The sequence below is a fragment of the Streptomyces sp. NPDC001002 genome, assembly GCF_053599215.1.
The window spans coordinates 1-56,711 of record NZ_JBSFLV010000048.1 but is presented as its reverse complement, the minus strand read 5'-3'; the positions used below and the strand labels follow the sequence as shown (position 1 = coordinate 56,711).

Here is a 56,711-nt window from a genome sequence, read left to right as displayed (position 1 = left end):
CCTCACACCTGCGTGGCGGACCGACGCGGCGCGACGGGCGCCGGCGTCGGGGGAGCCGGCTCGCGCAGACCGGCCAGCAGGAGCCCGCCCAGCGCGGGCAGCGCGATCAGCGGGAGCAGCGCCGTCTGCAGGGACGTGGCGTCGGCGAGCGCCCCGATGCCCGGTGTGGCGAGGCCCCCGACGCTCACGGTGAGGCCCAGCGTCACGCCGCTCGCGGTGCCCACGCGCCGGGGCAGATAGTCCTGGCCGAGAGTGACGTGCAGCGAGAAGGGGACGTACAGGCCCGCCGAGGCGAGCGCGACGAACAGGAAGACCGCCGGGCCCGGCACCAGGACCACCCCGGCGACGGCGAGGACGGTCACCACGTACGACCGCCGGACCACCGAGATGCGCCCGTACCGGTCGGCGAGCCGGCCCCCGGCCACCGTCCCCAGCGCGCCGCCCCCGTAGAGGACGAACAGGGCCGCTGTGCCGGCCAGTTCGCCGCCGCCGGTCCGCTGACGGACGTAGAGCGAGATGAACGCGCTCAGGCCGACGAAGACGATCGAGCGGCAGACGATCGCGCCCGTCAGACGCAGGAACGACGGCCAGTCGTCGGTGCCGGAGGCCTTCGTCCTACGGGCGGTTCCCGCCTCGCTCCGCGACGAGCGCACCGCCGCCGCGCACAGGGCCGCGCCCACGACCGCCGGGACGACCAGCAGGGGAGAGGCGTGCAGTCCGCCGGTGGCCACGACCGCCGCCACGAGCAGCGGCGCCGTCGCGAAGCCGACATTGCCGCCCAGCGAGAACCAGCCCATCCCCGTGTTGCCGCTCCCGGAGACCGCGCGGGCCGCCCGTGCCGCCTCCGGGTGATAGGCGGCGACGCCGATCCCGGACACGGCGACCGCCGCCAGGGTGAGTGCGTAGGAGTCGCCGATCCCGCACACGGCGACGCCCGTGCCGCCGATCAGGGCGCTGAGCGGGAGCAGCCACGGCATGGGCCAGCGGTCGGTGAGCGCGCCGAACAGCGGCTGGACCACCGAGGACAGGAGAGAGGCGGCCAGGACGATGCCCGAGGCGGCGGCATAGGTGTAGGCGCGTTCCGAGACGAAGTACGGCACGAGCGCGGCGACGGCCCCCTGATAGACGTCGACGCAGGCGTGACCGAGGGTCAGCAGGGTGAGGGGGCGGTTTCGGTTGGTGGACACCTTTCGATCGTCCCGACCTTGCGGTGTGGCCCGCTTCCGATAATCTGCCTGATTGTGTCGAACCTCCGCCAAGACCCGGATCGGGACGCCCGCCAGGACCCTCAGCTCCCCGTGCACCACTTGCCGAAGGCGTCCACGCACGCACGGAGCCTGGCCGCCGGCGAGATCATCGACGCCCACCGGCACGACGAGCACCAGATCGTGTACGCCGGCTCGGGCGTCCTGGCCGTCACCACCGACGCCGGAACCTGGTTCGCCCCGGGGACCCGCGCCCTCTGGGTCCCGGCGGGCACCGTGCACGCGCACCGCGCCCACGGACACCTCGACCTGCATCTGGTCGGGCTGCCCGCCGACGACAACCCGCTCGGCCTCGACGCCCCGACCGTGCTCGCCGTCAGCCCGCTGCTGCGCGAGCTGATCCTCGCCTACACCCGCGACCCCGACGCCGACACCCCGGAACGCGACCGTCTCCTCGCCGTTCTGCGCGACCAGCTCCGCGCCTCACCGCAGCAGCCGATGCGGCTGCCCACGCCGAGTGATCCGCGGCTGGCCGCCGTGTGCGAGATCGTCCACGCGGACCCGGCCGACCCCCGCACCCTCGCCGCGCTCGGCGCCGCGACCGGAGCCGGCGAACGCACCCTCAGCCGGCTGTTCCGCCGCGAGTTCGGCATGACCTTCCCGCAGTGGCGCACCCAGTCCCGGCTCTACCACGCCCTGCGCATGCTGGCCGACGACACCCCCGTCACCACGGTTGCCCACCGCTGCGGCTGGTCCTCCACCAGCGCCTTCATCGACGTCTTCCACCGCTCCTTCGGCTACACCCCGGGCACCCACAACCGCCGCGGCTAGGCACCGCCGACACCGCTCCTCTTACCCTCCGGTAACATCGCCCGGCAGGACTCCAGAGGAGGAACCGTGTCCCGGTCCCCACGCTCGCCCCTGCTGCTCGCCGGCCTGATGGCCGCCGCAGGTGTCACCCACTTCGCCGCGCCACGCCCCTACGACATGATCGTCCCGAAGTCGCTGCCGGGTGCGCCCAGGACCTGGACGTACGCCAGCGGCGCGGTCGAACTCGCCCTCGCCGCAGGCCTGTTGGCGCCGCGCACCCGCAGGACCGCGGCGCTCGCCACCGCCGCGCTCTTCGTCGGGGTGTTCCCTGCGAACGTGAAGATGGCCGTGGACTGGCGGCACCGCCCCGCCCCGCTCAAGGCGGCGGCGATCGGCCGGCTGCCGCTCCAAGTGCCCCTCGTACTATGGGCGCGCAGTGTGGCCAAGAACGCGGAGGGACAATCGTGAGCGACCGCCTGAACGTCGGCGACAAGATCGAGGACTTCGAGCTGCCGGACGAGACGGGGACGCCACGGACCCTGTCCGACCTGCTCGCCGACGGACCGATCGTGCTGTTCTTCTACCCGGCCGCCCTCTCCGCGGGCTGCACCGCGGAGGCCTGCCACTTCCGGGATCTGGCAGCCGAGTTCGCCGCCGTCGGCGCACGGCCCGTGGGGATCAGCGGCGACTCGGTCGAACGGCAGCAGGAGTTCGCCGGCAAACACACTCTCGGCATGCCGCTGCTGTCCGACGTGGACGGCACGATCCGGGAGCTGTTCGGCGTGAAGCGCGGCTTCACCATGGTGCCGACAAAGCGGGCCACCTTCGTCATCGCCCAGGACCGTACCGTTCTGGAGATCGTGCGCAGCGAACTGCGGATGAACACCCACGCGGACCGGGCGCTCGCCGCCCTGCGCGCGCACAAGGCGTGACGCCGCCGAAGCGGAGGGCCTCGCCGGTCCTCCGTTTCGGTTGTACCGGTGGGACAAAGCAACCATCCTGAGGGATATGGAGCACGCGTCCGCGGCTGCGGCGATCGTCGATGCCCGAGGCATGGTGACGGGGTGGAGCGAGGGTGCCCGGTTGCTGACGGGTTACTCCGCCGAGGAAGCCGTGGGGCGGCCGGCGCGGGAGCTGCTCGCCGAGGAACCCTCGCCCGAGGCCGTGGCCGCGCTGAGCGGGACGGTCGTGCTCCGGCATCGCGACGGTTCGCCGGTGCGGATCGCGCTCAGGGCGTGTGCCGTGCTCGGCGAGGGCGGCGCACCCGGCGGCCACGTGATCACGGCAGAGTCCCCGGTGTCTGCGACCTTGGCCGACCGGGCCTTCGAGCAGGCGTCCATGTCGATGTCCGTCTTCGACACCAGCCAGCGCTATCTGCGGCTCAACGGCATCGCCTGCCAGGTCATGGGAGTACCGCAGGAGGCCCTGCTCGGCCGGCCCTTCCCCGAGACCGTCGAGGACGCCGAGCACAGCCGGGGATTCCTGAGCCATCTGCGCGAGGTCGCCGAGACCGGCAGCCCGGTCCGCTACGAGAGCTACACCGGCGAGCCGTCCGGCAACCGCGAGCACTCCTGGAACATGGAGATGTGGCCCGTACGGGACCCGTCGGGCGAGCTGACGGCGGTCGCCCTCGCGGCCTTCGACAGCAGCGAGCAGTACCGGGCCCGGCAGCGGCTGGCCCTGCTGAACGAGGCGGCGACCTCCATCGGCACCACCCTGGACGTGGTCCGCACCGCCGAGGAACTGGTGGAACTCCTCGTGCCCCGGTACGCCGACTTCGCCAGCGTCGATCTGCTCGACTGGGTCCTCGGCGCGGACGAACCCCCCGAGGTGCCCGACGGCGAGGTCGTGCTGCGGCGAGTCGCCCACGGCTCGGTCACCGAGGGCACCCCCGAGGCCGTCGTGCACCTGGGCGAGGCGGACGTCCATCCCGCCGCCTCACCGCCCGTGCGGGCACTGCGGGAGGGACGGGCGGTGATCAGCCAGGCGGGAGAACCGGAGTTCGTGGGCTGGGTCGCCCAGCGCAACGCGCAGGCCCCCGCCGGACAGCGGTACCGCGAGGGCGTCCACTCGATGCTCGCGGTGCCCCTGCGCGCCCGCGGCACCACGCTGGGCGTCGCCGTCGGCGTACGCATCGGCCACCCCGACGACTACGTGGCCGACGACGGCGTCCTGGCCGAGGAGCTCGCGAGCCGGGCCGCCGTCTGCGTCGACAACGCCCGCCGGTTCGCCCGCGAGCGCACCATCGCGCTGGCCCTCCAGCACAGCCTGCTGCCCAGGGGCCTGCCCGGACAGGCGGCAGTCGAGGTGGCCCACCGCTATCTGCCCTCCGGATCACTGGCAGGCATCGGCGGTGACTGGTTCGACGTGATCCCGCTGTCCGGCAGCCGGGTCGCCCTGGTCGTCGGCGATGTCGTCGGCCACGGCATCGCCTCCTCGGCCACCATGGGCCGCCTGTGCACGGCCGTGCGCACCCTTGCCGACGTGGACCTCCCGCCGGACGAACTGCTGACCCACCTCGACGACCTGGTCACCCACCTCGGCTCGGACGAGGCGGGCGACGAGGTCGCCGAGCTCGGCGCCACCTGTCTCTACGCCGTCTACGATCCGGTGTCGCGCCGCCTCACCCTCGCCGCCGCCGGCCATCCGCCGCCCGCGGTCCTGCTGCCCGACGGCACCGCGCAGCTCGTGGAGATGACCGCGGGACCGCCGCTCGGCGTCGGCGGTCTGCCCTTCGAATCGGTCGAGCTGGAGCTGCCCGAGGGCTCGGTCGTCGCCCTCTACACGGACGGCCTGATCGAGGACCGCGACCGCGACGTCGACCACGCCACCGCGGAACTGTGCCGCGCGCTCAGCGCCCGCACCGACACCCTCGACACCCTCTGCGACACCGTCCTGAAGGCCGTCCTGCCGGAGGAACCCGGCGACGACGTGGCCCTCCTCGTCGCCCGCACCCGCGCGCTCGGCGCGGACCGGATCGCCACCTGGGACATCGAGCCGGACCCCGCCCAGGTTGCCGCCGCCCGGCAGGCCGCCACCGAACAGCTGACGGCCTGGGGCCTGGACGAGGCGGCCTTCGTCACCGAACTCGTCGTCAGCGAACTGGTCACCAACGCGATCCGGTACGGCACACCGCCCGTCCAGCTCCGCCTGATCCGCGACCGCACCCTCATCTGCGAGGTCTCCGACGGCAGTTCCACCTCACCGCACCTGCGCCGGGCGCACGCCTTCGACGAGGGCGGGCGCGGACTGCTGCTGGTCGCCCAGCTCACCCAGCGCTGGGGCAGCCGGCAGACCGGCAGCGGCAAGACGATCTGGGCCGAACAGCCGCTGCCCGACTGATCATTGACCGAATGGTCGTTGGCCGATTGGTCATCCCCCGACCGAGCCATCGGCCGACGTGATCATTCGAACGAGCAGCCCGGGTTCGGCACGTCCTCCGAGAAGGGCGCACCGTGCGGCAGGACGTAGAGCACGTCCAGCACCAGCGGCTTGGTGCCCTCGTTGCGGCCGATGTGCACATCGCTCGGGCCCCCCGGCTCACGGACGGTGCTGCCCTTGCGGTACACACCGTCCTGGGCGCAGTCCGAGTGGTAGTGGGTGAGCGTGCCCTGCTGTACGAAGCCGTAGACCGGGCCGTCGTGGTAGTGCCAGCCGGTGGCCTGGCCCGGCGGAACGGTGATCTCCCGCAGGACGTAGTCGGTGTCCCCGACGGTGGTCTGGCTGATCAGCCGCGCGGTCACCCCCGGGCCCGGAGGGGTGGCGCCGGCGGAGCCGCAGGTCAGGACAGTGCCGGAGACGACTGCCCCGACGACGGCGGTACGGAGCGCGTTGCGCATGCGGAGGCCTTCCAGGACGAGGGACGAAGATCGGGTACCGCCGTGAACATAGGGGCCCGGAACGGTGGTTGGGGCCCGAATGATCGAAGTCGGCGTGGAATCGGCGGTACCGCCCCCGCGGTTCAGAACTCCTCGTGCACCTCCGGGTCTCCGCCCAGACGCCGGTGTGCGCGGTCGGCGACGGCCCGCATCTGGGCCTCGCCCAGGGTGAACCCGAAGATGTCGAGGTTCTCGCGCTGCCGCTCGGGGTTGGCCGACTTCGGGATCGGGACCGCGCCCAACTGCGTGTGCCAGCGCAGCACCACTTGGCCGGGCGTCACGCCGAAGGCCTCGGCGATCGTGATGATCACCGGGTCTTCGAGCAGGCTCGAACCTCGGCCGAGCGGGCTCCAGCTCTCGGTGACGATGCCCTTGGCGGTGCCGAAGGCGCGCAGCTCCTCCTGCGGGAAGAACGGGTGCAGCTCGATCTGGTTCACGGACGGCAGGACGCCGGTCTCCTTCTCCAGGCGGTCGATGTGCTCCGGCGTGAAGTTCGAGACGCCGATCGAGCGGACCAGTCCGTCCTCACGGAGCTTGATCATGGCGCGCCAGGAGTCGACGTACTTGTCGACGCGGGGCAGCGGCCAGTGGATCAGGTACAGGTCCACGTACTCCAGGCCGAGGCGGCGCCGGGACTCCTCGAAGGATGTGAGCGTCTCCTCGTAGCCGTGGTGGCGTCCCGGCAGCTTCGTCGTCACCACCACCTCCTCGCGGGGGACACCGCTGCGGGAGACACCGAGGCCCACTCCGGACTCGTTGCGGTAGTTGGTGGCCGTGTCGACCAGGCGGTAGCCCAGGCCGAGGGCCTCGGAGACGGCGCGTTCCGCCTCGGCGTCGCTCATCGGCCAGGTACCGAGGCCGACGGCGGGGAGCGTGGTGCCGTCGTTGAGCGTGTGCGTCGGGATGCTGATCACCGTGGGGCCTTTCCTCGACTGTGTCGTACGCCCACCCTTACGGATGTGGCGTACAACGATCAACCGGACGGCGGTGGTCCGCCCCGGCAGAGGTACCGTCGCCAGGCGCGACAAAGGCTGTCACGATCTTTCTGGGAGCCGACGGACGACCATCGGAGCACGCATGACGTCAGGGCGGGACATGGCGGGACAGGCCGCGAAGATCGGGGCCGCGAGGGCCGGGGCCCCGGGAATCGAAGCCGCTGAGGTCAGAGCCGCGCAGAGCAGGGCCCCAGCGGCAGGAGCCGCCGAGATCGAGGCCGGCGGGATCGAGGTGCGTCCGGTCGCCGGGCACATCGGTGCCGAGATCAGCGGTGTCGATCTGGCCGGTGAGCTGGACGACGCCGTGGTCGCCGCGATCCGGGCGGCGGTGCTGCGCTGGAAGGTGGTGTTCTTCCGGGGGCAGCGGCTGGACCATGCGGGGCATGTCGCCTTCGCGCGGCGGTTCGGGCAGCCCGTGGTCCTGGGCAGGCGCGGTGGCGCCTCGCCGCCGGACTTTCCCGAGGTGGAGACCACCGCCGACCGGCTGGAGCTGGGCGGGAAGTTCGGGATGGAGCACGACGAGTGGCTGCAGCGCCGTCGGCACACGCTGCTCCGCGGCTGGCACTGCGACCACGGCGCCCGCGTCGACCCGCCCGCGGCGACGATCCTCCGCGCCGAGACCGTACCGCCCTACGGCGGCGACACGACCTGGTCGAACCTCGCCGCCGCGTACGCCGGACTCTCCGGCCCCGTACGGGAGTTCGTGGCCGGACTGCGGGCCGAGCACCGGCTGGGCGTCGGGTATCAGCCGAGGCCCGGTGACGACTCGTACGTACGTCATCTGCTGGACCACCAGGTCGCGTCCGTGCACCCGTTGGTGCGCGTCCACCCCGAGACGGGCGAGCGGGTGCTCTTCGTCAACGGCTACTACCTGGAGCAGATCGCGGACGTCTCCCGCCCGGAGAGCGCCGCGATCCTCGACATGCTCCTCGATCAGGCGACCCGGCCGGAGTACACGGTCCGGTTCCGCTGGGAGCCGGGCAGCGTGGCCTTCTGGGACAACCGGGCCACCATCCACCTCGCCCCCAGCGACAACGCCCACCTCGGCCACCCCCGGATCATGCACCGGGTGATGCTCACCGGTGACGTGCCCGTCGGCGTGGACGGCAGGCCGTCCACACCGGTGGTGGGCACGGAGCCGGGCCGCTGGTGAGGTGATGGCGAGCGGGATGGGTCGCCGGCCGATCGGTTACCCGGCGGGCCGCCAGCCCAGCGCCGGGCCCAGCTTCGTCGCCATGTCGGTCAGGATCTGTACGTAGTCCTCGTGCTCGAAGGTGAACGGCAGCGCGAACGCCACCTCGTCGATCTCGCGGAACGCGGCGTGCGCGTGCAGTTGTTCGGCGATCTCCTCGGAGGTGCCGACGATGTCTGGCGCGAACAGCAGCCGCGCCGGGCCCTGCGGTGACGTGGTGCGCGGGGTGCGCTTGGCCACGAACTCCTCGTACTTCGCGCGCTGTTCGGGCGAGGCGGAGTCGGTGGGGATGACGACGAGGCCGTGCGAGACGCGGGCCGCGTCGCCGTCCGGGTGGTGGGCGCGGAAGGCCCGGATGAGGGAGAGCTGGATCTCGGCGAAGTCCCAAGGCCCCTCCGGTGCCTCGGCCTTGACGACGCTGCTCGTGAGGAAGTTCATCCCGTTCTCGCCGGCCCACCGCGCCGAGCCCAGGCTGCCGCCGCCGTACCAGAGGCGCCGGCCGAGGCCGGGAGAGTGCGGCTGCACCCGGTCCGAGAACACCTCGAAGCCCTCGACGCCGCCCGAGTCGGTGGCCGGCTTGCCGCGGACGAAGTCCACGAACCTGCGCACCCGCTCGTAGCTGAAGTCCTCGGCGTCGGCCGTGTCCGGGTAGAGCGCCTCCTTGACCCGGTCGAAGTGCATCGGCGGGCCGACGCTGACGCCCGGGTTCACGCGCCCGCCGGACAGGATGTCGACCGTCGCCAGATCCTCCGCGAGGCGGAGCGGGTTCTCCCAGCCGAGCGGGGTGACGGCAGTGCCCAGCTCGATGCGGCGGGTGCGCTGCGAGGCGGCGGCCATGATCGCGACGGGGGAGGAGATGCCGTACTGCAGATGACGGTGGCGCAGCCACGCGCTGTCGAAGCCGAGCTGCTCGCCCAGTTCGATGATCTCCAGCGTGGACTCGTGGCCCTTGCGCGGATCGGCCTCGTCGAACAGGCCGATGGTCAGGAAGCCCAGCTTGCGCAAGGGGCGTGAGGTCGGCGGCACGGGCTCCTCCGTCGTTCTTCGATCATGTCCGGACGGCAGTGCCAACCGGATCTCCCTGCCAAGTGTTCCCGCTCTTCCCGCCCGGCGCCGGGCGAACCGCGCCTGAAAGGATCACGCCGAGACCTCTCTGCGAAAGGGCACGCATGCCGGCCGACTTCATCGACCTCGTCACCGACGCCGAACTCCCGGACGACCGGCTGCTCCTGGGCATCCGCAACTTCGACGAGCCCTTCCTGCTGACCGTCTCCCTCTCCCAGGGGCTCGGCTCCAGCGAGCTGTGGCTGGACCGGGGCCGGGCGGGCAAGGCGAGACTCGCGGAGTTCCGGCGGGCCGGTGACCGGGTCCTGTTCGTCGTCCGCAACAAGCACTTCCTGACCTCGGGCGACGAGGCCGCCGTGCGCGCGGGCCAGGAGTCCTTCGCGATGTCCGTGGTGTGGAGCGGCCCGGTGCTGCGCGAGGAGAACGGCGCGGCCGTCGTGGACGCGACCGGCCTCGTCCTCGCCGACCACGACCGGATCGCCGAGCACCTGCACGAGAAGGACCAGGGGGAGTACGCCGTCGACGAGTCGCTGAGCCTCCCGCTCGTCGCCGACAGCCGCACCGGCCCCACCGGCGTCCGGCTGCCGGCGCTCCTCACCCTCCGCGGTCCCGGCCGCGGCGCCGCGCTCCGGGCGGTCGCCGCCGATCCGCGTGCCGTGACGGTCGTCCAGCAGCTCAACCTGATCCGGCTGCCCGCCGACCCGATGCCGGTACGCCGCTTCCACCCCGCCTCTGGCGGCTACGGCGTCGGATACGCCGACCACGGCCGCGTCGGACTGGCCGACACGCAGGTCAAGGTCCAGCCCCGCTTCCGCGTCGGCCCGGGCACCGACCCCATCGTGTTCCAGGTCGACCCGGCCGTCCCCGAGCCCTTCCGATCGGCCGTGATCGAGGGCGGCAACTGGTGGCGGGAGGCGTTTGCGGCGATCGGCTTGCCCGACGCCTACCGCGTCGAGGCGGGCGGAGCCGACTTCGACCCCTACGAACCGGGCGTCAACGGCGTGGTGTGGGTGCACCGCGCGGGCCGCGGCTGGTCCCTCGGGCAGGGGCTGACCGACCCGCGCACCGGCGAGATCCTGCACGCCCGGGTCCGCCTCGGCTCCCAGCGCGTCGAGCAGGTCCGCGCGCTGGGCGAGGCTCTGCTGGCCCCCTACGGCCGCCCCGACGAGGCCGAACGCCTCGCCGCCGTCGAGGAGTTGGTCCTCGCCCGACTGCGCCACCTCGCCACGCACGAGATCGGCCACGCCCTGGGCTTCATGCACAACTTCGCCAGTACGACCCACCCGAAGCCCTCCGTCATGGACTACCCGCACGCCCGGGTCCAGGTCGGCGGGGACGGCCGCGTCGATCTCTCCGCCGCGTACACGACGGGACTCGGACCGTGGGACCACTTCCTAGTCGCCCACGCCTACGGGCAGTTCGCGGACGAGACCGCCGAACTCGCCCGGCTGCGGCGGGATTCCGCCGGGCTGGCCTATGTCTCCGACGACGACGGACAGGGACCGGACGTCGCCCATGCAGACGGCGTGCCCTGGGTGACGGCCGAACACCCGCTCCAGGCCCTGGAGACGATGACACGCGTCCGCCGCGTCGCCCTCGACGGGTTCTCACGCGGGGTACTGCCACCCGAGCGGCAGACCGGTGAACTGGAGGAACGGTTCGCGCTGTTGTACCTCCTGCACCGGCACGAGGTCGCCGCGGTGGCGCGGCTGGTCGGGGGAGTGCGGTACGCGTACGGCATCGCGGGGGACGGGCTCGATGCGCGCCGGGGTACGGAAGTTGTCGACGCCGCCACTCAGCAGCGGGCGCTCGCCCGGCTGGTCTCGCTCCTGCGCGTCGAGCAACTCGCCCTGCCCGACGCCGTGTTGGATACCCTCACCCCGCCCGCCATCCGCTACGGACGCACCGACCAGTACCTCGACACGGGCGCGGGCCGGATCTTCGACCCCCTCGGCGCGGTCGCCGTCGCCGTCACCCTCGTCACCGAACAGCTCCTGGAACCGGCCAGGTTGAACCGCCTCGCCTGGCAGCACGCCGACGACCCCGACGTGCCTGGCATCACCGAAGTGGTCGACGCGCTCCTCGCCACCACCTGGCGCCGCATCGATCCGGTCCCGGCGGAGACGCGTGGCGGTGAGGCGGTGCGGGACACGGCCGAGTGGACGCTCCTCAACCATCTGCTGACCGTGGCCGAGGACGGCACCCTGCACGCCATCGCCCGCACGGAACTGCGCGCCGCCCTGCGCCGGTTCGCCGAGGAGGCGGGCCGACGGGACGACGACGGCGCGCGTGAGGCCGCCGACCTGATCGGCCGCTTCCTGTCCGACCCCGACTCGGTGCGGCTCGATCCACTGCCGCGGGTGCCGCCGGGCGCGCCGAACTGACCTTGCGGGGTGGCGAGATGGTTGCGCCGACCGACCGCTGGGCCGGACCGCCTACCACTCCTGGGCGCGCGGCGGGGCCGGGCGAGGCGCCTGTTGCGGGGGACCGTAGGGTCCCTGCGGAGGAGCGGCGGGCGGTCCTTGCCGTCGTGCGGTCGTGGGCGTCGCCGGTTTGGGCGTGGACGTCGTCCGGATCGGTTGCGGGGGCCGCACCGCGCCGTTCCCGGTGGGTTCCTGGGGACGCCGGGGCTCGGCTCGGGACGCATCCCGGCGCCGTCCTCCCGAAGCATCGCCCCGGGAAGTGTCCCGAGGCTGCCGGGACGTGGCTGTCTGTGCGTCCGGGCGCTGCCGGCCCGCTGTGGTGGACCCGTCGAGGAAGGTGCCGCGTGAGCGCGTACCGGCGCCGGCGGCCGGGTCACCCGCACCGGACGTCTTCGTGGCCGGGTGCCGGGACGAGGCGGACGCGTTCCGGTTCCACTCGCCGTCGCCGAGCACCAGCAGCGGGTCGAACATGACCACCACGCCGGCCAGCAGCAGGAAGACCGCCGGTCCCAGCAGCATCGGGAGCAGCAGTGAGGTGGGCGAGTCGCCCGAGTAGGAGCCGTTGCCGTTGTTGTGCACATGGACGGCCACGGCGGCCATGCCCGTGTAGTGCATGCCCGACACCGCGATGCCCATGATCAGACTGGCCCCGAGGCTCGTCAGGAAACCCCGGATGGAGACGGCCGCCCAGAGCGCGGCGGTCGCCGCGACGATCGCGATCAGCACGGACAGACCGACCGTGACCACGTCGTACCGGATGTCCCCATTGAGCTGCATGGCCGCCATGCCGAGGTAGTGCATCGCGGCGACACCGAGCCCGGTGATGACACCGGCGACCGCCAGCGTCGTCCGGCCGGCGCCCAGATAGCCGACGATGAACACACCGATGGCGACCACGACGATCGCCACGAACAGGCTCAGCACGGTCAGGCCCACGTTGTAGCGGATCCCGGTCTCCTCGACCTGGAAACCGAGCATCGCGATGAAGTGCATGGTCCAGATGCCGCAGCCGATGGACGCGGCGCCGAGCGCCAGCCAACCGGGCTTCCAGGACTCCTCGTTGAGCAGGGAGCGGACGATGCACCGCAGCCCCAGCGCCCCTCCCAGGCAGGCCATCAAATAGGCCGCCACCGGGGTCACCGCACCATAGCGGAACCCGTCGATCGTGCCGTTCATGCGCCAACTCCCCCCAGAGCAAAGGCACCTCGTGGGTGAAGAGTTGCGGTCACGGGCCGTTAAAGCAAGCCCTTCCTCGCGGTTCGCTGTGAACTCTCGGACACCAGCAGTCGACCTGGGCCGCACGACGGGCCTAGAGCGCGACCAGCCGAGCGCTGTTGCCCCGCAGGCGCACCGAGGCCAAAGCGCCGCAGACGACCGCCGTGCCGAGAAGCGTGCCGCAGGCCGTCCCGACGGTGTGCGTGCCGCCGGTGAGGGCCGCGTGCAGGCCTCGGGTCGCCCAGTAGCCGGGGGACGCGGGCGCCACGTCCGACACCCAGGCCGGCAGGACGCTGAGCGGGACGAGCGCGCCACCGACACTGCTCAGCAGCATGCCGCCGACGTCGTAGGCGGCGGACAACTCGCCCATGCTGCGCACCAGGACTCCGAGCAGCGCGCCGAGTCCGAGCAGGGTGCAGCTCCAGCACAGCAGCACGCTCAGCAGCAGGAACGGGTGCGGAACGGACAGCCCGAAGACACCCGTGCCGAAGCCGACGATCAGCAACTGCTGGGCGAGCAGCGCCGCGAAGACAGGGAGGGCCTTGCCGGCGAGCATCTCGGCGGGGTGCAGCGGTGTGCCGCGCAGCCGGTCCCAGGTGTGGGCGAGCCGTTCGGTGAGGATCGCGCTGCCGGAGATGCTCAGCGCGAGCAGCGAGAAGGTGACCAGGGTGCCGACGACGGCCTGTTCGGTGCCGGCCGTCCGGCCCTGCGCGGCCAGGTAGAGCGGACGCAGCAGGGTGATGAACACCAGCGGCAGGATCATCCGGCTCAGCAGTGGGCCGGGTTCGCGCAGCATCAGCAGCGCGTTGTGGCGTACGAGGACGCTCACGCGGGCGGCGGACTCACGCGGCTGCATCGTGCGGCTCCGGGTCGGTCGGGGCATGCTGTCGCTCCGTGGTTTCGAGGGACCGGTAGAGGTCGTCCAGGCTCGGGCGGCGGATGTCGACGGAGGAGGGTGTGCGGCCGGCGGCGAGCAGGGCGGCGAGATCGGCGCCGGGATCCGTGGTCGGCAGCCGTAGCTCGGCTTCGGCCGGATCGGCGAACGCGACCCTGAGCTCGCCGGGGAGGTGGCGGGTGAGCTCTTCCTGGGTGCCGCGTGCGATGACCCGCCCGGCCCGTGCGAGGGCCAATGTGGCGTCGAGGTCGACCAGTTCGGGCAGGTAGTGGGTCGTGTAGACCACGGCGGCACCGGCCTCGGCGCGGGACCTGACGGCGGTCAGCAGGGCCGCTCGCGTCTCCGGATCGGCCCCGGCGGTCGGCTCGTCGAGCAGCAGCAACGGCGGGGACCCGACCATGGCGGTGGCGGCCTGGACGCGGCGACGCTGTCCGCCGGAGAGCACGCCCACGGTCCGCTCCGTGAGAGCTGTCAGGTGCAACTCCTCCAGGACACGGGCGATCTCGGCGTCCCGGCGCCGTCCGCGCAGCCCTGCCAGTCCGGCGTACAGCCGCAGGTTCTCCCGCACGCTGACACCGCCGTACAGGGCCAACTCCTGCGGAGCCACGCCGAGCAGCCGCCGCGCGTCCCGGCCGGCCCGCAGCGCGTCGTGCGGCCCGACGTGGAGCCGGCCCGCGTCGGGACGCACGAGACCGCTGACGATCTCGACGAAGGTGGTCTTGCCGGCGCCGTTGTGCCCGATCAGGCCGACGATCTCACCGGGCGCGACCGACAGGTCGAAGCCGTCGAGCGCAGGCCGCCGGCCGTAGCGCTTCACCAGTCCGTCCGCGACGAGCATCTGCCCTCCAGGTACCAGCGATGTATCCGAAACGACGCGTGCGTATACGCCGTATACGTCTACACTGTAGACCTATGAGTGGCAGACGGGAAGAGATTCTGGACGCGGCGCTGGCCGTCGCCGACGAGCACGGCCTCGACGCGGTCTCCATGCGCGCGCTGGCCGAGCGCGTCGGCGTGACGCCGATGGCGTTGTACCGGCACGTCAAGGACAAGGCGGAGCTCCTCGACGGCATGGTCGGCCGTCTGCTCGCCGCGCTGCTGCGGTCGGGCGCGGTCGAGGACCTGCCCTGGGACGAGCGACTCAACGCCCTCGCGTACGCCGTCCGGGAGGTGACCGGGCGACACCCCTGGGCCGCGCAACTCCTGTTCTCCCGCCCGGCCGTCACGCCGGACGCCGTGCGAGCGGTGGACATCATCTATGTCGCCCTCATCGAAGCGGGCGTCCCGGAATCCGAAGTGCCCCGCCTGGAACGCCTGGTGAGCACCTTCGTGATCGGTTTCGCCGCCTCCGAGGCCTCGGGCCGTTTCTCGCCGGGAGCCGTGGACCCGCGCGGCCGCCGCGGCCAACTCCCGGACGGCGAACTCCCCGGCCACACCAGGCTCGGACCCTGGCTGGACCTGCCGGTGGACCTCACCGCCGAGTTCGAGGCCGACCTGGACGACATCCGGCGGCTGGTCGTGGCGGCGGCACGGCCGAAGGGGGCGGGCAGCGGGCTGTGACGGCCGGCTGAAGGGTGTTCAGCCGGCGCCGTCGCGGACTAAAGCAGCGTCGGTGCGTGGAACGCGCCGAGGCCCGAGGCCGGGTCGCGGTCCAGCCAGTAGCGGCGCGGTTCGGTGAGCATGACGTCGACGCTGACGGCGAGGAGGCCGGGGATGCCGGCCAGCTCGTGGTCGACGAAGCGCGCCAGGGCGGAGCGGTCGGCGACCAGGCCGGTGGCGAGCACGGACATGTCGCTGGCGACGTGGGCGGCGAGCCGGGTCTGGGGGAGCTGGTCGATGCGGCGCATCACGTCGGGGGTCTCACCCGGAGCCACGCGCAGGCGGAGGATGAAGGACGTCTGGAAGCCCAGCCATTCCGACACGATCTCCAGGCGCGGCTTCACCCACTCCTCGTCCAGGACCCGGCGGACGACGCGGTGCGCGGTGGAGGTGGCCAGGCCTGCGGCCCGGGCGATGCTCGCGGCGGACGCGCGGCTGTCCTGAAGGAGTTGGGCGACGACGATGCGTTCGCTCTCGCTGAGCGGTTTCGCGGGCGGTGTCACGGTCGCGGTGCCCTCGGGGCGGGCGCCGGTGAGCTTCAGCAGGTCGGCGCGCTCGGTCTCCGTGAGGAACTGGGGGTCCCACGTTCTGCCCCGGCGCAGGGTGCTGAGCGCGGGCAGCGCGTTGACGCGGCGGACGCCGGGGACGGAGAACATCCGGTCGATCGCCTCGCTGGTGGCCGCCTCGGACGGGGCGTGCACGACGGCGTAGAGCGGGTAGTCGCCCGAGATCTGTGCCAGCAACTGGAGGTGGGGCAGGTCGCGGAGTCGGTGGAGGACGGCGAGCGGGGTCTCACCGGTGATGTCCAGGAACACGTGGACGGGCATCGCCGTGGAGTGGATGCCCCAGTCGGCCTGTCCGATCACGCGGACCATCCGCGCCTCGTGCAGCCGGTCGTAACGGCGTTTGAGCGTGCTGGCGTCGGCGGCGAGGATCTCGCCGATGTCGTCCCAGGTGGCCCGGGGTGCCAGGTGGAGCGCGCCGATGAGGCGCCGGTCGAGCTCGTCGAGGAGAGGACGGGTCATGGTGCTCCACTTTAGGGTGCCGTTTAATCCCACTGTTACATACGAGATATAGAGAATCTCTCACTCGGATGCCATTGTTCGCAGGAACGTCCCCCCAATGCACGAAGAGGTACCGATGAGTGTCACCTCCGCTCAGCCTCAACCGCAGCCCCAGCCCCCTTCGCAGCCGACCGAGCCGGAGTCGAGAGCCCTGCGCCTCGCGTTCCGGAGCTTCGCGGCGATCGAGAAGGTCGGCAACAAACTCCCCAACCCGTTCTGGCTGTTCTGGATCCTCGCGGGGGTCGTGATCGTCCTCAGCGCGGTACTGGCGGCGGCTGGAGTCAGCACCGTGCACCCCGGGACGCACGAGGCCATCAAGGTGCAGAGCCTGCTCAGCAAGGCCGGCCTGACGACGATGATCGAGGGGGCCGTCGACAACTTCGCGACCTTCCCGCCGCTGGCCACCATCCTCATCGTGGGCTTCGGCATCGCCGTCGCCGAGGCCAGCGGGCTGTTCACGACCATGCTGCGCCGCATGGTCGCGCGCGTGCCGGGCAAGTACCTCACCTTCGCGCTGTCGATGACCGCGATGGTCGCCCACGTGGCGGGCGATGCCGCGTACGTCACCCTCATCCCGCTCGGCGCGCTCATCTACCGCGCCGCCGGCCGCAGTCCGGTGCTCGGCTGCATCGTCGCCTACGTCTCCATCTCCGCCGGTTACGACGCCTCCCCGGCGATCACCACCACCGACGTACTGCTGTCGTCGATCTCCACCGCCGCGGCCCACACCATCGACGCGGACTACGTCGTCACCCCGGTCGCGAACTACTTCTTCGCGCTCGCCTCGTCGGTCCTGGTGGCCCTGGTGATCACACTCGTCGTCGACAAGGTCATCGCCAAGCGCTCCGACCTCGACCCCGACGAGCCGATCACCGCGCTGAGCGCCGAGGAACTGAAGGCCGTCGAGGTCACCGAGGAGCAGCGGCGCGCGCTGCGGACGACCGGCCTGGTCGCGCTCGGCTTCGTCGCGATCCTGGCGGCGGCCCTCGTCCCGGCGTCCTCGCCCCTGCGCGGCCCGGGCGGGTCCATCGTCGAATCCCCGCTGATCACGGGCATGTCGCTGGTGCTCTTCCTGTTCTTCACCCTGCTCGGCTGGGTCTACGGCCGGATGACCGGCACCTTCCGGGCCCCGCGCGACATCGTCGACGGGCTGGTCGAGGGCACGCGCACCTACGCCCCGATCCTCGTTCTCTTCTTCGCGATCTCGCAGTTCCTCGCCTACTTCAAGTGGACGAACATCGGCAACGTCATCGCCATCGAGGGCGCGCAGACCCTCAAGGACATGCACCTGGGCGGCTGGACCGTGCTGGTCGGCATCGCCGTACTGATCACCTTCATGAACCTGGTCATCACCAGCGGCTCCGCGCTGTGGGCGCTGGCCGCGCCCATCCTCGTGCCCATGCTGATGCTCATCGGCATCGAGCCCGAGACCACCCAGGCCGTCTACCGCGTCGCCGACTCGGTCACCAACTGCGTGACCCCGATGAGCCCGTACTTCGCGATGGCCCTTGGCTTCATCCAGCAGCACAAGAAGTCCGCGGGCATCGGCACCCTGGCCTCCTTCACGATCCCGATCGCCGCCGTCGTGTGGGTCGTCTGGGTCGCGTTCTTCGTGGCCTGGTACCTGCTCGGCATCCCCTTCGGCGTCGGCTGATCCCGCACGCCAGTAACAGAGCCGCCCTAACGCATCCCTACGAGAAAGCAGACCATGACCGCTTCACCCGCAGCCGCCACCCTCACCGCCCGCGCCCAGGACGTCTCGTCGGGGATCGTCGACGACATCCTGACCCTCGTCCGCCACGAGACCGGCAGTTACGACCTTCCCGGCCTCGCGAGCGGACTGGACCTCCTGCGTGAGCTGACCGTCCGGCGACTCGGCCGGCCCGACCTCGAACAGCGCCACCCGGGCGGCGAATGCGGCGACACCCTCACGCTGACCTACGCCGGCACCGGCGCCGGTCATGTCGCGCTCGTGGGCCACTACGACACCGTGTGGCCGACCGGCACTCTGGCTGGGTGGGAGCAGCCGGGGCCGTCCGACGACGGGCGGGACAGGCTCAGCGGGCCCGGCATCTTCGACATGAAGACCGGCCTGGCGCAAGGAATTTGGGCCCTGAAGCTGGCCCGGGAGAGCGGTGTGCCGCTGCCCACCGTCACCTTCCTCTTCAACGGTGACGAGGAGATCGGGTCCCTGTCCTCCCGGCCGGTGATCGAGGAGGTCGCACGGCAGGCCGACGTCACGCTGGTGCTGGAGCCGAGCGCCCATGGCGCGGTCAAGACCGCCCGCAAGGGCACCGGGATCTTCCAGGTCACCGCCACCGGAGTGGAGGCGCACGCCGGGCTCGCGCCGCAGGACGGGGCGAGTGCGATCACCGCGCTGTCCGAGTTCGTGGTCGCCGCCGTGAAGGTCGCCGCCCCCGAGAAGGGCACCACGATCAACACCGGCCTCTTCAAGGGCGGTTCGGCGATCAACGTCGTCGCCGGGCAGGCCACCGCGGGCGTCGACATCCGGGTCAGCAGCCAGGCCGAACAGGACCGTGTCGACGCGGAGTTCGACGCCATCGTGGTGAGCGACCCGCGTGTCCGCATCGAGATCGACCACGCTTGGAACCGACCGCCGATGACGCTCAACGCCGCCTCCGTCCCCCTGCTCGACCTCGCGCGCGCGGTCGCCCGCGAACAGAGCCGCGACGCTCTGCGCGACACCGCGGTCGGCGGCGCCAGTGACGCGAACTTCGTCGCCGCACTCGGCCTGCCCGTGCTCTGCGGCATGGGCGCCGTCGGCGACGGAGCCCATGCGCAGGGAGAGTTCATCTACCCGGACACCGTGCCCGCGCAGACCGCGCTGGTCGCCGGAATGCTGGAGCGACTGGCGCAGCCGCTGCGGACCTGAGCCCCGTGGGGGCCTCCCGCAGATCAGCTCGCGGGGACGAGTTCGGGCAGGGTGAGCGCCGAGTGGGCCGGCCGTCCCTCCGCGGCCGGCATGGTGCTGAGCTTGCGCAGCATGTCGTTGCGCTGTTCCAGGGCCCGGGCGGTGGTGGGGAAGAGCGTGGCGTCTCCCTTGCCGATCAACTCCTGGTTCGCGGTCACGAATTCACGGGTGTCGTGCTCATAGGCGGCGAAGCCCGCTGCCGCGTCCCGGTCGGCCAGGGAAGCGGCGAGCATGTACGCGCCGACGAGAGCGAGGCTGGAGCCCTGTCCGGTGAGGAAGGAAGGCGCGTACGCGGCGTCGCCCACCAGCGCGACCCTGCCCTTGGACCAACGAGGCATCCGGATCTGGCTGACCACGTCGAAGAACAGGTCCTCCGCGTCACGCATGGCGGCGATCATGCCCGGAACCTCCCATCCCGCGTCGGCGAAGACCCCCGTCACCAGGTCCCGTTGGGCATTCGGGTCACGGAACGCGCTGAACGGTGGTTCCGGGCGGGCGAAGTTGAGGATGCCGTGGACTTCGTCGCTGTCGCCCACGGCGTAGAGAGCCGCGGCTCGGCCCGGGGTGTTCCACATCATGACCTCGTGGGAGAGCCCGAGGGTGTTGCGCATGGTGAACCCGGCGAAGCAGTACCCGAGATAGCGATGAAACTGCTCTTCAGGGCCGAACAGGAACTCTCGGGTACGTGAGTGCAGACCGTCCGCGCCGAACACCATGTCGAACGTACGACTTCCGCCCCCGCGGAAGGTGACGTCGACCCCGTGGTCCGACTGGTCGAGGGTGTCGATGGAGTCGTTGAACAAGAACTCCACGTCGTCACGGACCGCCGCGTGGAGAGCGTCGGACAGATCCCCGCGCCGCACCTCCAGATCCTGCCCCGCGACGCTGCCGGCGACGGCATGAGGGCTGACCGATGCCACCTTGCCGCCGTCCGCGTCGAGAAAGGTGATCCGGCGCAAGTCGACGTGCAGGTCCTGGAGTCGGGGCAGGATCCCCATCCTCCGCACGACCTCCAGTGCGGTGCCGCGCACGTCGATGGGATAGCCGCCGCTACGGGGTGAGTCCGCCTTCTCCACCACCGTGACCGCGAATCCGTGGCGGTTCAGCCAGTACGCGAGGGCAGGGCCCGCGATGCTGGCCCCCGAGATCAGGACCTTGCGCCGCGGTGCGGTGTGCCGGTCTGCCAACTGATCGGTGCGGGTCATGACTTGACTCCTTTGTTCAGGGTGCGGACGACGAGCAGGGACAGTGCGGTGACCGCGCCGGCGATGACGAAGCCGGTGACGAAGGCCGATTCGGCCGGGTCGTCCATCCCGGGGCGGGTTCCGGCGGTGAGGAAGGCGCCGCTGACCTGCGCGCCCGCGGCGAAGCCGATCACGCGCGTCACCAGGACGAGGCTGGTGGCGGTGCCGGTGTTGCCGTGATCGACGGACGTGGCGGTCCTGACGACCATCGCCGTGACGCAGACACCGCTGGCCAGCGCGATCAGCGCCTTGCCGACGACCAGGTGCCAGACCGCGGAGTGCTGGAACGCGAGGGCGACCAGCGTGGCCGTCATGACGCCGATCCCGGTCGCGACCACGGCACTTGAGCCGAAACGACGTGCCGCGATCCCGCCGAGCGGCCCGCTGACCGCCGCCATGACGGCGCCGGGCAGCAGGTACCGCCCGATGTCGGTGGAGCTCGCCCCGAAGCCGTAGCCGTCGGCGGACACCGCGAAGAGTTGCGGTACGAGATACATCGCCACCGCGGTGCCCACGCAGACGGCGAACGTGATCACGTACGAGCTCCAAATGGCGGGCTTCGCCAGCAGGTTGAGATCGACCATCGGCGAGGATGACCGGCGTTCGACGTAGGTCCATCCGGTCACGAACAGGGCCAGGAGCACGACGAGGGCACCGAGTGCGAGTGGTTGGCTGCCGGCGCTGGGCGCGAGCGCGAGCCCGAACATGAGGGTGAGCAGAATGCCGCTCAGGAGGGCCAGGCCGGGCCAGTCGATCCTGGCGCCCGACCGGGCCGGCGGGTCGTCCGGCATCAGCCGGTGGACGAGCAGGGTCGCCACGACGATCGCGAGCGTCGGTATCGCGAACATCCAGTGCCGGGACAGGTTTTCCGCGATGGGCCCGGCGATCAGTGTGCCGAGCATCCCGCCGCCGACGAACAGCCCGCTGACCGTGCCGATGGCCACCTGGGACTCGCCCGGTGTGAGGTGCTTGCGGACGAGGATGAACGAGAGGGGCATCGCCCCGACCATCGCGCCTTCGAGTACCTGACCGAGCAGCAGCACCGGCAGGTTCGGTGCCAGCGCGGACACCAGACCACCGGCCGAGACCACCGCCATCAGCCGGAGCATCACCCGTTTCCCGCCGTAGCGGTCGCCGAGGTTGCCCGCGACCGGCGTGACGAGGGCACCGGTGATGAGCATCGTGATGCTGAGTAACGCCCCTTGGGCGGGGCTCATGGACAACTCTCGCTGCAGCAGCGGGAGCGTCGGTGTCACCACCGACTCAAGGGTTCCGGTGGCGGCTGCCAGCATGCCCAGCGCCCAGACGGCGGCCTTCCCGACGCGGACCGGGGGAGCGGACAGGGTTGTGGTCATGAACGTCCTTCCTTCGATGGTGGCCGAGCAACCATGATTACACTACACCGTGCAGTGTAGTTGAGTTAGAGTGAGGCCATGCCGACCACGAAGACGCCGAGGCCGAAGACGCCGGCCGCGAAGACACTGCGCGAGGGGTCCACGCCGAAACGGGCCGCGATCCTCGCCGCGGCTCGGGAGCTGTTCCTCGCCGACGGTTTCGACCGGACCAGCGTCGACGCGGTCGCCGCCCGGGCCGAGGTGTCGAAGCGGACCGTCTACGACTACTTCGGCGACAAGCAGACGCTGTTGCAGGCGGTCGTCGACGCCGTCGGCCAGTCGCTGATCACCACGGTCCGACGCATCCTCGACGACACGCTCACCGACCCCACCGAGGTCGCCGACCTGGAGGACGTCCTGGTCACGTTCTCGATGCGCATCTCGACCGACATGCTCGGTTCGTCGGAGTACGCGACGCTGCAACGGCTGGTCCGGGCGCAGTCCCGCCATGTGCCGGACGGCGGCGAGAACTCCATGGCGGACGCCCCGGAGGCGGCACTCGCCGAGCGGTTCGCCGCCTTCGCCGAGGCCGGGTTGCTGGATGTACCCGACGCCCTGCTCGCGGCCGACCAGTTCATCGCGCTGACCTTCAACGTCGCGCTCAACAGGTTCGGTGCGGCGAACGCCGCGGAGGACAGCCGCGTCCGGCCGCTCATCGTCGAGGGAGTGCGGACCTTTCTCCGGGCGTACCAGGCGAAGTAGGGCCGGAGGGAGTGGCGGGAAGGATCAGTCGGCGGGCCGCGTGCGGTGGAACAAGGCCTGGGCGACGACTTTCGCGACCACGGCCGGATGGAACAGGACGGACGGCGGGGCCACCATGTTGGCGACCCGCGCGAATCGGGTCCACACCCCCGCGTCCCGGACGGACACCTCGAAGAAGTGCTTGTTGTACCAGTGGGCGAATCTTGCTCCGAGGGGCTGATGGTCCGGGTTCCACATGAGATCCGAGTTGCTCGACAGGGTCCATGGGGTCAGGAGCATGCGGGCCACCGCGCGCTGGTATTTCCGGGCCAGGCCATCGAGACCGCTTTGGCGCGTCGCGCGTTCGGTCAGGGTGCGGTGGAGCAGCTCGGCCTCCAACGCGGCGACGGTCAGGCCCTGTCCGTAGACGGGGTTGAACACGCAGACCGCGTCGCCGATGGCGATGAGACGCTCCGGCCAGTCCTTCATCCTGTGGTAAAGGCGCCATTGGTTGTTGATATTGGTGTAGCGATACGTCGGGCCCTGGCCGGTCCGGGTTTCGAGCTGCTCGACCAGGCGGCCGTTCTGCAGGCTCTTCGCGAAATCCAGATAGGCGCTGTCCTCGATCGGCGGCATCTGGTCGTCGTACCCGACCAATGAGCACATCCAGCGGTTCCGTTCCACCGCCAGGATCACTCCACCCCGGGGAATGTCCGGCGCGAACGTCATCTGATAGGCCAGGTTGAAGTCCGGGTGGTTCTTCTCCGGCCGGTCGAAAGACATCGACGTGTACGTGATCCTGGCCTTGACCACGCGTTTCTCGGGCACGGAAAGGCCCAGCTCCGTAAGCCAGTTGTCCAGGGCGCTGGAGCGGCCCGAGGTGTTGACCACCAAGTCCGCTTCGAGTGCCGTCGGTTGCTCGGCGCCCTCGGTCCGGTACCGGACTCCGTTCACCTGGCCGGAGCCGGTCATCGTCAGGCCCTCGCAGCGCGCGGAAGGAATGAGCGTCACCTCGGGCAGCGCGAGTACTTTGCCGCGCAGGCGTCGCTCCAATTCGTCCCGCGTGAACGTCTGAATCTCCACGCCCGTCCGCTTCCGTGGCGCGAATCCGGCGGGCAGGAGGAAACTGAGGTGCTCGCCGTAGTCGAAGACCGGTGCCCCGATTTCTTGTAACTCCGCGCGGAGTCCGGGGAAATATCGCTCCAGAATCTCCCCGCCTTTGGCCAGCAAGGCGTGCGCGTGGTAGCCCTGCGGCGCGTGCGGGTGGGTGCCTGTGTGCTCGTCGACCGAGTCCCGTTCCAGGATGACCACTTCGGAGAAATGGTCGGCCAGGACCCGGGCGGTCACGAGGCCCGCGTACCCTCCGCCGATGACCACGGCCTTTCCCCAACTGCCATGGTGTTCGGCAGGGTTGTTCTGCACAGGCGCTTCCCCCTTGGTCGAACTCCGCTGCCCAAGAGGTACCCGGCGATCGCTGCGTCGATCTTCGGCGGTGGGGGCGCGTTGCGGTGTGACCGTGGTACTCGGGAACCGTCACACGCGGGGCCTGACCCGCATGGTCAGGCGTTGTGGACTCAACGTGAGTGCCAGGGACGGGCGAACTCGGCTGTCCGGTAAGGGTTCCAGGCGCCAGCGGGCGGCGATCGTGGCCAGGATGATGACGGCTTCGGTGATGCCGAACTGGTCGCCGATGCACTTGCGGGCACCCCCGCCGAACGGGATGAAGGAACCGTCCGCCGGGCTGAGGCGCTGGGGATCCTCCAGCGGTCGGGGTCGAAGCGCTCGGGGTCGTCGTACTGGTCGGCGCGGTGGTGGATCAGGTACGGGCTGTAGATGATCGCCGTACCGGCCCGCAGGAAATGCCCGCCGAGTCGGGTGTCGGCCGTGGTGGTACGGCTGATGAGCCAGCCCGGCGGGTACAGCCGCAGCGTCTCGTTGATGACCCGGCGCGTGTACTCCAGCCTGGGCACGTCGTCGAAGGTGGCCGTGGCGCCGGCGAGAACGTCGTCGACCTCGGTGTGCAGTCGCTCCTCGACACCGGGATGGTTCGTCAGCAGATGCAGCGACCAGGCCAGGACGGCGGCGGTGGTCTCGATCCCGGCGAAGAAGAAGTCCATCAACTGGTCGATGATCTCGGCATCGGACAGACCCTGGTCCTTGGACAGACCCTCGTCCTTGTCGCCCTCGGTGGAACCGGGACCGTCCAGGAAGACCGACAACAGGTCGTCCTCGCCGGTGCCGCCCGAGCGGCGGTCCGCGATGACGCGGGCCATCGTCCCGCGCAGGCGTGAACGCGCCTGGTGGTACCGGCGGTTGCCGGGGGTGGGGAGCGAGTTCAGCCGCGGTGGCGTGATCATGCGCCTGAAGATGCCCTCCGTGATGACGCCGAAATCCTCCAGCATCTCGGCGAGGGCGGTGGCGGACAGGGTGTCGGCGAACACCGTCGCCACGAAACTCTGGGCGGCGATCCGCTGCATCTCGACGTAGACGTCGAAGGTCTGCCCGTCGGACCAGGAACCGGTGACGGCGGCCGTCTCCCGGGTCATCACGCGCGCGTACGCGGGGAGCCGGGCGGAGCGGAACGCCGGTTGCACCAATCGACGTTGGCGCCGGTGCTCGGCATGCGGGCAGAGGGGCAGACCGTTGCCCAGCGCTTCCCTCGCCTGTTCGATCTGCGGACCGCCCTTGTCGAACGTCCGGTCGTCGACGGGGACTTGGCGGGTCAGCCCGGGGTCGCACACCGCGAGAGCCTTGAGCGGGCCGATACGGATGTAGACCAGGTCGCCGTGAGCGGGCAGGGACCTGAGGAACCGCAGCGGATCGCGCATCAGCGGCAGAAGATGGCCGAGGAGGGGAAGCCCTCCGGGTGCCGAGCCGACGGAGACGGCCGTTGTCATGAATACCCCCGATCGCGGGACCGATCCTCCAGCCTCACCGACGGGGTCCGGGCGGGGAGGGGCGCTCGGGGGAGCGTATGGAAGCAGATGGGCTCGGCCCGTCCTGTCGCGCTCCGGGCAACCGCTGTGCTCAGGAAGTGCGGACGCCCGGCCGATCCGGGCGTCCGCCTCGGTCACGAGACCTTCACTCCCAGCAGGTCCACCGGGGCGATCACCGGCGGCGCACTGAGCTTCGTCCGCGCGGCCTCCCCGAGTGCCTCGGCGATCCGGCCCGCCAGGTGCGCCTGGCGGCCCTGCTCGTCCTCGAAGGTGTCGAACACCCCGAAGGTGGTGGCGTTCTCGCGGAACGCGAACCACGTCACCGTGCCCTGCTCCTGTTCGGCCAACTCCTGCGCGCCGCGCAGCAGGGCCGCCACCTCGTCGGCGTACTCCGGCTTGGCCTCGATGCGTACCAACAGACCGACCTTCATGTCACCGCTCCTCGCGTAGGGAGCGCCGGTCTCCCGGCGCACGACGAACGTATGGCGGCGGCCGGTGATCACATCAGCGGCAGAAACGACACGGTTGATAGTGTTCCCGCCATGCAAGTGGCGGTCGTCGTCTACGACGGGGTGTTCGACTCAGGGCTCGCGGCCATCCTCGATGTGCTGGACAACGCCAACGCGCTGGGCGCGCGGATCCACGAGTCGTCGCCCACCTGGAAGGTGACACTGGTCGGGCCCGAGCCCAGGGTCCGGACCGGGGCGGGACTCCTCGTGGCACCCGAACCGCTTGAACGCGCGCGGACGGCGGACCTCCTGGTCGTCCCGGCACTCGCGGCGAACGATCCCGCGGTCCTGCTCGACCATGTCGGCGGCGAGGCTTCCCGCGCCGTCCGCGACCTCATCGCGGAGACCCGTGCCCGCGGTACGGCCGTCGCGTCGGCCTGCGCGGGTACGTTCCTGCTGGCCGAGGCGGGTGTGCTGGACGGGTTGCGCGCCACGACGACCTGGTGGCTGTCACCGGTGTTCCGCAACCGCTACCCCAAGGTCCAGGTCGATCACAGCCGGATGGTCATCTCCAGCGGGGGCGTCACCACCGCCGGCGCGGCCTTCGGCCACGTCGACCTCGCCCTGGCGATCGTCCGGGCGAGCAGCCCCGCACTCGCCGACCTGGTCGCCCGCTATCTCGTGGTCGACGAACGCCCTTCGCAGGCCGCGTACATCATTCCCAGCGCCCTGGCCCAGAGCGATCCGACCGTCGCGGCCTTCGAGGTCTGGATTCGCGAGCACCTTGCCGAACCCGTCAGCATCCCCGAAGCGGCCAGAGCCGTCGGCGTCAGCGAGCGGACCCTGCAGCGCGCCGTCCAGCGCACTATCGGCACGTCACCGATCCGCTTCGTCCAGGACCTGCGCATCGAGCGCGCCTCCCACCTGTTGCGGACCACCGACCTGTCCCTGGAGGCCATCGCCAGAAAGGTCGGCTACGAACACCCCAACACCCTGCGGGTACTTCTTCGCGAACGCACCGGCAGGACCACGTCGGCCCTGCGCGGAAACAGGCAGTAACAACAGGCCACCCAGCAACAGGCCCTGCGAACAAGCTCGGCAACAGCCCCTAGTCGGGCGGCAGTTGCGCCAACGCGTCGCGCAGCGCCGCGCGGGAGGCCACGCCCAGCTTGGGGAAGAGCTGGCGCAGGTGGGCGGCGACGGTGCGGGGGGAGAGGAAGAGGCGTTCGGCGATCTGCTTGTTGGTGAGACCGGCCGCCGCGAGCATGGCGATCTCCCGCTGCTGCGGCGTCAGCGACGCAGGGCCGGTGACCCCGGCGGTCCCGAGGGACAGGCCGGTCGCCCGCAGCTCGTTGCCCGCCCTGGTCGCCCAGGGTTGGGCGCCGAGGCGCTCGAAGGTGTCGATCGCGTTGCCGAGCTGGATGCGCGCTTCCGAGGTGGCCTTGGCGCGTCGGAGGCGTTCGGCGTAGGCGAGTTGGACCCGGGCCAGCTCGAAGGGCCAGCGGTCGGTTCCGGGTACGGCGAGCGCCTCCTCGAACAGCGCGGTCGCGTCGGGGTCGACGGCTGCGATCGCCGCCGACGCCTTGACGAGCAGGGCGAGACGGGGCGAGATCGCGTCGATGCCGGCCTCGCGCGCCGCCGCGGCATGAGCGGCCGCCTCCTTGGTCCGGCCCGTCCTGACCGCGGCCTCGACGAGGTCCATGACGACGAAGAGGGCAGGGGGGACGTGCGAGGCGAGCTCTCCCGGGCGGCTGATGGCGGACGCGTGCCGGTAGGCGTCCTCGAACCGGCCCCGGCCGAGCGCGGCCAGCGCCCTCGCATGCGAGGCGCAGGACAGATAGGAACCCACACCGCGCGGTGTCGCCCACAAGGTCATCTCGTCGGTCAGGGTTCTGGTGGCGGCCTCGTCACCGCGCGCCGCGGCGACCAGGGCCCGCTGGTACAGGAACTCCGTCGACAGCAACTGGTAGCTGTGGGCGTCCCCGAGATCCCGGCCCTGCGCGGCCTGCGCTTCGAGCTCGTCCCACTCGCCGGCCGCGAAGTGGTCCCTGCCCAGGTAGACCAACCCCTGGATCTCCACGGCGAGCGAGCTGTTGTCGCGCCCGTCGCGGAGCACGCGCCGCAGCGCCGTCCTGCACCCGGGCAGCCGGTCCACGTAGAGAGAGGTCATGGCGATCCGGATGACACGGACCGGATCGACCTCCCGGTCGAGCGAGGTGATCGCCTCGTCGAGCCTCCCGAGCGCGGGCGGTGCCGTCCGCGCCGGATCGGCCATCGTGCTGAGCGCCAGGGCGAGTTGGTCCGGAATCCCCGGCTTCACCAGGCTCAGTGCCTTGTGCAGGGGCTGCCACAACTCCGCGCGCTGACTGCTCTGGCACAGCCAGGCGAGCGTGTACAGCGCGTTGATCATGGTGGGGTCGGTCGCGTCGTACGGCTGGTGCTGCATCTGGATCGCGCCGACCAGCAGCCGGTGGGCGGTGTCCAGGTCGCCCTCGCCGCTGAGCAGGATGTGGTGGGCCGCCGCGACCGCGGCGACCAGCGGCCCGGCCCGTCCGCCGTCGGCCACGCGGGCCTCTTCCAGCAGCCGCGGCACATCCCGCAGATCACCGGTCAGATCCGCGCCGAGGTAGGCCGCCTCGGCGATCCGCCGGCTGCGCTCGTATCCGCGCGGACTCAGCTCCGCCGCGCGCAGCAGCGCGGCGATGGCCCCGCCCGCGTCACCCCGCCGCACGGTGTCACGCGCCAACTGTTCGAGCAGCACCGCGACTTCCTCGTCGGGTTCGACGGTGGCGTGGGCGAGGTGCCAGGCGCGCCGGTCGGGCCTGTCGGTCCAGTACTCGGCGAGGGCACGATGCGCCGCGCGCCGCTGATCGCTGGTCGAGAGCTCCACGACGGCCGAGCGCGTGAGCGGATGCCGGAACGCCAGGCGTCCGGTGCCCTCGTCCACGTACACGAGTCCCGCCCGCTCCGCGTGCGCCAGGTCGTCCATACCGGTCTGCCCGGTCCCGGCCGACGCGAGGACGCGCAGGTCGCCGGTGCCGTCCAGGACCGCGTACAGGAGGAGTTGGCGGGTCGGGGCGGGCAGTGCTACCACGCGGGAGGCGAACACGGCCTGGAGCCGGCGGCTCAACGGCAGTAGTTCGGGCATCCCGGTGCCGGAGCGCTGCGATCCGCTGAGGGCGGTGGGCAGTTCGAGCAGGGCCAGGGGGTTGCCCTGCGCCTCGGCCAGCAGGCGCTCCCGCACACGAGGGGCAAGAGAAGGGGAGCGTGCCTCGATGAGCGTTGCCGCCGCTGTCGTATCGAGCGGTTGTACGTGGTGCCGAGGGACCCCGCCGTGCTCGAAGAAGCTTCCCTCTCCTGTCCGGTACGCGCCGAGGAAGCCGACCCTGCTGCCGCCCAGGCGGCGCGCGACGAAGCCCAACACCGTGGCGCTGGCCCGATCCAGCCACGGAAGGTCGTCGACGACGACCAGCAACGGGCGCTCCGCGGCTGCCTGCACGAGAAGGGTCAACGCCGCGTTCGAGACCAGCAGTTGATCGGAGGGAGCCCCCTGGTCCAGTCCCAACGCGACACCGAGGGCGTTGCGGTACGGGTCGCTCAGCCTCTCGATCCCGGCGAACAACGGCTGAAGAACCTGATGGAGCCCCGAGAAACTGATGGTGCTCTCGAACTCCACACCGGCGGCACGCACCACCCGCGCGCCCGCGCTGTGCGCCTGCTCGGCCGCCGCGTCCAGCAACACCGTCTTGCCGACACCGGCATCCCCGGACAACAGCAGTGCCCCGCCGGAGCGCACGGCCTCGTCGACGAATTCCCGCATCAGTACGAGATCGTGATCGCGCCCGACCAGATGTCCCGTCGGACCCGGCAGCGGAGACCCATCCCGGTGCATGCACATCTCCCTTCCGACCTCGGCACTTTACCTGTGGCCCCGACCGCCACACGCCCGCAGGCCACCTGGATCGCCGCCGTCAGCCGCCGGTACGACCCCTGGACGCGGGCTCGCACACGACCAGCTTCCTCCCTGCTGATAGCCCCTTCCTTCCAAGCCAGGTCAGCGGCCTGCCCTCCTGAGGACGGCGTCCGGCACGCGGTGGAACGTAGTAGACCGGTCGGCTAGCGTCCTTGATGTGGCGCGGGACTTGCGACCGCTGCCGAACCAGTTACTTGGCGCGGACTTGCGACCGCTGCCGACCCACTTCCCCTCGAACCCGGAGCAGAGCCATGAACGACAACGGACGTCAGGACGGGATCCACCCCTTCCCGGCCGGTATGCAGACCCGTGAGATCGAGACCAACGGCGCCAGGATCCACGTCCGCGTCGGCGGGCAGGGGCCGGCGGTCGTCCTCCTGCACGGCTTCGGCACGACGGGCGACATGTGGGGGCATCTGACCGACGCCCTCATCGAGGACCGCACGGTGATCGCCCCCGACCTGCGGGGGTTGGGTCTCTCGTCGAAACCCGAGGGCGGCTACGACAAGAAGAACCAGGCGGCTGACGTGTGGGGTGTCCTGGACGCCCTGGACGTGGACACCCTCGAACTGGTGACACACGACATCGGCATCATGGTCGGCTACGCGGTCGCCGCCACCCACCCCGAGCGCGTCAGCCGATGGGTGGCGATCGACGCACCGTTGCCCGGCATCGGGCCCTGGGAGCAGATCATCCAGGATCCGGCCATGTGGCACTTCGGCTTCGGCGGTCACGACATGGAGCGCCTGGTCGACGGCCGCGAGCGCATCTACCTCGACCGCTTCTGGAACGAACTCTCCGTGGTCCCGGAGCGGTTCGACGAAGCCAAGCGCCAGCACTACGCCGCGCTCTACGCGCAACCCGGTGCGATGCGCGCCAGCTTCGCCCAGTTCCTGGCGTTCGCCCAGGACGCGGCCGACAACAGGAAGTTCCTCGCGCAGGGCAAGCTCCCGATGCCGGTCCTGGGCTTCGGCGGCGAAGCCACCTTCGGCCCCGGGATCGGCGAGGTGCTGCGGTGCGTGGCCGACAACGTGGAAGACGCGGTCATCCCGGACTGCGGGCACTGGATCACGGAGGAGCAGCCGCAGGCGACGACTGATCTGGTCGTCGACTTCCTGCGCCGGGCGAGCTGAGAGATCGCCCTCTGAATCGAACTCACGTTTTATTGCGGCACCTGGTGGAAGGCTGCCGTACGTGTCGATCCCTCCGATTCCCTCGATCCCTCCCCTCCCCGAACAACTCGTCCGCACCGCCCGCTTCACCCACGGCGTCCCCGCCCATCTCACCGTCACTCCCGACGGCAGGACCGTCCTGTTCCTGCGCTCCCGCGCCGGAGACGATCCGGTAGCCCGCCTCTGGGCCCTGGACCTCGACTCCGGCGCGGAGCGTCTGGTGGCGGACCCGGTGACGCCGAGCCGTCAACAGCCGACCGGCATCGGGGCGTTCGCCACGAGCCGGAGCGGTGATCTGGTCGCCTTCGTCCTGGCGGGGGAGTTGTGGGCGGTGCGCGTCACCGGCGGCCGGCCGTGGCGCCTGCCGACACCCGGCCCGGTGTCCGACCCGCGCCCCGATCCCACCGGACACCGCATCGCCTACGTCACCGGTGGCGCCCTGCGTCTGATGAGCGCCGACGGCACCGCGGACCGACCCGTCGCCGAACCCGATGCCCCCGACGTCGAGTTCGGGACAGCGGTACACACGGCCACCACCGCACCCGACGGACCGCACGGCCACTGGTGGTCCCCGGACGGCACTCAACTCCTCGTCGCCCGCACGGACTCCAGCCGCGTCCACCCCTGGCCCGCGCTCGACAGCGAGGCGCCAGGACGACGTTTCGCTGCCGCCGGCACCCCCAACGCCGACGTCACACTCTGGATCGCCTGACTCAACGGCCCGATGACGCAGGTCGGTTGGGACCGTGAGGCGTTCGAGTACGTCGTCGGGGCCGGCTGGGACGAGCACGGGCCCTACGTCGTCGTACAGTCCCGGGACCAGTGCACCGTCCGCTTCCTCGGTGTCGACCCCGGCGACGGGCGAACGGCGGTCCTGCACGAACAGCGCGACGAACACTGGGTGCAACTCGTCCCCGGGCTCCCCGTCCGCACCGCCACCGGCGTCCTCCTCGCCCATGCCGACCTGAACGGCACCCGCCGGCTCACCGCCGACGGCGTCCCCGTCACACCACCAGGGCTCCAACTCCGGTCCGTGCTCGGCGTCGACAGCGACGAGGTGCTGTTCACCGCGTCCGAGTCCGACGAGCCCACCGAGACGCACCTCTACGGCTATGAACGCGCGGCAGGTGTCCGTCGGTCGAGTTCGGACCCCGCCGTCCACTCCGGCCTGTGCCGTGCCGGCACCCTCGTCCAGGTCGCCCGTGGCGCGGACCGGCCCGGTGGGCAGACCCGGGTGCGGCGGGGCGGGAAGCCGGCCGTCACGATCCGCTCGTACGCCGAGCAGCCCGTACTCGACGTGCGCCTCACCCAACTCGTCCTCGGGCCGCGCGAGTTGCGAGCCCAGCTCCATCTGCCCTCCTGGCACCGGGCCGGCAGCGGTCGACTGCCTGTGCTGGCCGATCCGTACGGGGGTGCGGCCGCGCAGCGGGTCACCGCGGAGACCGACTGGCGCGTGCTGGTGCGGCAGTGGTTCGCCGAGCACGGGTTCGCGGTGCTTGTCGCCGACGGGCGGGGTACTCCGGGGCGTGGGCCGGGGTGGGAGCGTGAGGTCCACGGCGATCTGTTCGGGGCGGCGGTCGAGGACCAGGTCACCGCGTTGCGGGAAGCCGCGCGGCTGCACCCCGAGCTCGATCTCGGGCGCGTCGGTATCCGGGGGTGGTCCTTCGGCGGTTCTCTCGCGGTCGCCGCCGTGCTGCGCCGCCCGGACGTCTTCCATGCCGCCGTCGCCGGAGCGGGCGTCACCGATCAGCGGCTGTACAACGCCCACTGGCGTGAGCGGAGTCTCGGTCATCCCGACCGGTTTCCCGAGCGGTACGAGGCCTGTTCCCTCGTGCGGGACGCGCCGCGCCTCGTACGGCCGTTGCTGCTCATGCACGGCCTCGACGATCGCAATGTGCCGCCGCTCAACACGGTGCGCCTGTCCGACGCGCTGCGGGACGCCGGGCGCTCGCACGAGGTGTTTCTGATGCCGGGCGTCGGTCATCAGCCGATCGGGCCTTCGGCCACGGCTGAGCTGATGGATCGTCAGATTCGGTTTCTGCAACGGCACTTGGGCGGGTCAGGGGTGGTCCCTCTGTCATCGTCCGGCGCAGAGGGATAACCCTCGATTGTCCCCGACCGTGCTGACATGCCTCGGTCAAGCCTGCCATCCTCCCCCCAACTGCGGCACGTACCCCCCACGTTCTCTTCACGCAGTCACGGTCCCGCACAGCTCGGCTCGTCCCGGTCAGCACACCCGGCTGCCCGGTCTGTCCGGCCGCCCCACGCGGCCACCGCAGTAGGAGAACGAGTGAGACGCAACCCCCGCAAGCGGATGGCGGTAGGAGCCCTGGTCTCCACCGCGGCCTTCCTCGCCGTCGGCATCCAGTCGGTTCCGGCGAACGCGAAGCCCGCTGCCCCCCACCCCAGCCCCCTGCGCACCGGTGGTCTGGAGGCCAAGCTCACCCCGGCCCAGCGCTCCGCGCTGATCAAGAGCGCCGATCAGAAGACCACCGCGACGGCCCGCACGATCGGCCTCGGCGCCGGGGAGAAACTGGTCGTCAAGGACGTCGTCAAGGACAACGACGGCACCCTCCACACCCGCTACGAGCGGACCTATGCCGGCTTGCCCGTCCTCGGCGGCGACCTCGTCGTGCACACCCCGCCCGCGGCTCAGGCCACCGGCACGGTGAGCACGACGTTCAACAGCAAGCGCAGCGTGAAGGTCGCCTCCACCACCGCCACCTTCACCAAGGCGTCCGCCGAGACCAAGGCCCTGAAGGCGGCCAAGTCCCTCGCCGCCGAGAAGCCCACCACCGACAGCGCCCGCAAGGTCATCTGGGCCGGCAGCGGCACCCCGAAGCTCGCCTGGGAGACGGTGGTCGGCGGTCTGCAGGACGACGGCACGCCCAGCCAGCTGCACGTCATCACCGACGCCACCAGCGGCGCGGAGCTCTACCGCTACCAGGGCATCAAGACCGGTACCGGCAACAGCCAGTACAGCGGCACGGTCACCATCGGGACCACGCTGTCCGGTTCGACGTACCAGCTGAACGACACCACGCGCGGCACCCACAAGACGTACAGCCTGAACAACGGCACGTCGGGCACCGGCACCCTGATGACCGACGCCGACGACACCTGGGGCACCGGCTCCGGCTCCAACACCCAGACGGCGGGCGTCGACGCGCACTACGGCGCCCAGGTGACGTGGGACTTCTACAAGAACACCTTCGGCCGCAGCGGCATCAAGAACGACGGTGTCGCCGCCTACTCGCGCGTCCACTACAGCACGGCGTACGTCAACGCCTTCTGGGACGACGACTGCTTCTGCATGACGTACGGCGACGGCACGAGCAGCACCCACGCGCTCACCTCGCTGGACGTCGCCGGGCACGAGATGAGCCACGGTGTCACCTCCAACACCGCCAATCTCAACTACACCGGTGAATCGGGCGGGTTGAACGAGGCGACCTCCGACATCTTCGGTACCGGCGTCGAGTTCTACGCCAACAACTCCTCCGACGTCGGTGACTACCTCATCGGCGAGAAGATCGACATCAACGGCGACGGCACGCCGCTGCGTTACATGGACGAGCCCGACAAGGACGGCGGCTCCGCCGACAGTTGGTACTCGGGCGTCGGCAACCTCGACGTGCACTACTCGTCCGGTCCCGCGAACCACATGTTCTACCTGCTCTCCGAGGGCAGCGGCACCAAGACCATCAACGGTGTCACCTACAACAGCCCGACCTCCGACGGCGTCGCCGTCGCCGGCATCGGCCGGGCCGCCGCCCTGCAGATCTGGTACAAGGCGCTGACGACGTACATGACGTCCAGCACCACGTACGCCCAGGCCCGCACCGCCGCCCTGAACGCAGCCGGGGCGCTGTACGGCACCAGCTCCGCGCAGTACGCCGGAGTCGGCAACGCCTTCGCGGGCATCAACGTCGGCAGCCACATCACCGTGCCGACCACCGGCGTCACGGTCACCAACCCGGGCAGCCAGTCCTCCACCGTCGGTACCGCGGTGAGCCTGCAGATCTCGGCCAGCAGCACCAACAGCGGCACCCTGACCTACGCCGCGACCGGTCTGCCCACCGGTCTGTCGATCAGCTCGACGGGCGCCATCACCGGCACCCCGACGACGGCAGGCACCTACAGCACCACCGTCACGGTGACCGACAGCACCGGGGCCACCGGTACCGCCGCTTTCACCTGGACCGTGAGCTCCAGCGGTGGCGGCGGAAGCTGCACCTCGACCCAGCTCCTCGGCAACCAGGGCTTCGAGTCTGGCAACACCACCTGGACCGCCACCAGCGGGGTCATCACCAACTCCAGTAGCCAGGCGGCCCGTACGGGCTCCTACAAGGCCTGGCTGGACGGCTACGGATCCACCCACACGGACACGCTGTCCCAGTCGGTGACCATCCCCAGCGGCTGCACGGGGACCACGTTCACCTTCTACATCCACATCGACACGGCCGAGACCACCACCAGCACCCAGTACGACAAGCTGACGGTCACCGCCGGGTCCACCACCCTGGCCACCTACTCCAACCTGAACGCGGCCTCCGGCTACGTCCAGAAGTCCTTCAGCCTGTCGGCCTTCGCGGGGACCACGGTCGCCCTGAAGTTCTCCGGCGTCGAGGACTCCTCGCTCCAGACCAGCTTCGTCATCGACGACACAGCGGTGACCACCAGCTGACCGACACCGACACCGGCACGGCTTGAGGCCTCACCCCGCGCAGTGCGGGGTGAGGCCTCGGCCTTTGGTGGTGACTCTCCCTGCTGACCGCCTAGTTGAAGGGGTCCAGCGTCAGGTTCGCCTGCTGCGGGTTCCCGTCGTGGACCAGGGACTCCTGGTTGCCGACGTCGTCGAAGGCGAACGCGTAGGCCTTGCCGTCCGCCATCTGCGCGTGGATCTTCTTCGCGTACTGGTTGGTGACCGAGTCCAGATAGAAGTTCGCCGTGCTGGTGTCCGGCTGGTTGGGGTTGACCAGGAGCGTGGAGCGGTTGAAGCCCGCGCACAGCGTGCGTGAAATCGGGCCGCGCACCAGGTCGTTGGGCGCGTCGAGGTACTTGTAACAGCCGAAGATGCTGGCCGCGTCCGGCTTCTGGAAGCTGGTGACGACCGCGCCCGAACTGTTGGTGAAGTTCATGACGTTGCCCGACACCCGGCCGTAGTACTTGGTGTTCGGCTGGTCGGCGAACGGGGTGACCGTGAGGTTCGTCGTCGCGTACTTCGTCCATACGCGGTTGATGTAGTCGTTCATCACGGTGGCGGGCAGGGCGCCCGTCTCCAGCCCGTACGTGGGTGACAGGGCCCGCAGCACGGTGCCGTCGGACCGGGTCTGGATCAGGTTCGCCCAGCCGCCCGACTGCGCGCGCAGCGAGTTGAAGAACCCGTTGTAGCCACCCGACTTGAGGTGACCGGTGGTGAGCGTGCTGCCGTCGGCGCGCACCACGCCCACCGCGTGGGGCGCGGCGAACATGTCCACCTGGCTGCTGTTGATCCACAGGCCGGAGTCGTTGAGCGTGTACTCGGACCAGCTGAAGAGAATGTCGCGGTTCGGGTCGGTCGGGTTCTGGACCGCGGGCTGCACCAGACCGCCCGTGGTCAGCTTGAAGACGAGCTTCTGTCCGTAGGAGAAGTAGATCCGGCCTGAGAACTTCGGGATCCGGATGGTCTTCGTCTGCCCGTTGGCGGGACCCGCGATGGAGGCGTCGGGCGCGGGCGTGGGCGGATTGCCGCCGGCCGGCCAGGCGTGGAAGGTGCCGTTCGCGTCGGCCCAGCCCTGCTGCCCCGTACTCAGCAGGGTGCCCAGGGTGTACACGTAGACCGCGTCACCGCGGCCGGAGTTGTTGGTGAGCTTCAGGGGGATCGTGGCGGGCACCGCCGCCTCCGCGGCGGACGGTGTGATGACCGTGAGGACGGCGCCGAGCAGCGCGGCCGCCACGGCCGGTGCCATGATCCGGCGAGTGAGCTTTCTGAGCACGCTCCACCTCCGTGTGGGGGGTCACTCAGGGAGATTGGTCCGTACCTGATTTTGAGAGCGCTCTCAAAGTGACACCGCGATTGCGTGCATGTCAACGGCCGGAACATGTGAATACGAGTCGGCGCCCGCGGATCGCACACCGCGGGCGCCACTGTGAGGGTCTGAGCGTCGGTCAGAAGGCTTGGTCAGAAGGTGCGGTCTCAGAAGGTGCGGTCTCAGAAGGTGCGGTCGAGGAGGTCGAGCAGCGCCGCCCAGTGCCGCTCGTCGCCCTCCTTGTTGTACGAGGAGGTGTCCGCCTGTGTGTAGCCGTGGTGCGCGCCGGGATAGACCTCGATGGTGTGCCGTACGCCCGCCTCGGTGAGCGTGTCCGCCAGGCGCTGCTGCTGCTCGGGCGGGAGCGAGTCGTCCTGGTCGGCGTGGCCGAAGTACAGCTCGGCGGTGATGTGTTGGGCCACCAGGTGCGGGCTGTCGGGCGTGTCGGTCGCCAGGCGTCCGCCGTGGAAACCGGCCGCCGCCGCGACCCGGTCCGGGAAGGTGCCGGCGGTGAGCACGGCCAGCCGGGCGCCCATGCAGTAGCCGGTCAGCGCGACCGGTCCGTCGGTGACGAGCGGGGAGTCGGCCAGCCAGCGCAGGTAGGCGTCCGCGTCCCGCATCGCGAGCTCGGGCGTCAGACTCTGCATCACCGGCATGATCTGTCCGAAGATCTCCGGTCGCGCCTCGGGGTCGATGAACTCGGGCAGGTCGAAGACCGGCGTACGGCCGCTCCGGTAGAACACGTTGGGGACGAGCACCGTGTAGCCGGCCGCGGCGATCCGGTCGGCCATCGACTTCAGGTGCGGACGGATGCCGAAGGCGTCCTGGTACAACAGGACGCCCGGGTGGGGACTGCCGTCATCGGGGTGGGCCAGATAGGCGTCGGCGACGCCGTCCTGGGTGGTGATGTCCACGTCTGATCCCTGTACGGAGGTCATGGGGGCTGCCTCTCTGCGCACTCGGCGGCTGGTGACCGGGCGGCCTGACCGGCCGGGTCATGGTCATCGTTGCACGCAGCATCCACCCGCCCGAGGCGACCCCCGTCCCCGGGGCGAGCGGCCTCACTCGAACCGTGACGTGTCCCCGGCCCCCTTGCGGATGATCTCCGCCTCGCCACCGGAGAAGTCGATGACGGTCGTCGGCTCGGTGCCGCAGTCCCCGGAGTCGACGACCGCGTCCAGCACGTGGTCGAGGCGGTCCTTGATCTCCCAGCCCTGCGTCATCGGCTCCTCCTCGTCGGGCATCAGGAGCGTGCTGGACAGCAGCGGCTCCCCCAACTCGGCGAGCAGGGCCTGGGTGACGACGTGGTCGGGGATGCGCACGCCGACCGTCTTCTTCTTGGGGTGCTGCAGCATGCGCGGCACCTCCTTCGTCGCCGGCAGGATGAAGGTGTAACTGCCCGGCGTGGACGCCTTGATGGCGCGGAACACGTCGTTGTCGATCCGTACGAACTGACCCAGCTGCGCGAAGTCCTGGCACACGAGGGTGAAGTGGTGCCGGTCGTCCAGGTGCCGGATGGTGCGGATCCGGTCGATGCCGTCGCGGCTGCCGAGCCGGCACCCGAGCGCGTAACAGGAGTCGGTCGGGTAGGCGACCAGCCCGTCGGAGCGGATGATGTCGGCGACCTGCGAGATGGTGCGCGGCTGCGGGTTGTCGGGATGCACGTCGAAGTACTTGGCCATTCGTCGAGCTTAGGACCTGTCCGGGCGGCCGGCCGCCGGGGACATCCCGCCGGTCGCAGCCCGCGACCGGCACAGCACCGTGAGGTAACGTCCCCGACCGAAACGCCGAGGTCGATACGGTGAACGAGAAGGACGAGATGAACCGGGAGAAGGCCGAGATGGCAGGCCGAGAGGACGGGAGCCGCCCCGCGGACGGGGCGGACGTCGACGGAACGGCATGGGCGCGGGAACTCCTCGACCACCTGCGACCGGGCGGACGGGATCTGCACAAGGTCGTCGCGTGGCTCGCGGACGCCGTGGCGGGGACCGCCTGCCTGGAGGACGGCGCCGGCAACCTCCTCGCGGGCACCCGGACCCCGCTGGACCGACAACTCGTCACGGACCTCGTCACCGGCCGGATCGCCTCGGCGGCCTGGGAGGACGACGGCCGCCACCAGCGGCTGGTGAGGATCGCGTCCACGGACACCGCGGCGCCGGCCGTGCTCGCCGTCTCCCGCACGACGCCTTTCGACCGGCGGAGCTCGGACATCGTCACCCACACCGCCCAGGTGGTCGAGCTGCTGCTCAGGGCGCGCGGGACGACCGCGGCCGACCGCCGGTTGGCCCGCGCCACCTCCGACCTGCGACTGGCCATCCTGCAACTGCTGATGGTGGAGGACACCGTCTCCGCACGCCGGGTGGCCTCGGGTCTGTGGCCCGGACTCCTCGACACCGACTCCGCGTGCGTGTACGTCCTGGAGGGCCTGGCCGAGGACCGCGACCGGATCGCCGAGGAGTGCCTGGACGCGACGGACGAGCACGCGCTCGTCGTGCGCTGCCCCGCGACGGACGAACACGTCATCGTCGTCACCCCGCGCGACGCCGCGGGCCGGGAGCTGCGGACCGTGATCGACCGGCGGACGAGCACGTTCCTCGGCGGCAGCGCCCCGCACAGCCTCGCCCGCACCGCGACCGCGTACGGCCAGGCCGTCAGCGCCCTCGCCGTCGCCCGCTTCCGCCCGGACAAGCAGGCCGTGTACGCCGAACGCACCCACCCAGAGCGGCTGATGGACCCGGACACCCTGCACGACTGGACGGCCCGGGTCCTGCGCCCGCTGGACACGCTGGCCCACCACACCCGCGCCGAACTCCTCGCCACCACCCGCCTCGGTCTGGAGTTCACCGCCGTGAGCGCCGCGAAGATCCTCGGCGTCAGCCGCAACACCGTCCGCGCCCGCATGGAGCGCGTGGAGGCGCTGCTGGGCGCCGACTTCACCGGCCTCACCGTCCGCGCCGTCGTCCACCTTGCCCTCAACTCCCGGGCCGCCCTGGCCGACGAGCCGTGGCCGCCCCCCTCCGCCACGGAGGGCGACCGCCTCGGCGACCTGCTCGCCGGACCGGCTCTACGCGCGTGGGCGCACGACCTGCTCGGCCGCCTGGACCCGGACGCCCGCGACCTGCGCCGCACCTTGCGCGCCTGGATCGCCGCCGGCGGCAACGCCGAGCGGGCCGCCCACGCGCTGGGCATGCACCCGCAGACGGTCCGCGACCACGTACGCAGCGCCGAACCCGTCCTGGAACGCCAGTTGCTGGCCGGTGGCAGCGATCTCTACGAGGTCGTCCTCGCCCATCTGGCCCTCGGCGATCTCGGACCGCCCGCCCTGCACCGGACAGAACCGGACCATCCGGGCTCACCTGTGCACAGGTGAGCCCCGCGGCCGTCGCAGAGGGCATCGGCACGATTCACAACGTATGGGTCCCGCGCGTAAGTTCGACGGACCGCGGGAGGCACGACCGGAACGGGGGACCGGTCGGGCCGCCCGTGTCCCGCTTCCCGGCCCTGTCTCAGGCCCGCAGCCGCACCGGCACTTCCTGCCAGCCGAACGCGATGAACGACGGCACCTGCCGCAACTCCTCGGCGTCCACGGCGAGGTGTACGTCCGGGAAGCGGTCGAAGAACGCGGGCAGGGCGGTCAACGCCTCCACCCGGGCCAGGGGTGCGCCGATGCACCGGTGCACGCCGATGCCGAACGCCATGTGGTCGTCCGCCCCGCGCGCCGCGTCGAAGACAGTCACGTCCGGCCCGTAGTGCGCCGGGTCGAGACCGGCGGCCGCGTAGGTCGTGATGATGGCGTCCCCGGCGGGGATCGTGACGCCGTCGACCGTGATGTCCTCGACGGCGTAGCGCAGCGGCAGCGAGGCGATGGACGGGTGGACCCGCAGTGTCTCGTCGACGACCGCGTCCCAGCCGACCTTCCCGGAGCGCACCGCCGCCAGCTGTTCCGGCTGCCGGAGCAGGGCGACCACCGCGTTGCAGATCAGGTTGACGGTGGTCTCGAAGCCGGCGCCGATGACCAGCAGCAGCGTGTACAGCAGCTCCTCGTCGTCGAGCCGGTCGCCGTCCTCGTCGCGCACCCGGATCAGCTCGGTGGTGAGGTCGTCCCCGGGATGCTCGGTGCGGTGGGCGATCAGCGCGGGCAGCACCGTGCCGATCTGCTGCTGCACGGACTCCGCGTGCGCCGGGGTCGGGTCGGAGGTGTCCATGATGGCCGCGATCATCCGCCCGGTGTCGGCCGTCAACTCCTCGGGCACACCGAACAGTTCGCAGATCATCCGCATCGGCAGGGGATACCCGAGCAGCGCCCGTACGTCGACCGCCTCGCCGTCCGCGCCGGCTGCTGCCAGCGTGTCGAGCAGTTCGGCGGTGATCGCCTCCACCCGGGGCCGCATCGCCTCGGTGCGCCGTTGCGTGAAGCTCGGCGCGACCAGTTTGCGCAGCCGCGCGTGGTCGAGGCCGTAGGTGTTGAGCATGTTGTTCACGCCGACCCAGACCATGATCCAGCCCCAGGAGGGGTGTTGGTCGATCTCGGGCCACAACTTCCAGTGCTGCCGGGGGTCCTTGCTGACCCGCGGATCGAGTATCAGTTCCTTGAGGGTGTCGTAACCGGTCGGCGCCCAGGCCGGGATGCCGCCCGGCAGCTCGACGGGCACGATCGGGCCGAGCGAGCGCAGCCGCTCGATCTCACCGGCGATGTCGGTGCCTAACGGGTCGAGGGCGATGCGGTCGGTCACGGTCATGAGGGATCTCCAGGCTGGTCGGGGGAGCGAGGGGTGAACCGGACGGGCAGTGCGGTGAGCGATCGGTGGAACGGGCCCGGCCGCCAACTGAGTTGCTCGCGCGGCAGGACCGGTTCCAGGTCGGGCAGCCACTGGGTGAGCCGCTCGATCGCCTCCGTGGCGATGAGCAGCGTGTGCTGCTTGACCGGACAGGCGTGTGGGCCCGCCGACCACGACAGATGGGAGGCGTCCTTGGGATGCCGGCCGGTGGTGACCTCCTGTTCGGCGAAGTGCGCGAGCGCCCCGTACGAGATCACCACCGGGACGGCCGCGCGGATCCACGCCCCGTGGAAGGTCAGGGGTTCACGGGCGTAGTGGACGCCGTAGTTGGCGAGCGGGGTCTCGTGGTGCAGCACCTCTACGACCGCGTCCATCACAGGGCGGGCGCCGCCGGTGAGGGTGGAGTAGTACAGGGAGTGGCCCAGGATGCGGGAGAGCGCGTTGGAGACCAGGTTCGCGGTCGGTTCGTGCCCGGCGCCAAGGGTGAGGAAGACCTGCCAGGCGACCTCCTCCGGGGTCAGCTCGGCCGGATGGTCGAGGAGCCAGCTCGGCAGATCGTCGCCGCGCACTGCGGCCTTGGTCTCGATCAGCTCCAGCACATAGCCGCCGAACTCGGCCTCGCCCGCGGCCGCTTGGTCCCCGCCCTCCATCATCTTGCCCAACGCGGCGTTGAGCCGGTCGCTCTGACTGTCCGGCAGCCCGAAGAGGCTGTTGAAGACCAGAGCCATCAGCGGCCGGGCGAACTCGCCCACCAGATCGGCCTCGCCGCGCGGCCCGATCCGGTTCACCAGCAGCCGCACCGCGCGGTGCACCAGCGCCCGCAGCTCGTGCGGCTCGATCCGGTCGAAGGTGTCGATCAGCGAGGCCCGGTAGCGGACGTGCGCCGCGCCGTCGGCGAACAGCGAGTTGGGCCGCCAGCGCATCATGCCGAGCACCGGCGAGTCGTCCGCGACCGTCGACTCCCAGGCCCGCGGGTCGTGCGAGAACGTCTCCTCGTCGTGCAGCAGATCCAGCGCCGCCCGCCGGTCCGTCACCACGTACGCGGGCACACCCGGCGCCAACTCCGCCCAGCCGACCGGACCTTGGGCGCGCAGGGTGTCGTAGTAGCGGTACGGGTCGAGGGCGAAGCCGTCCTCCCACAGGCGCACCGGCGCAGAGAGGTCGAAGTCCTGCTGGTCGGGGGGATAGGTGGTCACCGGTGCTCCGAGGGGTCGCGGTCGATGAGGTGGTGGACCAGGGCGAGCAGCGCGTCGAGGGACGAGGCGGAATCACGCGCGTCGCACGTCACCATCGGCGTCGTCGGGTCCAGGTCGAGCGCGGCCCGCAACCGTTCGTCCGTGTGGTGGCGGGGCGAGTCGGGAAAGGCGTTGATGGCGACCGCGTACGGCAGTCCCGTGTCCTCCATCAGCTCCAGCACGTCGAACGACGCGTCGATCCGCCGGCTGTCGACCAGCACGAGCGCCCCCAGCGCCCCGTACGCGATGTCGTCCCACAGCGCGCGGAACCGCTCCTGCCCGGGGGTGCCGAACAGATAGAGCACGACTCCGTCCGGCAGGCTGATCCGACCGAAGTCGACGGCGACCGTGGTCGTCGTCTTCTCCCGTACGCCGTCCAGGTCGTCCACCTGTGCGGACGCCTCGGTCAGTTGCTCCTCGGTGTGCAGCGGCCGGATCTCCGACACCGAGTCGATGAGGGTCGTCTTGCCCACCCCGAAGGGACCCGCGACCAGGATCTTCACCAAGTCGCGGGCGGTGTCCGGGAGATGGACCGTGCTAGTGCTTGAGGGCGCGGAGGCCATCGGCCACTCTCTTCAGCAGGTCGGGGTCGAAGCGGTCGGCCGCCGGGATCGGCGCGCGGGACAGCAGCAGGCCCCGGTCGATCAGATCCGCGGCCAGCACCCGCACCGCGGAGACCGGCAGCCGCAGCAGGGCCGCGGCCTCCACCACGGTCAGCGAGCCCTCGCCCAGGACATCCAGCAGGGCGAGCCCGGCCGCGGGCAGTTCGGGCGGTGCGGACGGGCCCGCGGCGGTGAGCATCGACAGCCGTTCCAGGTGCGAGCGGCTGGGGCGGGCCACACCGCCGGTCGACAGATACGCGGGGACCAGGGGGCGGCCGCCACGGCGGCCCGTCATGCCGGCGCGCCGCCGTCGGTCCCTCGGGGCGCCGCGGCCATCGCCTTCTCGCCCAGCTTCGCCACCTGCGAGTGCACCCGGTGCGCCAGCAGATCCAGCCGCACCTCGCCGTCCCCGTACGCGGCCACACAAGTGTCGTGATCCGTGGGCACGATGAGCACGTACCCGAGGTCCGTCTCGATGACCACCTGCCGCACCTCGGCCCGGTCCTGGTCGGCGAAGGCCGCCGCCGCGGTCCGGGCCGCCCCCTGCACGGTGCTGGTGATCGCCGCCACCCGCTCGGCCGAGGCCTGCGACAGCGCGTCCGTGTACCCGGACACCAGCCCGTCCTGGGTCAGCAGCACGGCGGCCACCACATGCGGTACCTGCAGGATCGGATCGAGCACCCACGCGTGCTCGCCGGCTTGGCGGCTGGTCATCTGGCCGCTCCCCCTTCGAAATCGGTCTGATCGGTGTCGTCCCCGGCCCGCGCCGCCGCGGTACCGGACTGCAGCGCGCCGAGCGCCGCGGCCGAGTCCGCCGGTCGCCGCACCGGCTGTTTCCGCGGAGCCTCGGCCCCCTCGCCCGCCACCCGCACACGGCGGCGGCGCTGCGGCAACTCGCCCGGTTCACGCGGGCCTTGATGCCCCGATACGGCGGTGGAGGCGCCGTCGTCCCCCTCGGCGCCGAACCCGTGCGCGGCGACGGACACCGCGGGACCACCCGCCGCCGGCTTGCGCGTCGAGCGCGGCGCACTGGCCGCCGGCGGCCGCTCGACCGGGTCGACATGGCTCAGCAGATGGCTCTCGACCCGCAGGACCGCGCGCACGCCCCCGTACGCGGAGGGCGAGGACACGTCGACGCCCAGGTCGAACTGCCGGGTCAGCTGGCCGATCGCGGCGAATCCCATGCGCGGCGGATCGCCGAGGTCGGTGAGCAGGACGGGTTCGGATCCGGCCACCAGCCGCTGGGCGCGGGCGCGTTCGTCCTGGGTCATGCCGACGCCCGCGTCGTCGATGGTGACGCAGACGCCGTGGTGCACCCGCTCCAGGTTGACCACGACGTCGGTGTCGGGCGCGGAGTGCCTGAGCGCGTTGTCCAGCAGCTCGGCCACGATGATCGCGACCGGCTCCACCGCGTGCGACACCAACGCGGTGCCCGCTTCCAAGTGGTTGTTGACGCGCACCCGGTGGTAGCCCGAGAGCCGGGCCTGACCGCCGGTCACCGCGTCCACCAGATGCGACTCCTCGCGGGCAAGGCCCACCCACGCCCCGCACACCACTGCGGCCACCTGGGCGCGCCGCAACGACTGCTCGTTCTCGTGGTCGAGTTGGAAGAGCGTCTGCGTCAACTCCGGGTCGTCGTACTCCTGTTGCAGCTTCCGCAGCGCGTCCTGCAGCCGGTACAGGGCGGCCTGGATCTCCCGGGTGGCACCCCGCATCCCGGCCTGCGCCGCCGCGTCGATGCGGGTGCGCTGTGCGACCAACTCGGCGCGCAGCGACCGCAGGACACTCTCCAGACCGATGCCGAGCGGCGAAGCGGTGGTGCGCGGTTGCAGGGGACCGGGCACCAGCACGTTCGGATGCGTCAACTGCCGGGCGGCGGCGGGCACGCGCTGCGCCGCGAGGTGCTCGACCTCGGAGGTGAACGTCTGCAGTGCGCCGTCGAGTCGGCCGCGCAGCCGGGCGATCTCCGTGCGTTGCTCGGCCAGTCGGCGCCGTGAGCGCAGCAGTGCGCTGCCGAGGGCCAGTGCGGACAGTGTGCCGAGGGCGAGACCGCCGGCGGCCAGGTCCGGTAATTCGATCATCGAATCGGTTCCAGGGGGAAGTCGGGCAGGGGCGAGTCCGCGTCCCCTCGGGGAGGCATGCGCAGCACAGTACACACAGAATCGTGCAGAATTTCGATGGTTGACGCTTTGATCAGGCCCTTTTGCGAGGTAGCTAGAAAAGGCCGGCCGAGGTGCCCCGCGTGAGGTTTTCGAGGATCGTGCGCAGCCACGGGTCGCGCACGGCCGGGAGCCGGACCAAGGTGTGCCGGAACGTTCCCGGATCGGCCCGGAACAGGCAGTGGGGGAGCAGCGGGGGCGGGTCGTCGCGGAGGACGTCTCGGGGCAGGCGGCCCGTCGCGGGGACCGGCAAGGAGGGCTGGGGAGAGACCAGCCACAGCCACACCCCCAGCGGCAGAGGCACCAGGTATGCGGACGCGCTCGGGCCGGCGGGGGCCCAGGTCCGACCCGTCTGGGGGTGGACCGGTACGAGCAGGATGTCGACGCCCGCGGCAGGGGAGGGCCGTCCCGGTCCGGCCAGGACGGCGTGCCGCTTCGGTGGACCCGCGGGCAGCAGCGTGTCGAGCGCGCGCTGGAAGATGTCCCCGGTCAGACCGGCCGGAACCTGCACCGGCTGCCCTTGGGAGGCGGCCAGCAGGTGGGCGAGCGCCTGGCCGGCCGCCGCCTCCCACTGCGGACTCCACGACCAGTAGTGGTTCGACCCCAACCGTCCTCCCCACGTGGCGATCGGCTCGAACGGGGGCGTTCTCTCCCCGTCCTCGGCCAGCTCCGCCCAGGAGAGGGGCGCGGCATGGACACCGTCGACGGGGATGCGACGCACGGCGTCCGGGCCGAGCCACACCGCCTGCCAGAGCGAGCAGTCGTCGACTCTGGTCGCCACGGGAAGGTCACAGGCCTCGCAGGCCAGGTTGGGACCGTCGACTCCGTCGAGGCCGCAGCAGGCGGTGCCGCGCCGCTCAGGAATCAGCCGGGTTCCACGGATGTCACCGGGCGCGATGACACTCGCCCCGGGCGTGCTGTCGTCCGGGTCCACGGCGAACGTCCCTGACCGCATGAGTACCGGAAGCTGGATCCCGTTCCCGTACAGCTGATGAGCGTGGACCGGCAGTGCGACCTGGGACAGCGGGGTGGTCAACTCGCTGCCGCAGCCCGCACACACGAAAACGAACAAATATCCTCCGCCCGGGAAACACGCGCATCCTCGCAGTTCGTCGGCGGCCGGCCAACATGTTTTGTCGTCCGTTGGAGCTCGGTGACCGTGGCGCGGGAGACCGGCGCTATCGCTTGGTCAGGACCGCGTGCATGAGGGCGCGAAGCTCCGCCGCCAAGGCCGGGCGAGCGGTGAACTGGCCGGTCTGTGCCAGGTCGTTGACGACGGCGAACGCGGCATGGACGCGGACCTGAATCTCCTTCGGGTCCGGGCTCGGCGCCGCCGCTCCCGTCACCTCCGCCCAGTACGCGGCGAAGGCACGCTGGAAGCGGCGCAGCTCCGTGCGGTCGCGCTCGGGCAGGTTGTGGCCTTCGGCGAAGTAGGCGGCGACCAGGTCCCGGTAGTCCAGCACCGTGTCGACGTAGGAGAGGACCAGCAGGTCGAGAGTGTCGCTCGCGGGCAGCCCGGCCGCCTGCGCGGCGGTGACGTTCTGCCGAAGGCGTTCCCGGATCCGGCTCGCGGCGGTCTGGAGCAGGTCGGTCTTGCCCGCGAAGTGGGTGTAGACGCTGGGCCCGGCCATGCCCGCCGCGGCGCCGATGTGCTCCATGGTCACCGCGTGGAAACCGCGCTCCCGGAAGAGCCGGGCCGACACGGCGAGGAGTTGTTCACGCCGGGCGTCCAGCAGGGACGGGGTGCTCGCGGGGGAGTGCCGTGGTGCGGAGGCAGCGGTGAGGTCGGTCGCCAGGGTGTTCAGGGCGATGGCCGTGAGGAGTTCCTCGAAGGCCGCACGTGGCAGCCGGACGCGGTGGTCGGAGATGCTCCCCAGGACACTGAGCGCCCCCCAGGTGAGCAGAGACGCCTCGGAGGACCCCAACTCGGGCCGCTGGTTCCGTAGCGCGCGGATCAATGGCGTACCGATGCGCACCGCGCGCCTTCTCACCTCGATGGCGTCCTCGGGTGCGAGGTGCCGACGCTCGCGCCGCCAGATCATGCCGAACTCGGGCCGGGCGACGACGAGAGCCGCCAACTGCGCGTAGGCCTCGGGCAGTTCCGGACCTGTGTCGTCGTGGGTGCACCCGTCGAGGACTCGACCGGCCTCGTCGAGGCCGGCGAGCAGGATGTGGGCGAGCACGGCCTGCTTTCCGCGGAAGTGGCGGTAGAGCGCGGGCCCGCTGAGCCCGGCGGCCGCGGCGATGTCCTGGACGGAGACGTTGTGGTAGCCCTCGCGTGCGAAGAGTCCGGCGGCGATCGCCCCCAACTGGTCGCGGCGCGTGGGCTTTCCTGGCCGGGAGACCGCGCCGGTGGGTGGGCTCACTTGTCACCGGCCCATGGCAGGAAGTCCGGGAGACCGTCGTCGATCCGGCCGGGGAACTTCGGCGGCCGGCGTTCCAGGAACGAGGTGACACCTTCCGCGGCGTCCGGGCTGAGCGTCAGGAGGCGCACCAGTTGGGTCTCCAGTTGGTGGGCTCGGTCGGGTGAGTCGAGCGAGGACAGACGATAGATCATCTGCCGGGTGATCGCGACGGCCACCGGGGCGGTGTGCTCGGCGATCTCGTGCGCGAGTGCGTGGGCCGCGTCGATGAGCGCCTCGGGCTCGTGGACGCTGTGCAACAGCCCTGAGTGCAGCGCCTCCTCCGCGCCGAACACCCGCCCGGTGAGCGTCCAGTCGAGAGCGGTGGACAGGCCCACCAGGCGGGGCAGGAACCAGGTGGATCCGCCTTCGGCGACGATGCCGCGCCGGGTGAACGGGAAGCCGAACCTGCTGTCGTGGGCCGCCAGTCGGAAGTCGGCGGCCAGCGGCACGGTCGCGCCGGCGCCCACGGCGGCGCCGTTGAGGGCGGCGATGACGGGCTTGTTCATCGCGAACATGCGGGCGCTGACGCTGCCGGCGGGCTCCAGTTCCAGAGGCGGCAGATCCGCCGCGCCCGCTCCGTCGACGTCGAAGCCGGCCTTGGAGAGGTCGGCGCCGACACAGAAGTCCCGTCCGGCACCGGTGAGGACGACGACCCGGATCTCCTCGTCGGCGTCGGCGCACGCGAAGGCGTCCCGCAGCTCCTGCGCCATGCGAAGGGTGTAGCCGTTGCGCGCCGCGGGGCGGTCGAGCGTGATGGTCGCCACCCGATCGGTCAGCGCATAGCGAATCTGCTGGTAGGAGGACATCTCCAGCCTCTCTTGTTAATCATCCCTAGGTTGATTGTCATCCACTTCCATCCTTGACAGCAAGGTAGGAGATGCAGAAAGTTAATGACCATTAGGACACTACGAAGACTGCGAGGGTGTCGCATGACCACGACGGCATACCGATCCCCATGGCTGACCGACGAGCTGGACGCCGTGCGCGACCTGGCCCGCACCTTCTTCACGAAGGAGGCGGCGCCGCGCGAGGAGGAGTTCGCCCGACAGGGGTTCCCCGCGAAGGAGCTGTGGCGCCGGGCGGGCGAGCTGGGCCTGCTGTGCGTGTCGATCCCGGAGGAGTACGGGGGTGGCGGCGGCACGATCGCCCACGAGATCGTGCTGATCGAGGAGCAGATGAAAGCGGGCGCGGGGGCCATGCCCACGACCGTCCACTCCGGCATCGTGGCCCACTACCTCAACGCCTACGGCACCGAGGAACACAAGCGTCGCTGGCTGCCCCGGATGGCGAGCGGCGAACTGCTCGGCGCGATCGCCATGACCGAACCGGGTACCGGATCCGACCTCCAGGGCATCCAGACCCGGGCGGTCCGCGCGGGTGACGAGTATCTGATCAGCGGCGCGAAGACATTCATCACCAACGGCCACAACGCCGGCCTCGTGATCGTCGCGGCCAAGACCGACCCGAATCAGGGCGCCCGCGGGGTCTCGCTCCTGGTCGCCGAAGTGGATGAGGACACGCCCGGGTTCCAGCGCGGCCGGGTGCTGAAGAAGATCGGCCAGCACAGCACCGACACCGCGGAGCTGTTCTTCGACGAACTGCGCGTCCCGGCGGCGAACCTGCTCGGCCCCCGCGAGGGCCTCGGCTTCACGCAGCTGATGGAGCAACTGCCTCAGGAGCGGCTGCTGGTCGCCGCGCTCGGGCTGACCTGGCTGGAGACCGCCGTGGACATCACGGTCGCCTACACCAAGGAGCGGCAGGCCTTCGGGCGGCCGCTGTTCGAACTGCAGAACACGCGCTTCGAGTTGGCGGACTGCGCCACGACCACGCGCGTGGCCCGAGTCTTCCTCGACGACTGCGTCCAGCGCCACCTGAACGGCGAACTGGACGCCGCCACCGCCTCGATGGCCAAGTACTGGATCACCGACCGGCAGACCGAGGTGGTGGACCGCTGCCTCCAACTGCACGGCGGCTACGGCTACATGGCCGAGTACCCGATCGCCCGGATGTTCACCGACGGCCGGATCCAGCGCATCTACGGCGGAGCCAACGAGGTCATGAAGGAACTTGTCGCCCGCTCGCTGTGAGCGGCCCCCGGCACCGAGATGAGTGACACGGCGGCAGTCGCGCCCACGGACGGACCGATGAGTGCCGGGCAAGGGCATTGCGATGGGGCCACTTCTGGCGTGAACTGCCGCTGGTGTTCCGCGCGCTCGACGCCGACCCGGCAGAGAACCGAGTTCCTGTGCGCGATCCGCGAACTGCAGGCCGCCGTGGACGCCAGGTTCAGCGTCCGTGAGGCGAAGGTGTCGATCGTGGCCGACCTCGGCAGCCTGTGACGCCCGAGCGGTGTGATCGGCGAAGGCCACCTGCGTGAACTCGCCTTGAGCGGGACCGTCCCGTCCGGGCCCCACAGGTCCTCGTCCACGGTTTACGGCCGGGTACTCACACCTCCGGCCCTCGGCGCGGCCGTGGGGCGGCCCGCGCCGGTGGCATGGCGTCTCAGTCGTCGGCGATGCCCGTACCGCTGAGGGCGGGCACGGTGTTCTCCTGGTGAGCCAGGGAGCGGGCGCCGACGCGGAACTGGGCGAGCTTGTCGAGGATGGTCTCGCCGACGGGGAGGTGTCCCCAGATGCTGATGCCCTGATGGGTGCTGGGTTCCCACGTAGCTTCGTCGACGACGATGGGGTTCCAGCCGACCTCCCAGTCGAAGCCGGAGGGGGTGCGGGCGTAGTAGGAGAGTTCACGGTCGTTGGTGTGCTGGCCGACGGTCAGTGAGCCGAAGCCCATTTCGTGGACGCGCTGATAGCTCTGGGCGACGTCGTCGAGGGTGGCGGCCTGGATGTTGAGGTGCTGCACACGGGTGCGGATCGGGTCGATCGGCAGCCGGAGGGCGTTGCCCACCGCGATGGTGTGGTGGCGTTCGTTGACGCGCAGGAAGCGGATCTTGACTTTGAGGCCGCTCATGGTCTCGTCGATGTAGTCGCTCAGGCGGGCGTCGAAGACGGTGTTGAAGTAACTGCGGATCTGCGTCGGCCTGGTGGAGGTCAGGGCGATGTGTCCGATGCCGGCATCGCCGGTGACGAAACCGGAGGCGAGCATGCGCAGGGGCTCGGCGGACTTCACCGGGGTGGTGTAGATCTCCTGCGTGATGCCCTTGGGTCCCGGGAAGCGCAGCAGGCGTTCGACGCCGCGCAGGGCGGCTTCCTCGTCGGTTCCGACGACGAGGGGCACGCCGTGGGCGCGTATGCGGGCCTCGATCTGTTCGAACGAGACGTGGTCGTCGATGTGCCAGCCGGTGGTGACGACGTCCTCGGCGGGGCCGCGCCGCAGCAGGAAGCGGCACTCCTGGTCGTCGATGCGGAAGCGCATCAGGTCGCGGGAGAGCTCGTCGTGATGCATGCCGATGGCGTCGACGCCGAAGCGGCGCCAGTCGGCGAAGCGGTTGGTCTCGATGATCATGTAGCCGAGGTGGACGGCTCCGAAGACCGACGGGGCGTCGGGCCCCTCGTACGTGTTCATCGGTGGCCTCCCAGGAAGTCGGAGCAGAGACGGTTGAACAGGTCGGCCTGCTCGAACTGCACCCAGTGCCCGGTGTTGGCCACCATGTACAGGTCGCAGTTGGGCATGCGGTCGGCCAGCATGCGCGCACCGGAGGGACGGTTGACCTTGTCCTCGGCACCCCACAGCACAAGGGTGGGCACGGACAGCCGGCTCAGGCGCGGGTCTCGGGTGAAGTCCATCTTCAACAGGGCGCGCAGTGCTCCCCGCCCGGAGGGAAGCCTGGTGGGCGGAGAGGCGACGACCTCAGGGTCGATGCTGGCCTGGTAGCGGTCTTCGATGGCGGATTCCGGGACGGCGGCGGCGTTGAAGACGAGGTAGTCGCGGATGAACGTCTCCAGCTTCTGCCGGGAAGGTCCCTCGCCGGTGTAGTAGCCGAGCAGGCTCCTGGCGCCGCGAGTGGGCAGGGTGCGGCTGGTGCCGATGCCGGCGGGGCCCATCAGCAGCATGCGGTCGACCCGGTGGGGAGTGTCCAGGGCCAGGCGCAGGGCACAGGCGCCGCCGTAGGAGTTGCCGACCAAGTGGGCCTTGTCCAGGCCGAGTTCGTCCAGCAGGCCGCGGATGTGGCGGGAGAGGTACCCGACGGGGTCGGCGCTGTCGACGCCCTTGCTGCTGCGGCCGTAGCCGGGCATGTCGGGCACGATGACCCGGTACCTCTCGGCCAACGCGGCGATGTTGCGCGTGTAGTTGGAGACACCGGCGGCGCCGGGGCCGCCGCCGTGCAGCATCACCACCGGTGGTCCGTCGCCCGTCTCCGCGACGAAGATCTTCTTTCCGTCGACGTCATACGTCGTCTCCTGCATCGTCGGCAGGCCGGTCGGCGCGGTCATGTCGTTCCTCGCTTTGCGGTGATGGTCGGGTCGGCGAAGGGGCGTTGGCGGGGGAGAGACCTGTAGGCGCCGCGTTGTACGAGGCGATCACGGCGACCGCACAGCGGTGGGCTCGATGCCCTTGCGGCCGGACTCTGGGTTATGGGGCGGTCTCGATGTGGAGCCTCGATGCGCTTCAGAGCAACGAGGCGCTCCACATGTCCGCGACCGGTGCGCGGGCTCAGGTGCCGCCGCGGCGGGCGTGGGCGGGATGCTCGCGGTGCCGCCGGGGTCGTATTCGGAACCTAACACGTTATTGGCGACCCGACAATAGGCGGCGTGAAGGGTCGACGGGAGAGCCTGAGCGCGCGGGGTTCCGTGCCTCGGGACGTCCTGTACGCAGGGGGTACGTCGAAATCCGCGGAGTTACTTCGGCCCGCGTGCCGTCACTTCCCGCGGCTCTCCGGCCCGAACTCCGTGATGATCAGCAGGAGGGTGCGCTCAAGGAGGGTGAACGTCTGTTCCCGGCTCAGGGTGCCGCGGTTGAGCCACTCGTTGGTCGCGGACCGTGTCATCGCGGCGAACGCCCGGCACATGCCGCGCAGCGGTTCGTCCGACTCGGTGCCCGGGTCGATGCCGAGCGCGCGCAGGGTCTGGTCGACGGTCACCTCCTCCGCCTCCCGCATGACGGCGTCGACGTCGGGGTCATGGCCGTGCGACAGCGCGTCGACGGTGACGAGCCACATGCCGCGGTTGCGGTCGACGACGCTGAGGAAGCGGTCGACGACGCCGTTCACCCGCTCCTCCAGCGTGCCCTTGGGCAGCCGCTCCAGCACGTAGTCGGGCACGGCGACCATCTCGCGCAGCACTTCCAGGTACAGCTCGCGCTTGCCGCCGAAGTAGTGGTTGACCAGGCCACGGGTGACGCCGGCCTCGCGTGCGATGTCCGCCAGTGACACCGCGCCGTAGGGCTTCTCGCCGAAGGCGCGCCGTGCGCAGGCGATGATCTGGCCGCGGCGGGCTTCCGGCTCCATCCGGATCCGTGGCCGGTCTTCGGCGGAGGAAGAGGCTGTCATCGCCGCATCTTTTCACGGTCCTGGTCTAGGGCGTACGTGGTCGCGGGCGTCGGGTCAGCGCCTCGCTCGCCCTCGCCGGGCCGGAACGCCCTGCGTGTTCGGTGAGGCGGTGCGGGTCGAGGGGAAGCGCGCGCCGAGGTCGGCGTGGAGCTCGTGGCCGCCGATGGAGTTGCAGGTGAGCGAGACGGGGCCGCTGTCAGGGTATCGCCGCCGCCTCTTATTGGCGACCCGTCAATAAACTGGAGCGAAATTGCCCGGCTACTATTGACGGGTCACCAATAGTGAGGCGACAGTGTTGCCACGTCCGCCGCCCGGCGTGTGCGCCGCGACATCGGGAGTCGCGGAGAGTCGGCCCGCCGCGCCGCTACGTGAAGAAGTCCGCTGGTGTCTCACGGCCGCGGCCCCGCCGCCTCGCTCGGCGCCCGCACGAGACAAGCCCGTTCCCCTACAGCGAAGGAGCTGCCTGGTGATGCCGACCAAACCCCGGACGTTCTGTGAGGCGTTCCAGCGGACCGCCGCGCGCCAGGCCGGCCAGGTCGCCCTGCGTACCGTCGGAGACACGAAGACCCTGCTCTGGTCGGAGTACGCCGACCGCGTCCGGGCACTTGCCGAGGGGCTGACGGCTCTCGGTGTGCGCCGCGGCGACACGGTCGCGCTCATGCTGCGCAACCGGCCCGAGTTCCACGTCGCCGACACGGCCCTCCTCCATCTGGGGGCGATCCCGTTCTCGGTCTACAACACCTCCTCGCCCCAGCAGGTCGCGCATCTGCTCAGGGACTCGCGGGCCCGTGTGGTGATCACGGAGGAGTGCTTCCTGGCCGTGCTCGACCGTCCCGCTCGCGCGGTGGACGCGACGGTCGTCACCGTCGACGGCGCCTTCCCCGGGACCCTGTCCCTGGACGACGTCTCCGCCCGCACGGTGCCGGGCTTCGACTTCGAGGCGATCTGGGGCTCGGTGCGTCCGGACGACGTACTCACGCTGATCTACACCTCCGGTACGACCGGGCAGCCCAAGGGCGTCGAGATCACGCACCAGGCCGAACTCGCCCTGTGCGCGGCCTCGAACGAGCGGCTCGGTATCACCGCCTTCGACCGGATGATCTCCTTCCTGCCCTCCGCGCACATGGCCGACCGCTGGTCCTCGCACTACACGCAGATGACCGCGGGAACCGAGCTGACGACCGTCGGCAAGCCCCGTGACATCGCCGCCGCCCTGGCCGACGTCCATCCTCAGGTCTTCGGAGCGGTGCCGCAGATCTGGCAACGCCTCTACAACGGCCTGCGAGCGGCACTGGAGCAGGCCGCAGAACGTGAACCCGACGAGGCACGCCGACAGGCGCTGTCCGGGGCCCCCGGTCTCGGTCTGCGTTACGCCGAGGCCGCCGAGGACGGCCGGCTCACCGCCGAACTCGCCGACCGCTGGGCGGCGTTGGACTCCGAGGTGCTGGCACCGCTGCGGGAGCGGTTCGGCCTGGACCGGCTGCGGGTGGCGGCCTCGGGTGCCGCGCCGATCGCGTCGAACCTGCTGCTGAACCTGCGCGGCCTGGGCATCCCGGTGAGCAGTGGCCTCGGCATGTCCGAGCTGTCGGGGATGGTGACCTACTCGCCTCCCGGTGAGGCCCCCGTGGCTTCGGTGGGCCGTCTGGTGTCGGGAGTGGAAGCGTCGATCGCCGAGGACGGCGAGCTGCTGGTCCGCGGCGAGATCGTCATGCGCGGATACCGAGGCGCCCCCGAGAGGACCGCCGCCGCGTTCACCGCCGGGGGCTGGCTGCGGACCGGCGATGTCGCCACCATCGACCCGGACGGCGCGATCACCCTGGTGGACCGCAAGAAGGACCTGATGATCAGCACGGGCGGCAAGAACCTGTCGCCGGCCGCCATCGAGGGAGCCGTCCTCTCCCACTCCCCGCTGCTCGCGCACGCGGTGGTGATCGGCGATGCCCGCCCCTTCGTGACCGCGCTGCTGGTGCCCGATCCCGATGCGGTCACAGCCTTTGCTGTACGCCACGGTCTGGACGGAGAACCTGCCGAACTGTGCCGGCATCTCGTGGTCCGTGCGGCAATCGAGACGGGGTTGACCGCGGCGAACGCCGTCCTGTCCCGGCCCGAACAGGTCCGTGCCCACATCGTGTTGGCCGAGGACTGGCAGCCCGGCAGTGAGTTCGTCACCCACACCCGCAAGACGCGCCGCGGGCCGATCCATGAGCACTACGCCACGCAGATCGAGGCGATGTACGCCGAGCACACCGCGGCCAGCGGTACGGCCTGATCCGTACAGGACCGTGGACGGAGGACTCTGTGTGCGGCCCGGGACCCCTCATGATCCACATTGTCAGTCCGCACCTGCGCCCGGAACCCGACGGCCGACGCAGAGTGCCGAGCCCTCCACAGGGCTGACCCCAACCCCCTGAAGGACTCGTCATGCCGTTGCCCCCTGTTCTCTCCCTGCCCCTCACGCTTCCCGTCGTGGGCTCGCCGCTGTTCATCGCCTCCGGCCCCGAGCTGGTCATCGCCCAGTGCCAGGCCGGGATCATCGGTTCGTTTCCGGCCCTCAACGCTCGGCCCGCCTCGCTCCTGTCCGACTGGATCGAGCGCATCACCGAGGAGAACGCGTCCTACGCGGCCGCGCACCCGCAGGCCGTCGTCGCCCCCTTCGCGGTGAACCAGATCGTGCACCGCTCCAACGACCGCCTCGATCACGACATGGACGTGATCGTGAAGCACCAGGTGCCGATCGTCATCACGTCGCTCGGTGCGCGGCCGGAGATCAACGAGGCCGTGCACTCCTACGGAGGCGTCGTGCTCCACGACGTCATCAGCAACGAGTTCGCGCACAAGGCCATCGAAAAGGGTGCCGACGGTGTGAGCCGGTCGGCGATCTCGCGCAGCACACCGTCCTGGCGGGCCCCGCGCCGGTCGATCTTGTTCACGAACAGCAGGGTCGGGATGCGCA

At 70.7% G+C, this 56,711-nt stretch carries 48 protein-coding genes and 2 pseudogenes; 20 read left to right on the top strand and 30 right to left on the bottom strand.

Annotated elements, in window-relative coordinates:
- Nucleotides 1-2 precede the first annotated feature (2 nt).
- Complete coding sequence (locus tag ACWDR3_RS22675) at nucleotides 3-1,187, bottom strand: MFS transporter (protein WP_450354333.1); 1,185 nt, start codon at nucleotides 1,185-1,187, stop codon at nucleotides 3-5.
- 111 nt (nucleotides 1,188-1,298) lie between these two features.
- Here ACWDR3_RS22675 and ACWDR3_RS22670 point away from each other — a divergent pair, with 111 nt between their 5' ends.
- From ACWDR3_RS22670 to ACWDR3_RS22655, 4 genes are all read left to right on the top strand, one after another.
- A complete protein-coding gene (locus ACWDR3_RS22670) occupies nucleotides 1,299-2,036 on the top strand; it encodes an AraC family transcriptional regulator (RefSeq protein ID WP_450354332.1) in 738 nt (245 codons plus the stop codon).
- A 66-nt stretch (nucleotides 2,037-2,102) separates the two neighbouring features.
- Nucleotides 2,103-2,483 carry a DoxX family protein gene (locus ACWDR3_RS22665; RefSeq protein WP_450354331.1) on the top strand — a complete coding sequence of 127 codons (381 nt, stop codon included), beginning with the start codon at nucleotides 2,103-2,105 and terminating at the stop codon, nucleotides 2,481-2,483.
- A complete protein-coding gene (locus tag ACWDR3_RS22660) occupies nucleotides 2,480-2,947 on the top strand; it encodes a peroxiredoxin (protein WP_401724724.1) in 468 nt (155 codons plus the stop codon). The genes ACWDR3_RS22665 and ACWDR3_RS22660 overlap by 4 nt, the downstream gene beginning before the upstream one ends.
- A 76-nt stretch (nucleotides 2,948-3,023) precedes the next feature.
- Nucleotides 3,024-5,357, top strand: coding sequence for a SpoIIE family protein phosphatase (locus ACWDR3_RS22655; protein ID WP_450354330.1), 2,334 nt, complete (start codon nucleotides 3,024-3,026; stop codon nucleotides 5,355-5,357).
- 62 nt (nucleotides 5,358-5,419) lie between these two features.
- Here the strand turns inward: ACWDR3_RS22655 and ACWDR3_RS22650 are convergent, their stop codons facing one another.
- Together ACWDR3_RS22650 and ACWDR3_RS22645 are read right to left on the bottom strand one after the other, a co-directional pair.
- Nucleotides 5,420-5,854, bottom strand: coding sequence for a cupin domain-containing protein (locus tag ACWDR3_RS22650; protein ID WP_450354329.1), 435 nt, complete (start codon nucleotides 5,852-5,854; stop codon nucleotides 5,420-5,422).
- A gap of 122 nt (nucleotides 5,855-5,976) precedes the next feature.
- On the bottom strand, nucleotides 5,977-6,807 hold the full coding sequence (locus tag ACWDR3_RS22645) for an aldo/keto reductase (RefSeq protein ID WP_450354328.1): 831 nt from the start codon (nucleotides 6,805-6,807) through the stop codon (nucleotides 5,977-5,979).
- Nucleotides 6,808-6,970: 163 nt separating this feature from the next.
- Here ACWDR3_RS22645 and ACWDR3_RS22640 point away from each other — a divergent pair, with 163 nt between their 5' ends.
- Nucleotides 6,971-8,041, top strand: a complete 1,071-nt coding sequence (locus ACWDR3_RS22640) for a TauD/TfdA dioxygenase family protein (RefSeq protein ID WP_450354327.1) — start codon at nucleotides 6,971-6,973, stop codon at nucleotides 8,039-8,041.
- 36 nt (nucleotides 8,042-8,077) lie between these two features.
- Here ACWDR3_RS22640 and ACWDR3_RS22635 read toward each other — a convergent pair whose 3' ends face one another.
- The gene (locus ACWDR3_RS22635) at nucleotides 8,078-9,106 is read right to left on the bottom strand and encodes an LLM class flavin-dependent oxidoreductase (RefSeq protein ID WP_450354326.1); all 1,029 of its coding nucleotides are present in this window, start codon (nucleotides 9,104-9,106) and stop codon (nucleotides 8,078-8,080) included.
- Nucleotides 9,107-9,249: 143 nt separating this feature from the next.
- Between ACWDR3_RS22635 and ACWDR3_RS22630 the strand changes: the two genes are divergently transcribed.
- Nucleotides 9,250-11,529 (top strand): zinc-dependent metalloprotease, encoded by a 2,280-nt coding sequence (locus ACWDR3_RS22630; protein WP_450354325.1) that lies wholly within the window; start codon nucleotides 9,250-9,252, stop codon nucleotides 11,527-11,529.
- A gap of 458 nt (nucleotides 11,530-11,987) precedes the next feature.
- On the opposite strand, the pseudogene ACWDR3_RS22625 reads toward ACWDR3_RS22630, so the two are convergent.
- The 3 genes and pseudogenes from ACWDR3_RS22625 to ACWDR3_RS22615 form a co-directional block, all read right to left on the bottom strand.
- A pseudogene (locus tag ACWDR3_RS22625) lies at nucleotides 11,988-12,744 on the bottom strand (MHYT domain-containing protein); the annotation flags it as partial.
- 133 nt (nucleotides 12,745-12,877) lie between these two features.
- Nucleotides 12,878-13,666 (bottom strand): ABC transporter permease, encoded by a 789-nt coding sequence (locus ACWDR3_RS22620; protein WP_450354324.1) that lies wholly within the window; start codon nucleotides 13,664-13,666, stop codon nucleotides 12,878-12,880.
- On the bottom strand, nucleotides 13,626-14,516 hold the full coding sequence (locus ACWDR3_RS22615; protein ID WP_450354323.1) for an ABC transporter ATP-binding protein: 891 nt from the start codon (nucleotides 14,514-14,516) through the stop codon (nucleotides 13,626-13,628). Before ACWDR3_RS22615 ends, ACWDR3_RS22620 begins: the two co-directional genes overlap by 41 nt.
- Before the next feature lie 74 nt (nucleotides 14,517-14,590).
- Here ACWDR3_RS22615 and ACWDR3_RS22610 point away from each other — a divergent pair, with 74 nt between their 5' ends.
- Nucleotides 14,591-15,238, top strand: coding sequence for a TetR/AcrR family transcriptional regulator (locus tag ACWDR3_RS22610; protein WP_450354322.1), 648 nt, complete (start codon nucleotides 14,591-14,593; stop codon nucleotides 15,236-15,238).
- A 38-nt stretch (nucleotides 15,239-15,276) separates the two neighbouring features.
- On the opposite strand, the gene ACWDR3_RS22605 is transcribed toward ACWDR3_RS22610, so the two are convergent.
- Nucleotides 15,277-16,302, bottom strand: a complete 1,026-nt coding sequence (locus tag ACWDR3_RS22605; RefSeq protein WP_450354321.1) for an AsnC family transcriptional regulator — start codon at nucleotides 16,300-16,302, stop codon at nucleotides 15,277-15,279.
- A 115-nt stretch (nucleotides 16,303-16,417) separates the two neighbouring features.
- Here ACWDR3_RS22605 and ACWDR3_RS22600 point away from each other — a divergent pair, with 115 nt between their 5' ends.
- Both ACWDR3_RS22600 and ACWDR3_RS22595 read left to right on the top strand, forming a co-directional pair.
- The gene (locus ACWDR3_RS22600; RefSeq protein ID WP_450354320.1) at nucleotides 16,418-17,995 is read left to right on the top strand and encodes an AbgT family transporter; all 1,578 of its coding nucleotides are present in this window, start codon (nucleotides 16,418-16,420) and stop codon (nucleotides 17,993-17,995) included.
- 54 nt (nucleotides 17,996-18,049) lie between these two features.
- Entirely contained in the window at nucleotides 18,050-19,234 is a 1,185-nt protein-coding gene (locus tag ACWDR3_RS22595) for a M20 family metallopeptidase (protein ID WP_450354319.1), read from the top strand.
- Between the two features lie 23 nt (nucleotides 19,235-19,257).
- Here the strand turns inward: ACWDR3_RS22595 and ACWDR3_RS22590 are convergent, their stop codons facing one another.
- Complete coding sequence (locus ACWDR3_RS22590; RefSeq protein ID WP_450354318.1) at nucleotides 19,258-20,478, bottom strand: FAD-dependent monooxygenase; 1,221 nt, start codon at nucleotides 20,476-20,478, stop codon at nucleotides 19,258-19,260.
- Entirely contained in the window at nucleotides 20,475-21,872 is a 1,398-nt protein-coding gene (locus ACWDR3_RS22585) for an MFS transporter (protein ID WP_450354317.1), read from the bottom strand. Before ACWDR3_RS22585 ends, ACWDR3_RS22590 begins: the two co-directional genes overlap by 4 nt.
- Before the next feature lie 78 nt (nucleotides 21,873-21,950).
- Between ACWDR3_RS22585 and ACWDR3_RS22580 the strand changes: the two genes are divergently transcribed.
- Entirely contained in the window at nucleotides 21,951-22,613 is a 663-nt protein-coding gene (locus ACWDR3_RS22580) for a TetR/AcrR family transcriptional regulator (RefSeq protein ID WP_450354316.1), read from the top strand.
- 24 nt (nucleotides 22,614-22,637) lie between these two features.
- Here the strand turns inward: ACWDR3_RS22580 and ACWDR3_RS22575 are convergent, their stop codons facing one another.
- The 4 genes and pseudogenes from ACWDR3_RS22575 to ACWDR3_RS22560 form a co-directional block, all read right to left on the bottom strand.
- Nucleotides 22,638-24,014 carry an FAD-dependent oxidoreductase gene (locus tag ACWDR3_RS22575; RefSeq protein WP_450354315.1) on the bottom strand — a complete coding sequence of 459 codons (1,377 nt, stop codon included), beginning with the start codon at nucleotides 24,012-24,014 and terminating at the stop codon, nucleotides 22,638-22,640.
- A 111-nt stretch (nucleotides 24,015-24,125) separates the two neighbouring features.
- Nucleotides 24,126-24,314 carry a cytochrome P450 gene (locus tag ACWDR3_RS22570; RefSeq protein WP_450354346.1) on the bottom strand — a complete coding sequence of 63 codons (189 nt, stop codon included), beginning with the start codon at nucleotides 24,312-24,314 and terminating at the stop codon, nucleotides 24,126-24,128.
- A gap of 110 nt (nucleotides 24,315-24,424) precedes the next feature.
- Nucleotides 24,425-25,420: pseudogene (locus ACWDR3_RS22565) on the bottom strand (cytochrome P450); the annotation flags it as partial.
- Nucleotides 25,421-25,662: 242 nt separating this feature from the next.
- Complete coding sequence (locus ACWDR3_RS22560; RefSeq protein ID WP_450354314.1) at nucleotides 25,663-25,959, bottom strand: putative quinol monooxygenase; 297 nt, start codon at nucleotides 25,957-25,959, stop codon at nucleotides 25,663-25,665.
- A gap of 111 nt (nucleotides 25,960-26,070) precedes the next feature.
- On the opposite strand from ACWDR3_RS22560, the gene ACWDR3_RS22555 reads away from it, so the two are divergent.
- Nucleotides 26,071-27,036 (top strand): GlxA family transcriptional regulator, encoded by a 966-nt coding sequence (locus ACWDR3_RS22555; protein ID WP_450354313.1) that lies wholly within the window; start codon nucleotides 26,071-26,073, stop codon nucleotides 27,034-27,036.
- 49 nt (nucleotides 27,037-27,085) lie between these two features.
- On the opposite strand, the gene ACWDR3_RS22550 is transcribed toward ACWDR3_RS22555, so the two are convergent.
- On the bottom strand, nucleotides 27,086-29,869 hold the full coding sequence (locus ACWDR3_RS22550) for an ATP-binding protein (RefSeq protein ID WP_450354312.1): 2,784 nt from the start codon (nucleotides 29,867-29,869) through the stop codon (nucleotides 27,086-27,088).
- A gap of 332 nt (nucleotides 29,870-30,201) precedes the next feature.
- Between ACWDR3_RS22550 and ACWDR3_RS22545 the strand changes: the two genes are divergently transcribed.
- From ACWDR3_RS22545 to ACWDR3_RS22530, 4 genes are all read left to right on the top strand, one after another.
- Nucleotides 30,202-31,083, top strand: a complete 882-nt coding sequence (locus ACWDR3_RS22545) for an alpha/beta fold hydrolase (RefSeq protein WP_450354311.1) — start codon at nucleotides 30,202-30,204, stop codon at nucleotides 31,081-31,083.
- A 61-nt stretch (nucleotides 31,084-31,144) separates the two neighbouring features.
- Nucleotides 31,145-31,834 (top strand): DPP IV N-terminal domain-containing protein, encoded by a 690-nt coding sequence (locus ACWDR3_RS22540; protein ID WP_450354310.1) that lies wholly within the window; start codon nucleotides 31,145-31,147, stop codon nucleotides 31,832-31,834.
- 12 nt (nucleotides 31,835-31,846) lie between these two features.
- The gene (locus tag ACWDR3_RS22535; protein ID WP_450354308.1) at nucleotides 31,847-33,223 is read left to right on the top strand and encodes a prolyl oligopeptidase family serine peptidase; all 1,377 of its coding nucleotides are present in this window, start codon (nucleotides 31,847-31,849) and stop codon (nucleotides 33,221-33,223) included.
- A 189-nt stretch (nucleotides 33,224-33,412) separates the two neighbouring features.
- Nucleotides 33,413-35,809: a M4 family metallopeptidase gene (locus ACWDR3_RS22530; RefSeq protein ID WP_450354307.1), complete on the top strand. Its 2,397-nt coding sequence runs from the start codon at nucleotides 33,413-33,415 to the stop codon at nucleotides 35,807-35,809.
- 91 nt (nucleotides 35,810-35,900) lie between these two features.
- Here the strand turns inward: ACWDR3_RS22530 and ACWDR3_RS22525 are convergent, their stop codons facing one another.
- The 3 genes from ACWDR3_RS22525 to ACWDR3_RS22515 form a co-directional block, all read right to left on the bottom strand.
- Complete coding sequence (locus tag ACWDR3_RS22525; protein WP_450354345.1) at nucleotides 35,901-37,073, bottom strand: glycoside hydrolase family 64 protein; 1,173 nt, start codon at nucleotides 37,071-37,073, stop codon at nucleotides 35,901-35,903.
- 242 nt (nucleotides 37,074-37,315) lie between these two features.
- Nucleotides 37,316-38,071, bottom strand: coding sequence for a dienelactone hydrolase family protein (locus ACWDR3_RS22520; protein WP_450354306.1), 756 nt, complete (start codon nucleotides 38,069-38,071; stop codon nucleotides 37,316-37,318).
- A 123-nt stretch (nucleotides 38,072-38,194) separates the two neighbouring features.
- On the bottom strand, nucleotides 38,195-38,815 hold the full coding sequence (locus ACWDR3_RS22515) for an L-threonylcarbamoyladenylate synthase (protein WP_185146275.1): 621 nt from the start codon (nucleotides 38,813-38,815) through the stop codon (nucleotides 38,195-38,197).
- A gap of 158 nt (nucleotides 38,816-38,973) precedes the next feature.
- Between ACWDR3_RS22515 and ACWDR3_RS22510 the strand changes: the two genes are divergently transcribed.
- Nucleotides 38,974-40,503 (top strand): helix-turn-helix domain-containing protein, encoded by a 1,530-nt coding sequence (locus ACWDR3_RS22510; RefSeq protein ID WP_450354344.1) that lies wholly within the window; start codon nucleotides 38,974-38,976, stop codon nucleotides 40,501-40,503.
- A gap of 136 nt (nucleotides 40,504-40,639) precedes the next feature.
- Here ACWDR3_RS22510 and ACWDR3_RS22505 read toward each other — a convergent pair whose 3' ends face one another.
- The 9 genes from ACWDR3_RS22505 to ACWDR3_RS22465 all read right to left on the bottom strand — a co-directional run bounded on the left by ACWDR3_RS22505 (nucleotide 40,640) and on the right by ACWDR3_RS22465 (nucleotide 49,118).
- A complete protein-coding gene (locus ACWDR3_RS22505; RefSeq protein ID WP_450354305.1) occupies nucleotides 40,640-41,872 on the bottom strand; it encodes a cytochrome P450 family protein in 1,233 nt (410 codons plus the stop codon).
- A complete protein-coding gene (locus ACWDR3_RS22500) occupies nucleotides 41,869-43,107 on the bottom strand; it encodes a cytochrome P450 (RefSeq protein ID WP_450354304.1) in 1,239 nt (412 codons plus the stop codon). Before ACWDR3_RS22500 ends, ACWDR3_RS22505 begins: the two co-directional genes overlap by 4 nt.
- Entirely contained in the window at nucleotides 43,104-43,709 is a 606-nt protein-coding gene (locus tag ACWDR3_RS22495) for a GTP-binding protein (protein WP_450354303.1), read from the bottom strand. The genes ACWDR3_RS22500 and ACWDR3_RS22495 overlap by 4 nt, the downstream gene beginning before the upstream one ends.
- Nucleotides 43,684-44,043 (bottom strand): DUF742 domain-containing protein, encoded by a 360-nt coding sequence (locus tag ACWDR3_RS22490; protein WP_450354302.1) that lies wholly within the window; start codon nucleotides 44,041-44,043, stop codon nucleotides 43,684-43,686. The genes ACWDR3_RS22495 and ACWDR3_RS22490 overlap by 26 nt, the downstream gene beginning before the upstream one ends.
- Nucleotides 44,040-44,462, bottom strand: coding sequence for a roadblock/LC7 domain-containing protein (locus ACWDR3_RS22485; protein WP_450354301.1), 423 nt, complete (start codon nucleotides 44,460-44,462; stop codon nucleotides 44,040-44,042). Before ACWDR3_RS22485 ends, ACWDR3_RS22490 begins: the two co-directional genes overlap by 4 nt.
- Nucleotides 44,459-45,829, bottom strand: a complete 1,371-nt coding sequence (locus ACWDR3_RS22480; RefSeq protein ID WP_450354300.1) for an ATP-binding protein — start codon at nucleotides 45,827-45,829, stop codon at nucleotides 44,459-44,461. Before ACWDR3_RS22480 ends, ACWDR3_RS22485 begins: the two co-directional genes overlap by 4 nt.
- Before the next feature lie 133 nt (nucleotides 45,830-45,962).
- Entirely contained in the window at nucleotides 45,963-46,979 is a 1,017-nt protein-coding gene (locus tag ACWDR3_RS22475) for a hypothetical protein (RefSeq protein WP_450354299.1), read from the bottom strand.
- 106 nt (nucleotides 46,980-47,085) lie between these two features.
- A complete protein-coding gene (locus ACWDR3_RS22470) occupies nucleotides 47,086-48,273 on the bottom strand; it encodes a TetR/AcrR family transcriptional regulator (RefSeq protein WP_450354297.1) in 1,188 nt (395 codons plus the stop codon).
- The gene (locus ACWDR3_RS22465; RefSeq protein ID WP_450354295.1) at nucleotides 48,270-49,118 is read right to left on the bottom strand and encodes an enoyl-CoA hydratase-related protein; all 849 of its coding nucleotides are present in this window, start codon (nucleotides 49,116-49,118) and stop codon (nucleotides 48,270-48,272) included. Before ACWDR3_RS22465 ends, ACWDR3_RS22470 begins: the two co-directional genes overlap by 4 nt.
- 123 nt (nucleotides 49,119-49,241) lie before the next feature.
- Here ACWDR3_RS22465 and ACWDR3_RS22460 point away from each other — a divergent pair, with 123 nt between their 5' ends.
- Together ACWDR3_RS22460 and ACWDR3_RS22455 are read left to right on the top strand one after the other, a co-directional pair.
- Nucleotides 49,242-50,399, top strand: coding sequence for an acyl-CoA dehydrogenase family protein (locus tag ACWDR3_RS22460; RefSeq protein WP_450354294.1), 1,158 nt, complete (start codon nucleotides 49,242-49,244; stop codon nucleotides 50,397-50,399).
- A 99-nt stretch (nucleotides 50,400-50,498) separates the two neighbouring features.
- Nucleotides 50,499-50,651 (top strand): hypothetical protein, encoded by a 153-nt coding sequence (locus ACWDR3_RS22455; RefSeq protein ID WP_450354293.1) that lies wholly within the window; start codon nucleotides 50,499-50,501, stop codon nucleotides 50,649-50,651.
- A gap of 163 nt (nucleotides 50,652-50,814) precedes the next feature.
- Here the strand turns inward: ACWDR3_RS22455 and ACWDR3_RS22450 are convergent, their stop codons facing one another.
- The 3 genes from ACWDR3_RS22450 to ACWDR3_RS22440 form a co-directional block, all read right to left on the bottom strand.
- Nucleotides 50,815-51,834, bottom strand: a complete 1,020-nt coding sequence (locus ACWDR3_RS22450; protein WP_450354292.1) for a VOC family protein — start codon at nucleotides 51,832-51,834, stop codon at nucleotides 50,815-50,817.
- Nucleotides 51,831-52,703 carry an alpha/beta fold hydrolase gene (locus tag ACWDR3_RS22445; protein WP_450354291.1) on the bottom strand — a complete coding sequence of 291 codons (873 nt, stop codon included), beginning with the start codon at nucleotides 52,701-52,703 and terminating at the stop codon, nucleotides 51,831-51,833. Before ACWDR3_RS22445 ends, ACWDR3_RS22450 begins: the two co-directional genes overlap by 4 nt.
- A gap of 425 nt (nucleotides 52,704-53,128) precedes the next feature.
- Entirely contained in the window at nucleotides 53,129-53,758 is a 630-nt protein-coding gene (locus ACWDR3_RS22440; RefSeq protein ID WP_450354290.1) for a TetR/AcrR family transcriptional regulator, read from the bottom strand.
- A 469-nt stretch (nucleotides 53,759-54,227) separates the two neighbouring features.
- On the opposite strand from ACWDR3_RS22440, the gene ACWDR3_RS22435 reads away from it, so the two are divergent.
- Nucleotides 54,228-56,027 carry an AMP-dependent synthetase/ligase gene (locus tag ACWDR3_RS22435; protein ID WP_450354289.1) on the top strand — a complete coding sequence of 600 codons (1,800 nt, stop codon included), beginning with the start codon at nucleotides 54,228-54,230 and terminating at the stop codon, nucleotides 56,025-56,027.
- Nucleotides 56,028-56,179: 152 nt separating this feature from the next.
- On the top strand, nucleotides 56,180-56,711 hold a 532-nt coding region (locus ACWDR3_RS22430; protein ID WP_450354347.1), incomplete at its 3' end, for an NAD(P)H-dependent flavin oxidoreductase.

Excerpts from the sequence above, each read along its gene's own strand:
- ACWDR3_RS22655 (WP_450354330.1), top strand. The coding sequence starts at position 3,024 with ATGGAGCACGCGTCCGCGGCTGCGGCGATCGTCGATGCCCGAGGCATG.
- ACWDR3_RS22650 (WP_450354329.1), bottom strand. The coding sequence starts at position 5,854 with ATGCGCAACGCGCTCCGTACCGCCGTCGTCGGGGCAGTCGTCTCCGGC.
- ACWDR3_RS22640 (WP_450354327.1), top strand. The coding sequence starts at position 6,971 with ATGACGTCAGGGCGGGACATGGCGGGACAGGCCGCGAAGATCGGGGCC.
- ACWDR3_RS22630 (WP_450354325.1), top strand. The coding sequence starts at position 9,250 with ATGCCGGCCGACTTCATCGACCTCGTCACCGACGCCGAACTCCCGGAC.
- ACWDR3_RS22620 (WP_450354324.1), bottom strand. The coding sequence starts at position 13,666 with ATGCCCCGACCGACCCGGAGCCGCACGATGCAGCCGCGTGAGTCCGCC.
- ACWDR3_RS22615 (WP_450354323.1), bottom strand. The coding sequence starts at position 14,516 with ATGCTCGTCGCGGACGGACTGGTGAAGCGCTACGGCCGGCGGCCTGCG.
- ACWDR3_RS22610 (WP_450354322.1), top strand. The coding sequence starts at position 14,591 with ATGAGTGGCAGACGGGAAGAGATTCTGGACGCGGCGCTGGCCGTCGCC.
- ACWDR3_RS22605 (WP_450354321.1), bottom strand. The coding sequence starts at position 16,302 with ATGACCCGTCCTCTCCTCGACGAGCTCGACCGGCGCCTCATCGGCGCG.
- ACWDR3_RS22600 (WP_450354320.1), top strand. The coding sequence starts at position 16,418 with ATGAGTGTCACCTCCGCTCAGCCTCAACCGCAGCCCCAGCCCCCTTCG.
- ACWDR3_RS22595 (WP_450354319.1), top strand. The coding sequence starts at position 18,050 with ATGACCGCTTCACCCGCAGCCGCCACCCTCACCGCCCGCGCCCAGGAC.
- ACWDR3_RS22590 (WP_450354318.1), bottom strand. The coding sequence starts at position 20,478 with ATGACCCGCACCGATCAGTTGGCAGACCGGCACACCGCACCGCGGCGC.
- ACWDR3_RS22585 (WP_450354317.1), bottom strand. The coding sequence starts at position 21,872 with ATGACCACAACCCTGTCCGCTCCCCCGGTCCGCGTCGGGAAGGCCGCC.
- ACWDR3_RS22580 (WP_450354316.1), top strand. The coding sequence starts at position 21,951 with ATGCCGACCACGAAGACGCCGAGGCCGAAGACGCCGGCCGCGAAGACA.
- ACWDR3_RS22560 (WP_450354314.1), bottom strand. The coding sequence starts at position 25,959 with ATGAAGGTCGGTCTGTTGGTACGCATCGAGGCCAAGCCGGAGTACGCC.
- ACWDR3_RS22555 (WP_450354313.1), top strand. The coding sequence starts at position 26,071 with ATGCAAGTGGCGGTCGTCGTCTACGACGGGGTGTTCGACTCAGGGCTC.
- ACWDR3_RS22550 (WP_450354312.1), bottom strand. The coding sequence starts at position 29,869 with ATGCACCGGGATGGGTCTCCGCTGCCGGGTCCGACGGGACATCTGGTC.
- ACWDR3_RS22545 (WP_450354311.1), top strand. The coding sequence starts at position 30,202 with ATGAACGACAACGGACGTCAGGACGGGATCCACCCCTTCCCGGCCGGT.
- ACWDR3_RS22535 (WP_450354308.1), top strand. The coding sequence starts at position 31,847 with ATGACGCAGGTCGGTTGGGACCGTGAGGCGTTCGAGTACGTCGTCGGG.
- ACWDR3_RS22525 (WP_450354345.1), bottom strand. The coding sequence starts at position 37,073 with ATGGCACCGGCCGTGGCGGCCGCGCTGCTCGGCGCCGTCCTCACGGTC.
- ACWDR3_RS22520 (WP_450354306.1), bottom strand. The coding sequence starts at position 38,071 with ATGACCTCCGTACAGGGATCAGACGTGGACATCACCACCCAGGACGGC.
- ACWDR3_RS22515 (WP_185146275.1), bottom strand. The coding sequence starts at position 38,815 with ATGGCCAAGTACTTCGACGTGCATCCCGACAACCCGCAGCCGCGCACC.
- ACWDR3_RS22510 (WP_450354344.1), top strand. The coding sequence starts at position 38,974 with ATGGCAGGCCGAGAGGACGGGAGCCGCCCCGCGGACGGGGCGGACGTC.
- ACWDR3_RS22505 (WP_450354305.1), bottom strand. The coding sequence starts at position 41,872 with ATGACCGTGACCGACCGCATCGCCCTCGACCCGTTAGGCACCGACATC.
- ACWDR3_RS22495 (WP_450354303.1), bottom strand. The coding sequence starts at position 43,709 with ATGGCCTCCGCGCCCTCAAGCACTAGCACGGTCCATCTCCCGGACACC.
- ACWDR3_RS22490 (WP_450354302.1), bottom strand. The coding sequence starts at position 44,043 with ATGACGGGCCGCCGTGGCGGCCGCCCCCTGGTCCCCGCGTATCTGTCG.
- ACWDR3_RS22485 (WP_450354301.1), bottom strand. The coding sequence starts at position 44,462 with ATGACCAGCCGCCAAGCCGGCGAGCACGCGTGGGTGCTCGATCCGATC.
- ACWDR3_RS22480 (WP_450354300.1), bottom strand. The coding sequence starts at position 45,829 with ATGATCGAATTACCGGACCTGGCCGCCGGCGGTCTCGCCCTCGGCACA.
- ACWDR3_RS22465 (WP_450354295.1), bottom strand. The coding sequence starts at position 49,118 with ATGTCCTCCTACCAGCAGATTCGCTATGCGCTGACCGATCGGGTGGCG.
- ACWDR3_RS22460 (WP_450354294.1), top strand. The coding sequence starts at position 49,242 with ATGACCACGACGGCATACCGATCCCCATGGCTGACCGACGAGCTGGAC.
- ACWDR3_RS22450 (WP_450354292.1), bottom strand. The coding sequence starts at position 51,834 with ATGAACACGTACGAGGGGCCCGACGCCCCGTCGGTCTTCGGAGCCGTC.
- ACWDR3_RS22445 (WP_450354291.1), bottom strand. The coding sequence starts at position 52,703 with ATGACCGCGCCGACCGGCCTGCCGACGATGCAGGAGACGACGTATGAC.
- ACWDR3_RS22440 (WP_450354290.1), bottom strand. The coding sequence starts at position 53,758 with ATGACAGCCTCTTCCTCCGCCGAAGACCGGCCACGGATCCGGATGGAG.
- ACWDR3_RS22435 (WP_450354289.1), top strand. The coding sequence starts at position 54,228 with ATGCCGACCAAACCCCGGACGTTCTGTGAGGCGTTCCAGCGGACCGCC.